The organism is Enterococcus sp. DIV0561 (assembly GCF_050539875.1).
GTDB classification, from domain to species: Bacteria; Bacillota; Bacilli; order Lactobacillales; family Enterococcaceae; genus Enterococcus; species Enterococcus faecalis.
Map to the genome: position 1 here is coordinate 327,844 of NZ_CP172927.1, position 57,671 is coordinate 385,514.

The window sequence follows — 57,671 nt, forward strand, 5'->3', positions numbered from 1 at the left end:
ATTTCTGGCAAGAATTACCGTTATTTCAAACGCAAAAAGCCTTGTCTGTGGCACAGCAAATGGCCATTCGTCAGGAACGTTTGAGCCAATCGGCCTTTGGATTGGCTAGTAGTTTGTGGTATATGGGTACAGGAGCGCAAGAGAGTTACTGGGAACGTCTAGCAGAATTGCAGCCGATTCCTACCGATTTATTGGTAGGCGGCGAAGATCAAAAATTTATTGGGATTGCGAAAAAAATGCAGGCACGTCAACCGTTGTTGAGGCTGACAATTTTTCCTGAAGCAGGACATTGTATCCATTTGGAACAATCAACGATTTTCTATGAAAAGGTGACAGCGTTATTGAAAGGAGCTATCTGAATGAACATTCAATCAATTGAAACCTATCAGGTTCGTTTGCCTTTAAAAACGCCGTTTGTCACGAGCTATGGTCGCCTGGAAGAAAAAGCGTTTGATCTATTTGTAATAACAGATGAGCAAGGAAATCAAGGGTTTGGCGAATTAGTGGCTTTTGAGCAACCTGATTATGTGCAAGAAACGTTGGTAACCGAACGCTTCATCATCCAACAGCATTTAATTCCGTTACTTTTAACAGAAGCGATTGAACAGCCGCAAGAGGTTTCAACGATTTTTGAAGAAGTTAAAGGGCATTGGATGGGAAAAGCTGCGTTAGAAACTGCCATCTGGGATTTATATGCCAAACGGCAACAGAAGAGTTTAACTGAATTTTTTGGACCAACGCGGAGGAAAATTCCTGTAGGGATTAGTTTAGGGATTCAAGAAGAGTTACCTCAATTGCTTAAACAAGTTCAGTTAGCTGTAGAAAAAGGGTATCAACGAGTGAAGCTGAAAATTCGTCCCGGTTATGATGTGGAACCCGTTGCTTTGATTCGTCAGCATTTTCCTAACTTGCCTTTAATGGTCGATGCCAATTCAGCGTATACATTGGCAGATTTGCCTCAATTGCAACGTTTAGATCACTATCAATTAGCGATGATTGAACAGCCTTTTGCTGCAGATGATTTTTTAGATCACGCACAATTACAAAGAGAACTGAAGACAAGAATTTGTTTGGATGAAAATATTCGCAGCCTCAAAGACTGCCAAGTGGCTTTAGCGTTAGGCAGTTGCCGTAGTATCAATTTGAAGATTCCTCGTGTAGGTGGGATTCACGAGGCGTTGAAGATTGCCACATTTTGCCAAGAAAATGATTTATTGGTTTGGTTAGGTGGTATGTTTGAGTCTGGTGTTGGTCGCGCATTGAATTTGCAATTTGCGTCACAGCCTACCTTTTCCTTTCCAGGTGATATTTCAGCAACGGAACGCTATTTTTATGAAGATATCATCACGGAACCTTTTGTTTTAGAGCAAGGGACAATGACTGTGCCTCAGGGACTTGGTATTGGTGTTACACTTTCCCAGACGAATTTGCTAAAATACAGTCAGTATCAAAAAATCATGTAATGATAACAAAATTGCGCCTATGACTATGCAGAGAAGCATAATCTAGGCGCAATTTTTTATTTTTCTAATTGACTCGCTGCGGCTTCATCCAAGAGAACCGTTAAATTTGGATGGAGTTGAAGAATAGAGGCAGGATACGTTTCTGTGACAGGTCCTTGGAGCACTTGTTTGACCATCTGAGCTTTTTGTTCACCATTTACAATTAGGACAAGATGCTTAACTTTCATGATGCTGGCTGGACCCATCGTAACAAAGGTCATGCCTGGCTGCATCATTTCAGGAACAAACCAAGGCTCTGAACCAGTGACGGTCACTTGATAGGTTTCATTTTTAAAATGAGTGGTAGTGGGCATGTTCCCACAAAAATGACCATCTGCTCCTAAGCCAATTAACATCAAATCTAAGCCGCCTGCGTCAGCAATCCGTTGTTCTTGTTGTTGAAAGTTTTCAACAGTTAATGGATGGATGTTTTGCTCGGATATTTCTGCAGGTGTCAAATACAGCGTCCGCAAATCTGTCAGGGTAATGCCTTCCTTTTGATGAGGAACTGGGATTTCATCAAAGTTATAATAATGAACATTATCAAAGTCAGATGAATTTTTCACAATCGAGGCTAATTTTTGGTAAACAAGTGTTGGCGTTTTGCCAGCGGTAATTGATAAATTCACTCGTTTATCTTGGCTCATCGTGCTTAGAAGTAACATTTTTGCCCATTCGCTCATCGCGTCGAAATCTTGTTTAATTAAAATTTTCATACTTGCACACTCCATTCTTTGAATAAGCTAAGTATAATTTGTGGGAACCATCCCATGTCAAGTTCTTCACAAAAAGGATTTAATTAACGGTAGACAAAAGAAAGAGGGGCAGCCGTCAAAACGACGACTGCCCCTCTTTTTAAAGCTTAAGATAACCTACAACGAGTTAACTTTTTAGCTTTCTGCTCCACTTGCTCCAACGCTGGCCTAAACGTTCTTTTGACCAACGTTATTTGACAAAGAATCTTATTTTATTGTTCTTTTAACCATTTTTCTAGTTGTAAACGTTGCACTTTCATAGTAGCTGTGTGAGGAATTTCATCAAAAGCCATAATGATAGGTTCGTTTAAATGTGGTAAATCGGCTACTTGTGTCCACCAAGCGTCCCAATCCATTTCTTCCCCAGGGACAACCGCTAAAATTGGCTGAGGTTCATTTTCTTTGCCACGGACAATAATCACTTCTTCTAAGAAATCTAATGCATCCAATAAATGATCTTCAATAGCTAAATTACTGTCGATGTTTTCAATTAGATCTACTTGGCGATCTTTCAAGAATAAGTGGCCGCGTTCATCTAACATTCCGTAATCGCCGCTGTCCCACCATTCGCCGTAGACATTTTCTGCAAAGCGGGCATCTTCTTTGTAATATGTTAAGGCCCGTCCTTTTGATAGGAATTGGATATGGCCATCCGTCATCGCAGGTAAAACTTGTCCTTTTTCATCGGTAATTCGAGCTTGTGTTAAATCCTCTAAACCAACACCCATGTCACGAGCATCTGAATCTTTTAGGGATTCTAAAGTATGCGCTCGTAAGATCATTGGCCCGCATTCACTTTGTCCATAAACTTGTAGGAAAATTGGTTCATTGGCAGCAGATGCTTTTAAGAAAGCCACCATTGTAGCGTTGTTAATTGCATCAAAAGTAGAATGATAATAATGGACACTAGCGAAAGCTTCAGGTTTTTCTTTGGCCAAACGAACCCATTGAACGAAGTTATTGGGGTGTGTTTCTACAGCGATTGGTTGATAGGTGCTGAACATTTCAGCGACTTTTTCGCTCGAAGCATTTGCTAAAGGCATCATAGGGAAGCCCATGGCCATTAAAGAAGACACACCAATGTTAAAACGAGAATGAACTGGCGAAATATGAAAGCCAACTAATTTCTTTTCAGCAATTTTTGTAAAAATGGTTTTTTGCCATTTTGTACGCCAACCCATAGAGTGATTGGAATGACAGATAAGTTTAGGAATACCTGTTGTTCCAGAGGTGTGGGTCATGTAGGCAATTTCGTCTTTAGTCAGTTCGTCTTGAGGAACTTCCGTGGCATCAGCTTCTAAAAGAGAAGCAACCGAAAGTTTTTTATTGGCAGAGCTGTTACGAACAGCTTGAACTTTTTCAGCAGTCACATCATCAAATAAAATATAAGGATCTTCTAAACGATCAACGAATACTTCAATTGTTTCAAAAGGTAAATGGTATGAAACCATTACAGGAACGGCTGCTAGATATGAGGCTGCAACAGCTAGTAAATACGTGTCGAATTTAGGACTTTTATAAATAATAATTTTGTCGCCTTTTTTTACACCTAAAGCGGCTAATTGATATGCCCGTTTCAAAATTTCTTGATGGCTTTCACCATAAGTTGTTTCTAAGCCAAGAGCAGGAAAAGCAGGCAAGGATTCATCAAAAATAATTGGAACAGTTGGTGTTTTTTCTGCGGCTTCTTGATAGTTTGTGAAGAGGTTTAATGGTTGATAATCAAGTAAGTGTGTCAAGGGAAAGTCTCCTTTGTAAAATAGTTTGTGTACAAATGTACAAGTTCACTTTATCCTATCATAGAATGGGTTCTTTTTCTACGTCAAAAATACAACATTAAATGTTATTTTTTATTATTCACAAGCACAACGTTTGCTGTATCTGACAAAGTTTCCTACAATAATTATGTAAGTAACAAGTTCTCAGAAGTGTAAAACTTTACAAAGGAGAGGAATTTACATGAAAAAAATCTATGAAACAACTATAATTAATACGGGTGGACGTGCAGGAGAAGTTCACTCACCGGATAAATCATTTTCTTATGCGGTTGCTTCGCCAGGTGTCAAGAAAGAAAATACAACAAATCCAGAACAATTATTCGCAGCGGCTTACAGTGCTTGCTTTAACGGTGCATTAGAATTAGTGATGGATCAAGAAAAAGTCGAAGGTAAAAGTACAGTAACCGCACGTGTTTCCTTATTCCAAGGAGAAGATGGCTTTAGCGTTGGTGCTGAATTAGAAGTTCATATTGATGGGGTAGATCAAGCTAAAGCAGAAGAACTTGTTAAAAAAGCCCACGAAATTTGCCCATATTCTAAAGCAACAAGAAATAATATAGATGTTAAATTAACAGTGATTTAATTAAAAAAGAAGCGCTTTGTCTATACGACAAAGCGCTTCTTTTTTAGATAACAGTCCACAAATTATACATATTTAACAAAATAACTAAAAAAACAACTAAACTATAAATTTGGGCGACCCGTTGTTGAGATAATTTTTTACTGAAAAGACCGCCGACATAACCACCGAATAAAGCGGCAGGAATAATAGCCCAAAGCATTGTCAAATCAAAAACCGCAAACCCTGTGGTCAAGCCGATATTGCCAAGTTTGGCGAGTTGGGAGAAAAAAATAGTAATGATGGAATAAACAGTTGCTGATTTGATATCCATTCCAAAAAAGAGAATAAGGCAAGCTACATTAATGGGACCGCCACCGATGCCTAAAAAGGTTGATAGAATCCCTAAGCCTAATCCGACAATCAGAAAAATGCTCAATCCGTTGAGGTGTAAGTGCCAGTTGGAAAATTGATTGTAGAGAAGAACCAAAACCAAGGTCAACAACATGATGATATATTGGATTAGTTGTACTTTTTCTTCATTTGGCGCTAGTGCAATCGCCTGATTAAGAAGTAAATCACCCAACATACCGCCGACTAAGGAACCAAACGAAATACTCGCGGCTTTTTTCCATTCAATTTGGACACCATTTTGATACTGTTTATAAGTCGAAGAAATGGACATGACAAAAACAGCGACACTTGAATAGAACGCAATACTATTTAACGAATGGAACCCAAGAAAATCCAAAACAGGCTTAATAATGACGCCTCCACCCATCCCAGAGAGCGCCCCAACTGTATTGGATAGAAAAATAGTTATGAAATAAATCAGCAAAACCCGCACATAATCACTCCTAAAACGTTTTCTTTTAGTATAGCACAAAAATTATATAAGAAATGCAATTTCATTTAAAAATATTTTTAAAAAGAACTTGAAATGATATTTCTTTAATGGTATTCTACAAATACAAAAAAGAAAACGCATTCAAGGAGGATGAGAAAGCATGACAGTATCGATTGGTATTATTTTGATTTTATGTCTTTACACAGTTGTTGGTGTACTTGACCAAATTTCTATTCAGATTGGTCCATATACACCATTGTTTGCTGCAACGTTTACTGGCCTAGTCTTAGGGGATGTTCAAACAGGTTTGATGATTGGGGCAACGCTTCAATTGATGACATTAGGTGTAGCGACTTATGGAGGAGCAACAGTCCCAGACTTTCTTTCAGGGGCCATTATGGGAACGGCTTATGCAATCATTTCAGGGAAAGGGGCAGAGTATGGTATCGGAGTTGCGGTTCCGATTGGGTTATTATTAACACAACTAGATATTTTAGGCAGAATGGCTAATACGTTTTTCCAACATAAAGCAGATCGCTATGCGGAAGAAGGAAATTATAAAGGGGTCGAGCGCTGCAATGTTTTAGGAATTTTTCCTTGGACGATTTCTCGTGTCATCCCAGTTTTTATTGGCCTAGCTTTTGGTGAACAAGTTGTAAACGCTATCAATAATTGGATTCCTATTTGGGTGATGAATGGGTTAAAAGCAGCAGGTGCTATTTTACCAGCGATGGGGATTGCTATTTTAATGCGTTACTTACCAATTAAAACATACTGGCCTTATTTTATTATTGGGTTCGTGTTACTTGCTTATGGGGCCCAATTCTTCTCAGTTTTGGGTGTCGCACTGGTTGGCTTGGCTTTAGCAGCGATTTATGTGATGAATCATAACAAAGGCGGTGCAGCTACAACAAGTGGCACGGTTATTTACGAAGATGATGAGGAGGTTGAGATTGATGACTAACAAATTAACAAAAAAGGATATTAATAAAGTTTACGTCCGTAATCTTTTTGGCTATCAGTGGGGCTGGAACTATGAAAAAATGCAAGGACTTGGTTACGCTTGGGTGATGATGCCTGCATTAAAGCGACTATACAGTGAAGATCCAGTAGCTATGAAGAAAGCCTTGAAGACACATCTTGGCTTTATGAATACGACGCCAGCCATGTCACATTTAATTGTCGGAGCTGATATGGCTTTGGAAGAAGAAGTTGGCATTGAAGATGAAACGGCCATTACTGGCTTGAAAACAGGTCTAATGGGTCCGTTTGCTGGTGTTGGTGATACCATTTTTATCGCGATTTATCGTGCGATTGTTTTTTCGATTGCAGCTTACATGGCGCAAGGGGGCCAGGTTGTTGGGTTACTGATCCCGTTAATTGCCGGAGCAGTGGTCTTATGGGTTCGCTATAAATTCACTTGGATTGGTTACCATCAAGGGAAAAAAATTGCGACAGAATTTGCGGATAAAATGAAATTGTTTACGCAAGGTGCAGCTATTTTAGGTTTAACGGTGGTCGGCGGTTTGATTCCTTCGGTAATTACTTACAAATTAGATTTAACTTATAAAATGGGAGATGTAACATTATCTGTTCAAGAAATGTTGGATAAAATTTTACCCGCATTAATTCCTTTAGGGATTGTTCTTTTATCCTATTGGTTACTAGGGAAAAAGAAAATGAATTCAACACGGCTAATCTTTGTTTTAATTTTAATTGGCATGGTTTTAGGCAATTTACAACCAATGTTGGCTTGGGTTGGCGGTTTATTTTAAAAAAATAGTATATAATAGGAGAGATTTATTATGACAATTGTACATGCAAGAGTAGATGAGCGTTTAATTCACGGACAAGTTGCAACTGTTTGGACAAATACGGTTGGAGCACAAAGAATCATGGTAGTAAATGATGCCGCGGTCAAAGATCAATTACAAATTGGTGCCTTAAAAATGGCTAAGCCTGCAGGAGTTAAATTATCCATTTTATCAAAACGTAAAGCGATTGAAAAAATTTTAGCAGGCAATTATGATGAAGAAAAAGTCTTTTTAATTACGAAAGACATTGCAGACATGGCGGCTTTAATTGATGGCGGTGTTCCGTTACAGAGCTTCAATGTCGGCAATATTTCTCAAAAAGAAGGCAGTCGAGCAATTAAAAAATCTGTTGCATTAACCGATGAAGATATTCAAACCGTTCGTCGTTTAACAGATAATGGGGTGACTATTACCGCACAGATGATCCCTTCTGAACCAAACGAAGCAATTTTAACTTTCATAAAATAGAAATGGAGATGAGAAGATGGAGCCAATCCGTTCAATCAGACAAAAATATAAGGACTTTTCCAAAGTAAATAAGAGAATCGCAGACTATATACTGAAGGATCCGACCCGTCTTCTCTCATTAACAGCAAACGAAATTGCTAGCAATAGCGAAACTTCTCCAGCGTCAGTTACCCGTTTTTCTAAACAATTAGGATTTGACAGCTGGGAAGAGTTAAAACTATCCATTGCAGCGGTACAAGCTGCCAGTAACGGTAAAAAAGATATTGATCCAATTGTAGCGGCAGATGATTCGGTGGATACTATTTGTATGAAAGTGGAATCTTTATTAAATGCTACGATTGAGGATTTATTTTATACAGTGGATAAACAAGCCTTGGAACGAGCAATCGCGCATGTTAAAAAAGCGGAAAAAATTCATTTGGTTGGAATTGGGGCCTCTTCTTTAACGACTTATAATCTTTATCACAAGTTTAACCGCGCTGGTCGCCAAGCAATTTTTAATTATGATAGTCACATGATGTTGGAGTTTTTAAATTATGCAACGGCACAAGACATTTTGATCACGGTCTCCTATAGTGGTTTGACAAAAGAAGCTTTAATTGCCTGTGAAATTGCCAAAAATAGAGGCGCAACGGTTATTTTTATTACCAGTAACGATGGAGAAAACGTGCGATCATTGAGCGATGAAGTTCTTTTAGTCCCCAATAATGAGCACCTCATTCGAGTTGGGGCTATTTCATCGATTGCTTCGTCAATGGCAATTGGCGATGTTCTGTATTTAGGTTCAATTCAAGATGATTTAGACACAGAAATTGAACGCAATATGATTGAAACGAGTCAACTTGTCAGCCGTCTAAAAGAGAAGTAGGGGTGTGCAAGCAAATGAACTTAGAAGGATTAACGACAGAAGCCAGAAATGAAGCGACTAAAAAGATTGACCAAGTGTCAACATTAGAAATGGTAACTTTAATAAATCAAGAAGACCAAAAGGTAGCACAAGCAATTGAAAAGGTGCTTCCGCAGATTGCTGCAGCAATTGATGCAGCGGCAGAACGATTTAAAAAAGGGGGCCGTTTAATCTATTGTGGTGCAGGAACGTCTGGACGTTTAGGTGCTTTGGATGCGATTGAATTAACGCCCACATATAGTGTGTCGCCAGAACGCGCATTTGGTATTTTAGCTGGTGGTGAAAAAGCAATGTATCAAGCAATTGAAGGCGCTGAAGACTCGAAAGAATTAGCCATCGAAGATTTAACGCAACATCAATTGACCGCCCGAGATGTTGTAATTGCGATTGCTGCTAGTGGTCGGACACCATATGCCGTTTCTGCAATTGAATACGGAAAAAAAGTGGGCGCTCTAACCATCTCCGTGACCTGTAATAATCAAAGTCCGATGAATCAATTGGCGGAAATTGGGATTGCGCCAATTGTCGGACCGGAAGTCATTACAGGGTCAACTAGAATGAAAGCGGGTTCAGCACAGAAAATGGTGTTAAATATGTTTTCAACAGGGATTATGGTTAAAGTAGGGAATATCTATCAAAATTTGATGGTCAACGTACAACCAACGAACGAAAAATTAATGCAACGTGCCACGAATATCATTAAAGAAGCAGCAGAAATCGAGGAATCGCAAGCCAAAGAATATTTGGAGGCAGCGCAGCTAGAAGTGGCACCAGCTATTGTAATGGCGAAAGCCCACGTTGATTTTCAAAAAGCCAAACAACTATTAGCAGAACATGACGGACGGATTTCAGAAGTTTTAGCATAGAAGTGGTGAACAATGAATTAAATCGCAATTCAAGAAACAATTCAGAGACTGATTAATCAGCAAGTCGTTCCGGGTGTCGCTTGGGGGACGATCACAGAAGATAGCTTATCAGAACAGTATACGGGCTTTTTAGGTAATACTGGTCCATTTGCAAGACAAAAGGTTTCATTAGCTAGCCTGTATGATTTAGCGTCCTTAACGAAAGTTATTGGGACAACAAATCGAATGTTACAATTAATCGATACAAATCAGCTTGCTTTTTCAACCACTGTGGGGGAAATCCTACCTGATTATCAAGGGCTATCTTGTTCGATTGGGGAGCTTCTACTGCATCAGAGCGGACTGCCAGCTGATGTTGCCGATAAGAAAAATGTCACAAAAAAAAGCTTGCAAGAAATCATTTTGACGCATTCGTTATCTGAACGAGGGAAAACCATTTATTCTGATTTAGGGTATTACTTATTGGGAGAAATTATTCAAGTATTGGATCGCTGCTCATTAGAAGAGAGTTTTCAAACATACGTATTTCAACCAATGAACCTACAGCATACAAGTTTTACGGTCAGCGATTTTGCCCAGGCAGTGCCCACAGAGATTACAAAACAACGCGGCGTTATTCAGGGAGTGGTCCACGATTCGAAAGCCTATCAACTAAAAGCGCCAATCGGCAGTGCAGGTTTATTTGCAACTTTACCAGATTTACTCACTTTTGTTCAGTGTTTTATGAACAATCGCTACCCGTCTGGCAAACCATTATTTTCTGAAAAAATGTTCACTGCTCTCTGGTCTATGAACCAAGGGGGACGTACATTTGGTTGGGAAGTGAAAAAGACGCAAGCAGGGGCAGACTATTTGTATCATACTGGCTTTACTGGAACGGCGATTGGTATGAAAAAAGAGACCAAAGAAGCCCTAATTTTGTTGACGAATCGGATTCATCCCACTCGTGAAGAACGTGGCTTTCTGAAAGCGCGAACAAAAATTTATCAGCAGTATTTTTAGGAGGATATGATGAAACCAAAATTAATTTTAATGAGCCATGGACGGATGGCAGAAGAAACCTTAGCTTCTACTCAAATGATTGTCGGGGAATTAGCAGATGCTGCGATTGTGTCAATGACCGCAGAAGATGGCTTGAGCGGCACGCAAGCAAAACTGGCAGCAATCTTAAAAGAAGCTGGCGATGTCCCGACGCTTGTATTAGCTGATTTAAAAGGAGGAACACCTTGTAATGTGGCTATGATGGCCATGGGTACTTATCCGCAATTGCGAGTAGTCGCCGGACTTAATTTAGCAATGGCAATTGAAGCAGCCGTGTCACCTGTGGAAAATGTGGATGAATTAGCTACATATTTAACGCAAATTGGCCAATCTGCGGTGACCACGATTGACTTACCTGAATTAACAGATGAAGAAGAATTTGAAGAATAGCAAAAAGGTGTTGTCTCAAAGACAACACCTTTTTTAAGAACCAGGGATATTCCGTGGTTCGTTTTTGGTTGTGACAAAGAAAAAGAACAGACTTAGTAAAATAACTAGGATGCCATCGTTAAACATCGGATTTACGAAGTTTAAAATAGCACTTAAGATAACTGGCACGGTAGCACAATACGTAATAATTTTTAAACAATCAATCAAACGTAAAGAATAAAAACGTAATTTTGAATAGAGAGATGCACCGATAGCGGCAATCAGTAAGTCTAAAACTAAACCGATTAGAACAGGGTAGATAGCCACTAAAAAGACAATAAGTTTTGTCCACCAGGGGATCGCTGCTTCACTTAGCGCAGTCTTGATACTCTGAGCGTTAACGCCATCTAAGGTTCCTTTACTATAGGGGAAGATAAATTGGTCGGTGCCTAGAATTGATTCAGTTGCGCCTGAATTTGGTAAGGCGACTACAAATTCATCTTGTAAAAAAGCTAAACCAAACGCATTACCAATTAAATCCTTTTGGACATCAGCGGCTGTACGCTTTCCATCTGGATCAAACGTAAAAATAATCGAGTCGGTTTGATAAATAAAGCCAGATTCTTTGGCCCTTGTTTGCAACGTGCCATTTTCAATAGAAAAGTCAGGCAACTTTTCTGCAATTTTTTGGCCATCTTGTTGCACCTCTTGTAGCACAGAAAAGACTTGTTTGGTAATAGGTAGTGCTAAAATAGCACTTAAAAAAACAGCATAGAGAATTACTTTCCAAAACGCCATTTTTTTCGCATGCCGTAATTCTGAAACTGAAAAAAAGGCCTGCTTAAATAATTGCAATGTATTCATTTATTTACTCCTCACATCGTTCTTCTACAGGTCATTCTAGCGAATTTATGAGGGAAACACAAGGTAATCTCCCTCTTTTGTAAAACTTTTCTTTTGGCAAGCAAACTATTTTGTAGAAAGCGGTTCACTCTGTTATCATAATAGTTGTATGAAAGACGTATGTTACATACTAAAAAATAGGGGGATTTAAAAAATGACTTACACATTACCAGAATTACCATATGCTTATGATGCATTAGAACCTTACATTGACGTGGAAACAATGCACTTACACCATGATAAACACCACAACACTTATGTGACTAACTTAAACGCAGCGATTGAAAAACATCCAGAATTAGGCGAAAAATCTGTAGAAGACTTAATTTCAGATATGAATGCTATTCCTGAAGATATCCGCACAGCCGTTCGTAACAATGGTGGCGGCCACGCAAACCATACATTCTTCTGGGAAATTATGGCACCAAATGCTGGTGGTCAACCAACTGGCGCTATTAAAGAAGCAATCGATGAAACATTTGGTAGCTTTGATGAAATGAAAGCTGCTTTCAAAACAGCTGCAACTGGCCGCTTTGGTTCAGGTTGGGCTTGGTTAGTTGTGAATAACGGTAAATTAGAAATCACTTCAACACCAAACCAAGATTCACCATTAATGGATGGTCAAACACCTGTTTTAGGTCTTGACGTTTGGGAACATGCGTATTACTTAAAATATAAAAACGTTCGTCCAGATTACATTGAAGCATTCTGGAACGTTGTTAACTGGGATAAAGTAAACGAACTTTTTGCAGCAGCAAAATAAGTTTGCCAATTGTGAAGGAAAGAGTCAAATGACGGCTGTCATTTGACTCTTTCCTTTTACAAATCCAGGGTCGAAATAGTTGTTCGTTTATGGCATACTAAAGTAAGTAGGGAAAGATAACGGATACATAAAGAAGGAGCTAAAAAAATGAATGTTATGATGCAAAAAGTACACGGGTCAGAAAATGATTTCTTTTTATTGGATGAAACACAGTTTGAGCGTTCTTTAACCGCTGAGGAAATTGAGCAATTGCGCATCCAGTTATGTTCGCGGGAAACAGGATTATTGGCGGGAGCAGATGGGTTACTTTTGGTAGGAGAAGGGACTCACGGCACGTCCAATGCTAGAATGCGAGTGATTAACAGCGATGGTAGTGAAGCAAGCATGTGCGGGAACGGCTTGCGTACGGTTGCCCGTTATTTAGCTGAAAAAAACCAAGAAAAATCATTTACAGTTGAAACAATGTTTGCAGATTTGAAAGTACGTCAAGCCCCCAATTTAGCTGAAGAAGTAGCGACTTACCAAGTGGAAATTTCGCCAGTAAGTTTTGAAGCAGTCACTATCCCAATGCATTTAGGGGTCCAAACATTAATTGATGAAATCGTACCAGCCTTATCTAACACCATTCGCTTTACAGCGGTAGCAGTGCCTAATCCGCACCTTGTAGCATTTGTGGATCACGAAACCTTAAATGGTCCAGAATTTGAACGAATCGCTACCTATGTAAATAATGAAAATCCATATTTTCCAGAAGGGATAAATGTGAGTTTTGTTGAAATTCTTGGCAAAAATCAACTATTTGTTCGAACGTATGAACGTGGTGTAGGTTTTACCAGTGCTTGTGGGACAGCCATGTGCGCAAGTAGTTTACTTTATACGTTATTGAAAGATGGTGTTTTTTATGAAGAAATAACCGTCAAAAATGCTGGAGGTATGGTGAAAACAGTCGTCCACGAAACGTCTGATGGCAGTTATTGGATGGAATTAATTGGGAATGCCACGATTACGCATTTGATTGAAGGATCACTGACTGATTTACTAAATGGTGCATTTGAGAAAATAACTATCACTGAAACGGATGAACAGAAACATTATCAAGAATTTCTGCAAACACTTTCTCAAAAATAACAATTGTTCCTTGATAAAGCGCTCTTTTATTTTACAATTGTGTTAAGTTCTTGTTCCAAAAAATAAAAAATATTGCTTGAATAAGCAAACTATGAGAAAATAAAGGGCATGAATTAAGAATTATTCTTAGATAAACGAGGAAGTGTCTTATGAAACTATGGAAAAAAGTAGTACTGGGCTTCTTGAGCGTCTTGCTAGTGGTAGTAGCTGGGGTATGTGCTTACGGGATTAAGATGTATTCAGATGCCAATTCAACAATTAATGGGATCTATCAATCAGTTAACCGTAAGTCCAATAAAGGAGCCACGGCCAATATTGATGCGCAAGAACCATTCTCTGTTCTTTTAATGGGGATTGACACAGGCGATTTAGGCCGAACAGAACAAGGTCGTTCAGATACTACAATGGTTGTAACCATCAACCCGAAAGAAAACAAGTCCACAATGATCAGTTTGGATAGAGATATTCTAACAGATATTGTTGGAAATGACACACAAGACAAATTGAACCATGCCTATGCATTTGGTGGCGCCGAAATGGCGATTAATACAGTCCAAGAATTACTGGATATTCCCATCCATCACTATGTATCCATCAATATGAAAGGGTTAAAAGACCTGATTGATGCGGTAGGCGGTATTGAAGTAGATAATACGATTGGTGAATTTACGTTGGACGGTATTACTGTTCCAGCAGGTAAAATCAAGTTAGATGGCACGACAGGTTTGGCTTATGCGCGGATGCGTCACGAAGATCCTGAAGGAGATGTGGGTCGTCAACGCCGCCAACGAGAAGTTGTTGAGAAAATCGTGCGCAAAGTCATGAGTTTTGATGGTGTTTCAAAATATCGAAAAATTCTTGATGCTGTTGAAGCCAACGTAAAAACAGACTTAACTTGGGATGATATGATGGACATCCAATCAAAATATTTGTCTGCCTTTAAAACAATTGACTCTGAACAATTACAAGGATACAGTGCAACTATTGATGATATTTATTATCAAGTCCTAGATCCAAATAGTTTATACAAAACACAAACAACACTTAGAAAACAACTTGGTTTAAAAGAACATGCTTCTGAACGTGAAAAAGATTTAGCCTTTTATAATCAGTTTAGCTATGCTGTTACAGATACTGCACTGATTGGTGAATCTGGTGATTCAAGTGCCAATAGCTCTACTAGTTCGAGTAGCACAGCGGACACCACAGCCGGTCAAACAGAATACAACGGCAATACGCAACAAGCAGCAGAAGGAGCCTATGATCCGAATACGTACGTTGACCCAAATACGTACACAGATCCAAACGCTTATGCTGATCCAAATACGTATGTGGATCCCAACGCACCACAATATTAATCTGTTAAACAAGCTCGAAAACTTCTATTTCTGATGGAAATAGAAGTTTTTTTCTTTTATTCTAGAAATTTTTTTCAGAAGGTGTTATAATTGGACTATACCAAAATAAACCGTAAGGAGCGTGTCAAAATGCAAATTATCCGTGTAGCAAATGCAGAAGAAGGCGGCAAAAAAGCGTTTGAATTAATTAAAGAAGGTATGAACAATGGTGCGAAAGTTTTAGGCTTAGCAACAGGTAGTACACCAGAAACATTATATAAAGAAATGACAGCAAGTGATGTCGACTTTACAGAAATGACTTCTGTAAACTTAGATGAATATGTTGGTTTAGGTGGCGAAGATGAGCAAAGTTACCGTTATTTCATGAACAAACACTTATTTGACAAAAAACCATTTAAAGAAACATTTGTACCAAATGGTAAAGCAGAAGATTTAGATGCTGCTTCCGCAGAATATGAAAAAATTATCGATGCACATCCAGTAGATATCCAAATCTTAGGTATTGGTCAAAATGGACACATTGGTTTCAACGAACCAGGCACACCTCTAGATAGCTTAACACATGTCGTTGAGTTGACTGAATCAACAATCAACGCAAATAAACGTTATTTTGACAAAGTAGAAGATGTCCCAACACGTGCTGTTTCTATGGGGATTGGCTCAATCATGAAAGGTAAAAAAATGATTTTAATGGCTTATGGCGAAGCAAAAGCAGAGGCCATTAAAGGAATGATTGACGGACCAGTAACAACAGACATGCCAGCAAGTGCATTACAAAACCATCAAGATGTTGTTGTAATCATTGATGATGCAGCTGCAAGTAAATTATAATCATTGATGAAAAAGGACTTGAAACATAAGGATTTTCTTATGTTTCAAGTCCTTTTTTTGTTATACTGGAAGTAATAGAAGAAGAGGTGAAAAGGATGTTACAGCTAACAATTCCAGAAATTATTTTACGGTTAGTCCTAGCGATGGTGATGGGTGGCGCAATTGGTTTTGAAAGACAATATAAGAATCGCCCAGCAGGGATGCGCACTCACATTTTAGTTTGTATGGGCGCGGCTATTATTGCGTTAATTCAGTCGCAAATTGCAATCAATGCATTGAAAGATGCGTTAGCTAATCCGGCTTTGACGGGGGTCATTCGTTCAGATCAAGCAAGATTGATCGCACAAGTTGTAAGTGGAATCGGCTTTTTAGGTGCTGGAACCATCATTGTAACGAAACAAAGTGTCACCGGATTGACGACAGCAGCGTCACTATGGACCGTTGCTGGTTTAGGGATTGCGGTGGGCATGGGCTACTATACGATTGCCTTAACAAGTTTTATCGGTGTATTATTTGCCTTAACCATTGTCAAACGAATTATTCACGTACCAACAATCAAAAAATTAGAAATTCGCTATCAACATAAACAAGAAACCAAAGAATTTATTAATCAGTATTTTGAAGAAAAACATATTGAAATTTATGATGTGAACTTCAATGTTTCTTGGGTGGATGATACAAAAATCTATACGAATATCTATACTATTGATTTGCCTAAAGGCCTAACGTATGCCGATGTTATCGAAGATCTATCTGTTTCAAATAATGTAACAAAATTACGATTGATTAATGTGTAGAAACATCTATTTATAATTAATGACAAGAGGTCGGGACAGAACCGTTTAGCTCCGAGAAATAAGAAGGAATTTCCGAAAATTGCTCTTTAATTTTTGGAGAATTTCGGCTTATTTCCGAAGGAGTTGGTTCTGTTCCCGCCGTTTATCAGTTTTGAGCGTGGAACAAAAATCCAAAGTGATTTTTGTCCCACGCTCTTTTCTTCTAGGACCTAGGACTGATTTTTTAAGTTTAATATTTCAAAAAGATTACAAAAGAGTTATGATTGTATTACGAGTTAGAAAGAAAGGTGATAAGTAAGATGAATAAAAAAAATAAATTTCTTAGTATTATTGTTGTTGTCGTTGTGATTATTAGTGCATTTGTGATGAAAGCTTATAATCAATTGATTACTTTAGATAATAGAGTCGAAGCAGAATGGTCACAAGTAGAGAATGTAATGCAAAGACGTGCTGATTTAATTCCGAATCTTGTCAGTAGTGTTCAAGGCAGTATGACTCAAGAAAAAGAAGTTTTAAAAGAAATAACGGAAGCACGTAAAGCATACGCAGGAGCAAAATCTTCTTCTGAAAAAGGGCAAGCAAATGAGCAAATTGAAAAAGGATTAGGTAATTTTGTTACAGTATTGAATGAAAATTACCCAAAGTTAGCTTCTTCTGAAAATGTCAAAACCTTAATGACTCAATTAGAAGGATCTGAAAATCGAATTTCTGTTGAACGCCGTAACTATATACAAGCTGTTGAAACATATAACCAACAGATTTCAAAATTCCCTGATAAAATAATTGCAAAACTTTTAGGATTTGAGAAGAAAACTAACTATGTTGCGACAGAGCAGGGAAAAGAAGTGCCACAAGTAAAATTTAAATAAAAATTTATAGAAAATTTGGGTTAAAAAGAAAGAAGTGAGGAAGGTTGGATAAAAAAGTCGAAAAAATTCAAGAAAAAGTTCGTTTGTTTTATAAAAAGCATCAGCGGAATACAACGATTGTTGTGGTAATTAGTTTAAGTATGATTTTAATATTAGGAATGGCTGCTTGGTATGAAGGAAAGGGAATCTCTTATGAAGCAAAACAAACTGCACTGAGAGAGAAGCAACATGCCTTACAAAAAAAGAGAGACGATATCTTAGCAGGGAAAATGACTGAAGCGTCAACCCAGACAACAATAAATAACTTTTCTAAACAAGAAATAACTGGTGAAAATGAATTAGTGACAATTACTGGAACGAATGGGCAGTTGAACATTAATGATGCTAATATCTATGTTTCAGATAATGCAGGTATTGTCTCAAATCAACTTAAACAGAAAATGTTTCAATTGAATCAACAATTGTTGGAAAATGCGAATGGCGCACAATTTATGCTTATTACCGTTCCTGCGTTACCTAGTGGGGAATCTGTTGAATCTTACAGCAATAAGATTGCTAATCAATTAGGTGTAGGGGATCGTGAAAAAAATAATGGTGTGGTTTTTCTAATGGCAATTGAGGATCGCGAGTCTCGCTTGGAAGTTGGATATGGCTTAGAGAGTATTTTAACGGATAGCTATGCGGATGATATTATTAATAATGAAGAAGTAAAAGAGGCTTTTAGAGACGAGGATTATAATACAGGTCTCAATAAAATTATTGATCAAGTATCGGCTGCAATCAATTCAAAAACCGCACAAGTGGATAATGAATTAACAAATATACAAACAGAGTTAAACACTAACACAACGAAAAGAAATGTTCTTTTAATGGTAAGTATTGCTGGGATGCTCATTTGTGCTGTTTATATTTTACAAATTTTAAGAACAAGAAAACTTGTTAAAAAAATGTATCAAGATTATTTGAATTGTTTACCAACAAAGGCTGTCCTAAATAATTCAGAACAGACAAAGGAAGTATTAAATAAGATGAAAAAGACTTCTTTTTATTGTTTATATCTTAATGGAGCAACGTTATTTGCCACAAAAGGGAAAATAAGACGTGCCACTAAGCGTGGTTCTTTACTAAGTATATATCCAAATGCAAAAAAACAATCTTTTGGGCGTTTATTAGTAGGAGATACTTTATATAGTTATGATGGTAGTGTTTTGACGTATGCTTATTTAAACTCACAATACAATCCGTCTAATCATAGTAGTTCTGGTAGCGGCAGTGGTGGTTCATTCGGTGGCGGCTCATTCGGCGGTGGCGGTGCCTCAGGAAGTTGGTAAAATAAAAAGCTAGAAACGTTAATCGTTTCTAGCTTTTTGCTATTTATCTAAACCGTAAAGATAGTCATCATCTTTCATGGCTTCAACTGTTCCTAGTAAATAGCCATTTCCTACTTGAGAGAAGAAGTCATGGTTGCTAGTTCCTGTCGAAATACCATTCATTACAATCGGGTTCACATCATTGGCTGTATCCGCAAATAAGGGATCCATACCTAAGTTCATTAAAGCTTTGTTGGCGTTGTAACGTAAAAAGGTTTTTACTTCTTCGGTCCAACCTAAGTCATCATATAATTCTTCTGTATAACGTTCTTCGTTTTCGTACAATTCGTAAAGTAAATTATACATCCAGTCTTTTAGTTTATCTTGCTCATCTTCTGGTAATTCATTAAATCCTAATTGGAATTTATAGCCAATATACGTGCCGTGCACTGATTCATCACGGATAATCAATTTAATAATTTCAGCGACGTTCGCTAGTTTATTGTTTCCTAAATAGTAAAGGGGAGTGTAGAACCCAGAATAGAATAAAAACGTTTCTAAAAATACACTAGCAATTTTTTTCTCTAACGGAGTGCCGTTTTTATAAATTTCGTTAATCCGTTCTGCTTTATATTGCAGATGTTTGTTGGTATTTGTCCACTCAAAAATATCATCAATCTCTTTTTTTGTATTTAATGTACTGAAGATAGAAGAATAACTTTTGGCATGGACAGATTCCATGAATTGGATGTTATTTAAGACGGCTTCTTCATGGGGCGTCCGCACATCATTTCTCAGTTGATCCATGCCGCTTTCTGATTGAACAGTATCTAATAAAGTTAAACCGCCGAAAACGTAGCCGACAGTAGTTTTTTCTAAATCGGAAAGAGTCCGCCAATCATCTAAGTCATTGGATAACGGAATCCGTGTATCTAACCAAAATTGTTCGGTTAATTTTTCCCAAGTGGATTTATCAATGACGTCTTCAATGGCGTTCCAGTTAATTGCTTCATAATACGTTGCCATGGTTATTCCTCCTGTATGCTGGGACAGCAGTCTGTTTGACTAGTTGTCTCGTTTCTTCGCTTAAAACGTTCTACAGAGTCCAAATAGGAGCGTGCAGCCGTTCTTCTTTGTCCAGTATATCTGAAAATGTCCTGTTTAAAAAGAGAACATTCCTAAAAAATAAGACGCTCAAGCAGAACGCCTTATTTAAGTGCTTTTCATTAAATCACGCAAGACTCACATTGATTGCTGCCAATTTCTTCAGCATCATCTGTAAATGTACGAATATAGTAAATTGATTTAATCCCTTTGTTGAACGCATAATGACGTAAAATGTTCAAGTCACGGGTTGTTTGTTTTGGTGTTTCTTTCCATTCATACAAGCCTTCAGGAATTTCTGAACGCATAAACAAGGTTAAACTCATTCCTTGATCAACGTGTTGTTGCGCTGTTGCGTAGACATCAATCACTTTGCGCATATCCATGTCGTAAGCAGAAGTATAGTAAGGAATTGTATCATTCGCTAAATAAGGCGCTGGATAGTAAATCTTACCAATTTTCTTCTCTTGACGTTCTTCAATCATGCGAGTAATTGGATGAATGCTGGCACTAGTATCATTAATATATGAAATTGAACCATTTGGCGCTACGGCTAAACGATTTTGATGATAAAGACCATCTTTTTTCACAGCATCACGTAACGCAGCCCAATCTTCAGCCGTTGGAATCTGAATGTCTTTGAAAATTTCTTTCACTTTATCAAATTTTGGTGTAAAGTTGCCTTCAATATATTTATCGAAGTAAGCACCAGAAGCATAATCTGATTTTTCAAAATTGTGGAAGACTTGGTTACGTTCTTTCGCAATTTGGTTACTTTCCATTAAAGTCCAGTAATTTAATAACATGAAATAAATGTCTGTAAAGTCTAATGATTCTTCAGAGCCGTATTCCATATGATTTTTAGCGAAGAAGGTGTGTAAGCCCATTGCGCCTAGTCCGATTGTATGGCTTAAACGATTTCCATTTTGGATAGTTGGCACGACATCAATTTCAGAAGCATCTGTTACAAAAGTTAACGCACGCGTCATAGCGCGGACAGATTTTCCAAAGTCAGGACTTTCCATTAAATTAACAATGTTAGTTGAACCTAAGTTACAACTAATATCTGTTCCTAAAACTTCATATTCTTGTTTCCCATTAATAACAGAAGGCGTTTGAACTTGAAGAATTTCAGAACATAAGTTACTCATGATAATCTTGCCATCAATCGGATTGTTTTTGTTAGCTGTATCAATATTGATGATATAAGGATAGCCAGATTCTTGTTGTAATTTAGAAATTTCATTTTCTAAGTCACGGGCTTTAATTTTACGTTTACGTATGTTTGGATTGGCCACTAGGTTATCATATTCTTTGGTGATATCTACATAGGAATAAGGCACACCATATTCACGTTCCACACTATAAGGACTAAATAAATACATATCTTCGTTGTTACGTGTTAATTCGTAAAATTTATCTGGAACAATAACACCAAGAGACAACGTTTTTACACGGATTTTTTCATCAGCGTTTTCTTTTTTAGCAGATAAGAACATTTCAATATCTGGATGGAAGACGTTTAGATAAACCACACCAGCACCTTGACGTTGACCTAGTTGGTTAGAGTAGCTAAAGCTATCTTCAAATAATTTCATAACAGGGACAACACCACTTGCTGCGCCATCATAACCTTTGATTGGTGCGCCCGCTTCACGTAAGTTTGAAAGAGTAATCCCTACGCCACCGCCGATTCGTGATAATTGAAGGGCAGAATTAATTGAACGCCCAATGCTATTCATATCATCTGTTACTTGAACTAAGAAACAAGAAACCAATTCACCTCGACGTTTACGCCCAGCGTTTAAGAAAGAAGGTGTGGCTGGTTGATACCGTTGATGGATCATTTCATCCGCCAATGTTAAAGCCAACTCTTCATCGCCATCCGCAAAATACAAGGCATTAAAGGCAACCCGATCTTCATATGTTTCTAAATACTCTGTTCCGGCGTTGTTCTTTAAAGCGTATTGAGAATAAAATTTATAAGCCGCCATGAAAGACTTGAATTGGAAATGTTGTTCATCTAAGAAAGCATATAATTTTTCAATAAAGTCCATTGAATATTTTTCGATGAATTCAGTTTCAATAAAATCTTCTTTCATTAAAAAGTTGATTTTTTCTTCAGCAGAGCTGAATTTACGTGTATTCGGTTCTACATTTTCTTTAAAGAAGGCTGCGAGTGCTTCTTTATCTTTATTTAAAGGGATTTGACCATCAACAGGACGGTTAATCTCGTTATTCAGTTTGAAATAGCTGACATCTTTAATTTCTTTTAGACTCAATTTCTTCCACTACTTTCTTAAAGGTCTCCACGTCTTCGTCTGTTCCGCTAAACTCAAAGGAGTATAGAAGCGGAACGTGATAATCGCGGGCAATATCTTTAGCGGTATAGACAAATAATTCAGCAAAATTACGGTTGCCCCCACCAGCTACACCAACTAACAGTTCTTGGTTACTTTTATAATCAAGAAAGTCATTCACTACCTCTGTAATTTCTGCATCATAGGTAGGAATGACAAGAATAAAAGGCTCATTTATTTCAAAAAAAGGATTCGCTGGCTCAAGTTCATAAGCAGGCAAATCCAATTTTTTAATAAAGCGCCTTGTTTGACCGGTGACTGAAAAATAAACAAGTTTCATCTTAGCTAGCCAATTGTTTTAATTGGTCTGGACGGAAGCCAACAACGGTTGTTGCTTCAGATGTGATTACCGGTACGCTTTGGAACCCTTGTTCTTTTAACCAGTCGATAGCATCTGGTTGTGCGTCGATATTGATTTCTTCAAAAGCGATGTTATTTTCACTTAGGAAACGTTTCGCCATTTTACATTGGATACAGTTATTTTTTGAAAAGATTTTTACGTTCATTGAAAGTTCCTCCTCTTTTTTTCTACATAGACTAGTATAAATCTATGTAGAAAAAAGTCAACACTTTAACACTATATATTGTGGTGCGTTTTTCTCATAATACTAGTTTTTGTGTTTTTGAAAGAAAAATGAAAACACGTGAATCCTCGTTTTTGGGAGAAAAAACACATTGGTCAGTGTTTGACAAACAAAAAAATTAAAATTTTGAAAGAGAACATTTAGTGAAAAAACACTAAATATTGTGTTGACATTTGAGTTAGGCACAAGAAGAAAAAATAAGCGGATTTGTTATTGAATGAGTGGAATTTTACAGTAGCTAGTAACATAAAAAACAAGAGCTGACTTTTTTTCAAAAATGGTAACCTGAAAAAAGTGTCTCTATATAGAAGGAAAATAGAAGAAAACAGGAGATACATCCAGAAATTCATTGACTTTCCGTGTAAGCAAGCGTATTCTTTTAATTGAGAACGATTCTCATTTTCGTTTGAAACTTTTTCACATGGAGGGAAGTAAATGATTACGTTAGCGCAGGCAGAAGTTGGGAAAGTCTATACAGTCGAAAGCGTCCAAGCAGATGTTCAGACAAAGAAACATCTGAACAATTTAGGTGTCGTTGCAGGCCAAGCAGTTGTCCTTGTCAATTATCAGAATCAAAATGGTATTGTTTTATTACATAATAGTCGAATTGCGCTGACAGATACGATTTTACAAGCGATTCATGTGGAGGAGCGCTCGGCGAATGAGAAAGTTTGGGTCTCCTTGGATACCTTGAAAGTTGGAGAACGCGCTACAATAGTAGGGATCCACGGACAAGGAGCGGTGAAACGTCGGTTGATGGACATGGGCTTAACAAAAGGAACAGTAATTTTTATTCGCAAAGTAGCTCCTTTAGCTGATCCAATTGAAATCAATGTACGTGGCTACGAACTAACGTTACGAAAAAGTGAAGCGGAACTAATCTTGGTTGAGAAGGAGGAAAGCGAATGACTCAGCAAATTGCACTAGCTGGTAACCCTAATAGCGGTAAAACGACAACGTTCAATATGTTAACAGGAGCCAACCAATATGTTGGAAACTGGCCAGGGGTGACTGTGGAACGCAAAGAGGGGGTGGCAAAGAAAGATAAGACACTCATTATTCAAGATTTGCCAGGGATTTACTCTCTTTCTCCTTATACGCCTGAAGAAATTGTGGCACGAGATTATCTTTTGGAGGACCAACCTTCAGTGATTTTGAATATTCTCGATGTGACCAATTTGGAACGGAATCTTTATTTAACAACACAATTAATTGAAACCGGATTACCGGTTGTTTGTGCGTTAAATATGATGGATTTGTTGGAAAAAAACGGCCAAACATTGAATAGTGAAAAGTTAAGTTATGGCTTAGGCGTGCCTGTCGTTGAGATTAGTGCTTTGAAGAATCGTGGGTTGGATCATGCTTTAAAACAAAGTAAGCAGCGAGCGAATGCCATAGAGACAGAGGTTATTTATCCTTCTTATGATAATCGCTTAGAAGCAGCACTTGCTGAAATTGTTGATATTTTAGGGAATACTGTTCCTGAAACGCAACAGCGTTGGTATAGTTTAAAACTTTTTGAACGAGATGTTCGAACCAAAGAGCAATTATTATTGAGTTCTTTTCAAGAAAAAGAAATTGAAGAAGTCATTCAAATTACTGAAAAAATCTTTCAAGATGAAAGTGAAGCGATTATCATCAATGAACGCTATGCCTTTATTGCTCGATTAATTGCTTTGTGTGCGACGAAAAAAACAGAAATGACATTTACTCACAGTGATAAGATTGACCGAGTGGTAACCAATCGGTGGTTGGCGTTGCCAATCTTTGCGTTTGTGATGTGGTTGGTCTATTACTTGTCTATTCAAACGGTTGGTACAATGGGGACAGACTGGTTAAATGATGTCTTTTTTGGGGAATGGGTTCCTCAATTTGTAGGAAATTGGTTGGCGCAATGGCAAGTAGCGCCATGGATGCAAAGTTTAATTTTAGATGGGATCATTGCAGGTGTTGGGGCTGTGTTAGGCTTTTTACCACAACTGGCCGTCCTGTTTTTATGTTTAGGTTTTTTAGAAGATTGTGGCTATATGGCAAGGATTGCCTTTGTCATGGATCGCTTGTTTCGGAAATTCGGCCTATCTGGTAAGTCATTTATTCCGATGTTAATTGCGACAGGTTGTGGGGTCCCAGGCGTGATGGCTAGTCGAACGATTGAAAACGAACGCGATCGGCGAATGACTATTATGGTCACGACTTTTATGCCGTGTTCGGCGAAGTTGCCAATTATCGCTCTGATTGCAGGTGCATTTTTTCCTAACCAAAGTTGGGTTTCGCCCTCTGCTTATTTCTTAGGGGTTGCTTCCATTGTGTTATCAGGGATTGCTTTAAAAAAGACCAAGCATTTTTCGGGAGATCCAGCACCATTTATTATGGAACTTCCCGCCTATCATTTGCCACAGCTTAGAAGTGTGGTTCGACATGCCTATGAACGATGTCGCTCATTTGTAAAAAAAGCAGGAACGATTATTTTTGTTTCCAGTATTCTCATTTGGTTCATGTCACATTATTCTGTGACGTTTCAACCCGTTCCAGAAAGTCAAAGTATTCTAGCATTTCTAGGTAAAGGGTTGGCGGTGCTATTTATCCCATTAGGCTGGGGAAATTGGCAAGGGGCAGTTGCCACAATTACAGGATTGATAGCGAAAGAAAATATTATTGGTACCTTAGGCATTTTATTTGGCAATGTGAAAGATGTTTCTGAAAACGGGGTAGAAGTCTGGGGCGCATTGCAACACACCTTTACGCCAGTCGCGGCCTATTCCTTCTTAACTTTTAACTTATTATGTGCACCTTGTTTTGCTGCAATTGGCGCAATTCGTCGTGAAATGGGAGACCTTAAATGGACATTAGGAGCCATTGGTTATCAATGCGGTTTGGCTTATATGGTTAGTTTTGTGATTTATCAATTGGGCCATGTGTTAGTCGAAAAAGGTACACTAACTCTGGGGACTTTTTTAGCGATGGGCGTTGTTTTAGCTGGATTTTACTTCCTTATAAGAAAACCAAAGCCAGGCAAAGAAAGTGTCCAAGCAATCACTTCTTTAGAAAGAGGGTAATAACGGATGGCAACAATTATTTTATCCATTTTAATTTTTGGAACAGCAGGAATCATCACCTATCGACGAATCAAAAAAGGGCGAAGTTGTGAAGATTGTCAAACAGCTTGTCCTGTAAAAAAAGAACAATCTTCACAAGAATAACAACTGAAAAAAATTCCCTCTTGTATAAATAATAGCGGAGTGCTACAATATTGAGGTAGCTGAAAAGCCATTTTATACAACGGGGGCATAGCTCAGTTGGTTAGAGCATCTGACTCTTAACCAAATGCTCTGCTTGTGAAAAAAGCTTTATAAAACTTTATAAATAGGTTTTTAGTTTGTGAATTTTTTTATTGCCAACATACTGGCAACAAATTGCCAACGAAAAAAATTCTAAAAACAAGAAACGATACCACGAAGATATTGTTTTTTTGTTTTTTATTCTTTAAACCCAAATGCGTTTTCTAATGCTTCTGCTGCACGCTCTTTTACTCCTGCAGTTAAATGTGTATATAAATTAGCAGTTGTCGAATACGATGCATGTCCCAGCCATTCTTGAATGGATTTCATATTCTGTCCACTATCTAACATTATTGAAGCATTAGAATGACGCAAGTCATGAAAGCGAATTTTTTTCAATCCATTTTTCTTAATCAACTTACTCAAGCGATGTGTTACATATTGAGGCTTCATCAACCGTCCATCTTCCATAGTAAATACGTACTCACTATCTTTTAAAATATAATCCTCTCCTAAAAGAATACGATTATCTTGTTGCCATTTAGCTTGATTTACTAATGCTCGTTCAATCGTTTCAACCAAAGGCAACGTACGATAGCTGGAAGAGTTCTTTGTTTGATCTTTCTTTATTAACTGGGACATATTCTCTGGATTTTCTATGATTACATGGTTTATCATGATTTTTTTGTTTAAAAAATCAATAGCAGACCATTTTAATCCTAAAACTTCACTTCTTCGCAATCCATAAAATGCTGTTAAAAGAACTACCAAATAGAGCTTTTCTTCTGACAAAATATCAAGTAATTTCAAGATCTCGTGTTGATTATAAACTTGAGAAACAAATTGTTTCTTTTTTGGCTTTCTTACTTTATCTGCTACATTTGTACTTATCAATTCTGTAATAACAGCCTCTTGAAGAGCTTTGCGTATAAATGCGTGATAATGAATGACCGTATTAGCTGTACAGTCATCATTTAACATATATTGGTAAAAATCTTGTAAATGATAAGGCTTTAACCTATTTAGTTTAATTTTTTTAGGATAGAAAAACTTGTAAATTCGATTATGGACATAATGCTTATACCCAACATATGTGTTAAATGCTACTTGTTTTTTTGATACTTCTAAATAATTAAGCAAATAGTCATAAAACAATAAATCTGGATTAGCACATTCACATTCCATAGCTAATTGACTTTCCAATTCTAGTAAAAATTCATCTCTAATTTTTTCTGCTCGTTTTTTATTTCCTTTCTTTTTTAATTTTGTATCTTTCCACTTTTGTCTAATTTTTCCGTTAGAGTCTTTATAAGATACAATTACTTGTAATGTTCCTCTTTTCTCAATTATGTTTGCTCTTAATTTCAATTCAATCTCTCCTCTTAAACTGAAATATCGGCAAAAATTTTGACTATTCTATTATAGCATGATTTTTACCTTCATCTTGTATTTTTAATATATACTCAATGACAGCTTTTTTAGGTATTTTGTACCTTGCTCCAATTTTTATATTTTCTATTGATTTATCTTTCAGCAAATTATAAGCTTTATTTTTTCCAATATTTAACATTTTAGTTAAATCAGTAATTTTCAATATCGAGGGATAACTTTCAAATATTTTTTCATAATCTTGAAAATCCATAAAATTCACTCCTACATTCTGATAATAAGTATTGCACTTTTTTATTTTAGGTGTTAGAATAACAAAGTATTAATTTGGGCTGTTAGCTCAGTTGGTAGAGCAGATGACTCTTAATCATCGGGTCGCGGGTTCGAGCCCCTCACAGCCCATTGGGTGCCAAACCCTTAAATACAGTGTAAACGTTGGTGCTTAGCATTTAGAAAACGTATATACTGTATTTTTTTGTTTTAAAAAAAGACTGTAGTACCCCGCTTTTTTACTAAAAGCCCACTGTAGTCATTGATATTTTTGATAAGAAAGGAACATAATTATGAGTAATGAAATTGCTAATATAACAATAATCCGAGAAACTTTACAAAACTATACTGCAAATGAAATCTCTAAACATACAGGATTAAATTTGAGTACTATAAAAAACTAAAAAGTGGAGAACGTTTAATAGAAAAACTAAATTTACATGATGCTATTTGTCTCACTGAATTTGGTTTTAAAAATAATAGAAAAAGTGTTGAAATCAACATATGGAAGTAATTCTTAATCAGCTGCTTTTGTCAAAAGCACATAGGAATTTCACCTCTCTCCAAGTTTACGGAGAGCCTTACGGAAGTATCATTATCCCAAATTCAAATCATCGCTTTTTATTGACTATAAAAATTATTTTAGAATGTTTATCGCTCCTTCTTTACGATAAGAAATCGTGGCACAACTAAAATATGCTCCTTGGAGTGTTAATGTACTGATAGAATGTATTTAATTTTCAATGATCAATAGGTTTTCTACATAAAAGAATTTACTAATCTTTTAAATATTAGAAGATTATTTTAAACAGAAAAAGTGGAAAGGGGCTTTTTTTAGTTAGTTAATTTTAAATTTTAAGATAGCTTCTATCAATTTAATTTCTAGCTGTCTTAGCATATACTCATCTACATAGGTAATAAATTGCTCCGCCTCATTAAATCCATTTGTCAAACATAACTTAACTATATAACTATGATAATGTTTGAGTATCATCTTGATCGAAATTGGATCTTCTTCTAGAGCAGATTGAATAACGGATAGCGGAACTAATGGATACTGCCGTTTTTTTTTGTTGTCTACCATAGGTCATACTCCGTTTTTAATTGTTCAACTGCCTTTTTTCGTTGATACCAGATACCACTTGTACTCATGTTGAGAATTTTACCGATTTCAGTATTATTAAAACCTGCAAAATAATAAAGTAGGATGACCTTTCTTCTTATCTCTGATAAATGATCAATGGCTGTTGATAACTTTTGATCTGAAATTAATATTTCCATTCCAAACAAGAAATAGACATCTTGTTCATCAAAATGAGTTTGAGAGTACTTGCCTTCAGTTGAATCTGTCAATGGTTCCTCATTATACTTTATGTTAGTGTTTCGTTTTCGAATAGACGTAATTTCGTTTCGTAATACTTTTTTGCAGTAGGCATCAAATTGGTGTTGTATAGATTTCTCATTATAATTTTGTTGCATGATAATATGCTCCTTTTTCCCCTTTCCACTAATACAACAATCAGAGAGCCCTTTTTTTTCGAAAAAACTAGAAAAAAACAAAAGACACGTAGTTTTTATCTACGTGTCTTCCATTTTTTTCAGAACAACTGCAAAGAAAAGAAATACATATTATACAAAACAAAAAAATATTCTAATTTTTTTCATATAGAAATAACTCCTATTTTAAAATTATAAATCGTAACGAATGCGATTTATCCAATGTAATTTTACATACTTTATTTTATTTGTCAACAAAAAATGAACGATCATAATAACGTTTTCCAAACTTATTTCGCTAGATACTATTTTAATTATTCTTCACTATGACATCATAATAAAGTTTTAATCAGAAAATTTAGACGATATGAAACGGAATAATCAATTAAAAGCTAAATATGCTTTGAGAAAAAATAATTTGTTTTTAGCGGAAGACATATAGATAAAAACTATGTGTCTTTTATTTTTCTAGCTTTTTCGAAAAAAAAGGGCTCTCTGATTGTTGTATTAGTGGAAAGGGGAAAAAGGAGCATATTATCATGCAACAAAATTATAATGAGAAATCTATACAACACCAATTTGATGCCTACTGCAAAAAAGTATTACGAAACGAAATTACGTCTATTCGAAAACGAAACACTAGAATAAAAGAAAATGAGGAACTATTGAACGTCTCAAATGAAGCTAAGTACCCTTACTCATTTTGATGAACAAGATATCTATTTCTTGTTTGGAATGGAGATATTAATTTCAAATAAAAAGTTATCAATAGCCAAACCAGTTATTGGACATAAAAAATTTTTTATTTTGCAAGTTTAATGATACTGAAATCGATAAAATTCTCAATATAAGTATGAATGGATTTAATGAAGTGGTCAATTTATTACCTATGTAGAAGAGTATACATTGAGGGAGTTATAAATTTTCAGAATCTATATTGAAATTTAAAGTTAAATAATTAAAAAGTCCCCTTTCAATTATTTTGGTAGAAAATTTATAGATCATTGAAAATTAAATACATTCTAGCAGTACGTTAACACTTCAAGGAGCATATTTTAGTTACGCCATGATCTCTTATCGTAAAGAAGGAGCGATAAATATTCTAAAATAATTTTTATAGTCAATAAAAAGTGATGATGTGAAGTTGGGATAATGATACTTCCGTAAGGCTCGCCGTAAACTTGGGGAGAGGTGAAATTCCTATGTGCTTTTGACAAAAGCAGCTGCTTAAGAATTAGTTTTAAGAGTAAATTAAGTAAGACAAAAAGCATCATGTAAGTTTAGTTTTTAAGCACTTAATTTTGTATATTTAGAGATTTCATTTGTAGTATATTTTTTAGTTTCTTGAATTTTATTATATTAACTATTTCATTACTCATAATCATGTTCTTTTTTTTAAATCTAAATGATTATAGTTTAGTAAAAAAGAGAGGATGGAGTCCCTTTTGAGAATATAAAATACGGTATATACGTTTTTTATGCTAAGCACCAATGTTTACTCTGTATTTAATAAACTAACATAAGAGACTATAACCTTTGACCCGATAATTATGATTATAGTTATTAGTATAAATCTTTAAGTAATAGAAAAGATGTGTTGAATGAAGTATACATTCTGTAATTAACAATGAATCATCAGTCATTGGATAGGAGGCTTTATTTTAAAAGTGTTAAACGATTCATCTTTAAGGTGTAGACAAGAATAAGTAAAAATAAAAAGCTAACTATCTCTCGAAATTAAATATTCTACAGAATGTTGTTTAGAAAAAAGGACTAGTAACAAAAGCTACCTACATTAGGTAGCTTAAAAGAGTGAAAAGAATATATGTTAAATTACTAATTTTATAGCATAAAGTAAAATATTTGTCAAAAAAAAGGGGGAGGGGAGAAGGATGTATTGTGCACGTGATCCATGCAGAAAGAATCATTGCCTATAAAATAAAAAAATTTACGAGGAGAATGATTCTTGAAGCAACAAATGAAAGCAAAAAAACAATATAAGACATATAAAGCTAAGAATCACTGGGTAACTGTCCCTATTCTTTTTCTAAGTGTGTTAGGAGCCGTAGGATTAGCTACTGATAATGTACAAGCCGCGGAATTAGATACGCAACCAGAAACAACGACGGTTCAACCCAATAACCCCGACCTGCAGTCAGAAAAGGAAACACCTAAAACGGCAGTATCTGAAGAAGCAACAGTACAAAAAGACACTACTTCTCAACCGACCAAAGTAGAAGAAGTAGCGCCAGAAAATAAAGGTACTGAACAAAGTTCAGCTACCCCAAATGATACCACAAACGCGCAACAACCAACAGTAGGAGCTGAAAAATCAGCACAAGAACAACCAGTAGTAAGCCCTGAAACAACCAATGAACCTCTAGGGCAGCCAACAGAAGTTGCACCAGCTGAAAATGAAGTGAATAAATCAACGTCCATTCCTAAAGAATTTGAAACACCAGACGTTGATAAAGCAGTTGATGAAGTAAAAAAAGATCCAAACATTACCGTTGTTGAAAAACCAGCAGAAGACTTAGGCAACGTTTCTTCTAAAGATTTAGCTGCAAAAGAAAAAGAAGTAGACCAACTACAAAAAGAACAAGCGAAAAAGATTGCCCAACAAGCAGCTGAATTAAAAGCCAAAAATGAAAAAATTGCCAAAGAAAATGCAGAAATTGCGGCAAAAAACAAAGCAGAAAAAGAGCGTTATGAAAAAGAAGTCGCTGAATACAACAAGCATAAGAACGAAAACAGCTATGTCAATGAAGCGATTAGTAAAAACCTAGTGTTCGATCAATCTGTCGTGACGAAAGACACTAAAATTTCGTCGATTAAAGGCGGAAAATTTATCAAAGCAACTGATTTTAATAAAGTAAATGCAGGGGATTCAAAAGATATCTTTACAAAATTACGGAAAGATATGGGCGGGAAAGTTACTGGCAACTTCCAGAATTCCTTTGTAAAAGAGGCAAATCTTGGGTCTAATGGTGGGTATGCGGTTCTTTTAGAAAAAAATAAACCAGTGACAGTGACCTATACAGGACTAAACGCTAGTTATTTAGGACGTAAAATTACAAAAGCAGAATTTGTTTATGAACTACAATCCTCACCAAGCCAAAGTGGAACGTTAAATGCAGTATTTTCAAACGATCCGATTATCACGGCTTTTATTGGTACAAACAGAGTCAATGGTAAGGATGTTAAAACACGCTTAACGATTAAGTTCTTTGATGCGTCAGGTAAAGAAGTACTACCAGATAAAGATAGTCCATTTGCGTATGCGCTGTCTTCTTTAAATTCAAGTTTAACGAATAAAGGTAGCCATGCGGAATTTGTTTCTGATTTTGGGGCGAACAATGCGTTCAAATACATTAATGGTTCGTATGTGAAAAAACAAGCGGATGGAAAATTTTACTCACCGGAAGATATTGACTATGGCACAGGACCTTCTGGATTGAAAAATAGTGATTGGGACGCTGTAGGTCACAAGAATGCCTACTTTGGTTCAGGTGTAGGTCTAGCCAATGGGCGTATTTCCTTTTCTTTTGGTATGACAACAAAAGGAAAAAGTAATGTGCCTGTATCTAGTGCGCAATGGTTTGCCTTTAGTACTAACTTAAATGCGCAATCAGTGAAGCCTATTTTCAATTATGGGAATCCAAAAGAACCAGAAAAAGCAACGATTGAATTCAATCGATACAAAGCCAATGTCGTTCCTGTACTTGTGCCAAATAAAGAAGTCACTGATGGCCAGAAAAATGTCAATGATTTAAATGTGAAGCGTGGCGATTCTTTACAATACATTGTGACAGGGGATACGACAGAACTTGCCAAAGTAGATCCAAAAACAGTAACCAAACAAGGGATTCGAGATACCTTTGATGCAGAAAAAGTGACGATTGATTTATCCAAAGTGAAAGTTTATCAAGCAGACGCAAGTCTAAACGAGAAAGACTCAAAAGCTGTTGCTGCAGCAATTAATTCAGGAAGAGCTAAAGACGTGACTGCTTCTTATGATCTTCATTTAGATCAAAACACCGTCACAGCAATGATGAAAACCAACGCAGACGGTTCCATTGTTTTAGCAATGGGGTATAAATATTTACTTGTCTTGCCGTTTGTAGTGAAAAATGTGGAAGGCGATTTTGAAAATACAGCTGTTCAGCTGACAAACGATGGTGAAACGGTAACAAATACAGTGATTAACCATGTGCCAGGTAGTAATCCTTCCAAAGATGTAAAAGCAGATAAAAACGGTACAGTTGGCAGTGTTTCGCTACATGACAAAGATATTCCGTTACAGACAAAAATTTATTATGAAGTGAAATCTTCCGAACGTCCAGCTAACTATGGCGGAATTACCAAAGAATGGGGCATGAATGATGTCTTGGACACGACCCATGATCGTTTCACAGGGAAATGGCACGCTATTACGAATTATGACCTTAAAGTAGGGGATAAAACGTTAAAAGCAGGAACAGATATTTCTGCCTACATTCTTTTAGAAAACAAAGACAATAAAGACTTAACGTTTACGATGAATCAAGCACTATTGGCCGCCTTAAATGAAGGAAGCAATAAAGTAGGCAAACAAGCTTGGTCTGTGTATCTGGAAGTCGAACGGATTAAAACAGGTGACGTAGAAAACACGCAAACAGAAAACTACAACAAAGAGCTGATGCGTTCTAATACCGTGGTGACGCATACGCCTGATGATCCAAAACCAACCAAAGCCGTTCATAACAAGAAAGGGGAAGATATTAACCATGGAAAAGTTGCTCGTGGTGATGTTCTTTCTTATGAAATGACCTGGGACTTAAAAGGGTACGATAAAGACTTTGCCTTTGATACAGTCGATCTTGCGACAGGCGTTTCTTTCTTCGATGATTACGATGAAACGAAGGTGACACCAATCAAAGACTTACTTCGTGTCAAAGATTCTAAAGGGGTAGACATTACGAACCAGTTCACGATCTCATGGGACGATGCCAAAGGCACGGTGACAATCTCTGCCAAAGACCCACAAGCCTTTATTCTAGCGCATGGTGGGCAAGAATTGCGTGTAACGCTCCCTACAAAAGTCAAAGCCGATGTTTCTGGGGATATTTATAATTCAGCGGAACAAAATACATTTGGCCAACGAATTAAAACCAATACCGTTGTCAACCATATTCCAAAAGTGAACCCTAAAAAAGACGTGGTTATTAAAGTCGGTGACAAACAAAGCCAAAATGGCGCCACAATCAAATTAGGGGAGAAATTCTTCTATGAATTCACAAGTAGTGACATTCCTGCAGAATACGCTGGTGTTGTGGAAGAATGGTCGATTAGCGATAAACTAGACGTCAAACATGACAAATTTAGTGGCCAATGGTCTGTGTTTGCCAATTCTAATTTTGTTTTAGCAGACGGAACCAAAGTGAATAAAGGGGACGACATTTCGAAACTATTCACGATGACCTTTGAACAAGGGGTAGTGAAAATCACGGCCAGTCAAGCCTTTTTGGATGCGATGAATCTAAAAGAAAACAAAAACGTTGCGCACTCATGGAAAGCGTTCATTGGTGTAGAACGAATTGCGGCAGGAGACGTTTACAACACGATTGAAGAATCTTTCAATAATGAAACGATCAAGACTAATACGGTAGTGACGCATACGCCAGAAAAACCACAAACACCACCAGAAAAAACAGTGATCGTGCCACCAACACCAAAAACACCACAAGCACCAGTAGAGCCATTAGTGGTAGAAAAGGCAAGTGTAGAGCCAGAATTGCCACAAACAGGCGAAAAACAAAATGTCTTATTAACGGTAGCTGGAAGTTTAGCTGCAATGCTTGGCTTAGCAGGCTTAGGCTTTAAACGTAGAAAAGAAACAAAATAATTGAAGACGAAAAGAAGGACGAACTGATTGTCCTTCTTTTTTTAGTTATGGAGGGGAAACATTGGAAGCAGTAGTAGTAGAAAGAGAGGCAAAGGGGATGAAAGAAATTGCCATCCAAGAAAAAGATTTGACCTTACAGTGGAGAGGAAACACAGGTAAGTTAGTTAAAGTTCGATTAAAGAATACACGTGCAATGGAAATGTGGTACAACAAACAAATTACCGAAGAAAACATTCAAGAGATCACCACGTTGAATATCATTAAAAATGGAAAATCTTTGGCATTAGAAGTATATCCAGAAAAAAGTATCTATGTGAAACCAAATTTAGGCAGAATCAATGTGCCTGTCTTTTTTATCAAAACACCTATTAACAGAGGAGTATTTGAAGAGATTTTCGGCGAAACGTTAAAAGCATAAGTAAAGGAGAAAGAAAAGCCAATGTATGTATCTTTTGTTCTAAGTTGTTTGCTTGGATTTTCTGCCTACAGTCTATTAAATAGGCTAAATTCGTTGGAATTTGTGGATGTTTGGTTAGACAAAGAAACACAAAAAATCACACTAAAACGCTGTTTTTATGATACGTCTTTCAAGAAACAAACACTAAAAGAGTTAGAACGAGTATATTTCCAATTAAAAGAAATAATCAACGTGCAAATAAACAAGCGGTCTTTAAATACGAATGACATACGTAATGTACGAGAACTAGAGGAAAAACAACAAGAAATAAAACGATTCATGTTAGACGTTTTAGAAGATGCTTATTGGAAAGAATTAGCAAATATGCCAGAAGACCAACGACACTTAGACGATTGGGATTTCTTTTGAAATTGGTTACTGAAAGGAAGCGATGGATTACAATTTGTTTGATTTTTAACCAGCCATGCTAAGTTTTTCCGTTTCGGTTCCTTTGGTTTTTTTGTTAGCGATAATAAAAAAATGATGCCTGACACAAAAATATAGGAGGGAAAAAATGATTATTTTATCAGGACTTTTTATTTTAGGGATAGGAATAGTTGGAGGTTATCAGCTAGCCACGTTACCTAAATTAATTGAAATGAAACAGCACAAAGCAATACAGAACCATTTCAATGTTAAAGGAAATGAGTACACCTATTATCAAGAAGACAGTGAAAATTACATTTTATCCTTGGAAGATACAGAATATCGAATTAAATTTTCCAAGAACACCCCGTTAAAAGTGGTATTCACTGAAATTTTAGAACCTATGTAAGGGTGAGTTTATGTATATCTCTTTTGATTTAGAAGCAACACAAGCAGAAAAAATAGCTTTACCAGTCCATCAACGATTTTCGCTTGTTCAAGGTCTTTTGCTACTTGAACAAGCCAATCAAGAAGTTTTGGCCACAAAACAAGGAGGCACGATAGCCTATTTTTTATATACAGGAAAAGAACAAGAACTACCTATTTTAGAAGCGGAACTTTTATTACCGGTCAAACAAAAGGATATGTTAGACGTATTGCTTGAACCAGTCACAAATGATCCAACGCTTGATCCAATAGAAGTAAAAAACTTCTTACAGTTAGTTAATCAATCGTTGCCAAAGAAGCAACGAGCTAAAAGTAACAAAAAAGGTACAGAAAAGAAGGAAACTACTGATACAAAACCAGTGAAGAAAAAGTTTTTTTTGTCCGTTAGTCTTATCACACTTGTTGGATTGATTCTACTTATGAGTGGTTTTTTATTAGGGAAAACCAATTCTACACCTTACCAAGAAAAAGAATTAGAGGTAAAAAAAGAACTCAATACCTTAACAGAACAAGTCAATGATCAAAATAAAGTAGAAACATTTACTCGATTCTTTCTAACTAATTACTATTCAGGAAAAACAGATGCCAAAACCAGACAAGCAGTTTTAAAAAAGTTTGTAAAAAAAGAAATCTTATCTGATTTTTTATCGGAGAAAAGCCGAGCGAGAAGTATGTTTCCCTGGGAAGTAAAGAAGAAAGACAAACAATGGACGATAGTGTTCATTGTTGTATTAATCAATGAAAAAGCCGAGCAATCGACAAAGAAAATTACGTTTACAGCTGAAGAAACAAAAGAACAATTGGTCGTAATGGAACGACCGACAGAAGAAGATTTTGAACTTACAAATTAAAATTAAAATGGAGGAAATAATGATGAAAAAAATTCTTTTTGCTAGTTTATTTAGTGCCACACTACTATTTGGGGGAAGTGAAATTTCTGCTTTTGCACAAGAAATTATCCCTGATGATACTACGACACCGCCCATTGAAGTACCAACAGAACCAAGTACACCAGAAAAGCCAACAGATCCAACACCGCCAATTGAGCCACCTGTAGACCCTGTAGAGCCACCTATTACACCAACGGAGCCAACAGAACCGACAGAGCCGACAACACCAACAGAACCTGAAAAACCAGTAGAGCCAACGGAACCGACAACACCAACAGAACCTACAACTCCTACAGAGCCAAGTGAACCAGAACAACCAACGGAGCCAAGTAAACCAGTAGAACCTGAAAAACCAGTTACACCAAGCAAACCAGCAGAACCCGAAAAAACTGTGACACCAACTAAACCAACAGAATCTGAAAAACCAGTACAACCAGCAGAACCAAGCAAGCCAATCGACGTTGTTGTAACGCCAACAGGGGAATTAAATCACGCTGGAAATGGTACACAACAGCCAACAGTCCCTATTGAAACAAGTAATTTGGCAGAAATCACGCACGTGCCTAGTGTAACAACACCTATTACAACTACAGACGGAGAAAACATTGTAGCTGTAGAAAAAGGTGTTCCACTTACACAAACAGCAGAAGGGTTAAAACCTATTCAATCAAGTTACAAAGTATTGCCTAGCGGAAATGTAGAAGTAAAAGGTAAGGACGGTAAAATGAAGGTTTTACCATACACAGGTGAAGAAATGAATATCTTTTTATCTGCCGTAGGCGGTATCTTGTCTGTAGTATCTGGGTTTGTCATCTTTAAAAAACGCAAAGCTAAAGTATAAGCTAGCGTATAGATAGGAGCGTACCATGAATAAGAAAAGAATTGTCTTTGGGCTTCTCTCTTTTTTCTTGCCTATATTTTTAGTCTTTGGAGGCTTACTTTTTTTCTTTTATTATTAACGAGTACGTCAGATACTTCAAAAAATGATTGTATTCAGCCAAGTATAAATAATCCAACTGATGCGACAGATACACCTAAATCGATCGAGCAGTTTGTAAAAAGCCATAAAGATGCTTACCTTTTATCATGGAAAGCAGGTGGCTTTTTACCGTCTGCTAGTATTTCTCAAACGATGGTAGAAAATGGGTTTAATTTTACTAATCCATCGGGGACGTCATTTTGGCAGGCACACAATATGGGCGGTGTTAAAACGTCAAAAAAAGAAGATTTTCCTGTAACTTTAGCAACATTCGGCCAAGATTCTGTTGATATTTCTGGTACAAAGCCAGGGTCAAACGTCGGTGATGGCACTGGTGGGGCATATACCTGGTTTAAAGACTACAATGCTGGAATTGTTGGAAAAGCAGAATTTATGGCACACCAGACACTGTATACAGGTGCTATCAATAATACTGACGGATTAAGTACTTTATCAGCTATTTATTCAGGAGGATGGGCTACAGACCCTACTTACCTCATGAAGTTACAGGCCACATATAATAGCTTAGGCAAGCAGTTTCAATGGTTGGACCAAGAAGCAATACAGAAATATGGTAACGCGCCGTTTAAAAAGAGCGAACTTGTCCTAAATATTCCCGGAAAATCCCCAATCACAAACGAAAAATATGGTAAAAATTCTGATTGCGTTGTTACTTCAGATACATCCGATCAAGTTACAGGACAAAATACTGCCCCATCATTAGAAGTACCAAGTGCGTATAAAGGAAAGTTAACACTTCCGCCTATCGATTCGAATGATTACGCTGGAAATAACTATCCTTTTGGACAATGTACGTGGTACGCTTATAATCGTATGGCGCAAATTGGCAAACCAATTGAATGGTTTTCAGGTGATGGCGGAAATGGCGCAGGTTGGGCTAATTCTGCTCGTGCGAAAGGGTACACAGTAGTAAAAGGAAAACCAAGTGTTGGTTGGGCAGCTAGTATGCAAGGTGGCATAGGAGGTTCTGCACCGCCCTATGGGCATGTGGCAGTTGTAGAGTATGTCAATTCTGACGGCAGTATTCTTGTGAGTGAAGCAAATGTTATTAATCAAGGCTCTGGTACGCGTTCATGGCGAGTATTAGACAGAGCAACGGTTGAACAAATTGATTTTATTCAAGGAAAGGGAGCGTAGCAATGAGGGAGCGTTTAAAGCAAGCACAACCACTAGTGATCGTTCTTTTACTTGTTTTACTGACCACTTTAGGAGGCGGTTATTTCAATGAGAAAAAAGAAAATGCACAAATAAAAAATCAAAAAGAGAAAGAGCAGCAAGTCCTAAAGAAAACTTTAGAAGAAAAAAACGGACAACTGAATGATTTATCGAGAAAAATTGAACAATTATTGGATGAAAAAGAAGATCCTGTTAATGAGCCATTAACAAAAGCAGTGAATGCCTTATTTTCACTTTTGTTTGACTATGATTCTAGCAATAAAGAACAAACAGTCGCTAAAAGAAAAGAAAAAGCAACTGTTTATGCGACAGAGCAAGGGCTATCCGGGGTATTCCCAAGGGATGCAGATAAAGTTGTTCCTAGTGTTGTGACCGTTTCTCAATTAGATAAGGCACCTGAAATTTATCGAACCACACAAAAGGATACAGGAAAAGAAAAAACAGCATTGGTCCGGCTAGAATATTCAGTTCGAATCGCAGGAAGCCAAACGCAACGTGGAAATTTTATTTACAAGGTAACTTTCAATGAAGAAAGCAAGAAATTTACAACCATTGAGAATTTAGGTGAGGAAAATCAGTAAAAAAGTACGAATTACAACACTTATTAGTTTAATGCTTGTTTTAGGGGGGATAAGCCTCTTTTTATTTATGGTAAAACAAAATGAAAAGGCAATGCTCAATCAGGAAAAGGAGCGAGCGGCCGTAGTTTTAGCAGACAATGAAACACGTGTCTTATTTTTTTACAAAGATACGTGTGCTGATTGTCAAAAGGTCTATCCGACGGTTTACGAAGAGGACCAGGGCGAAAACAACATTGTATTTATCAATTTAAATCAACCTAAAAACCGTCACTATATAAAGACATATACGTTGGAAAAAGTACCAACATTTGTTACACCGAAAAGAAGATACGTAGGAACAGATACGAGAAAAATTCAGCAATTAATTGCTGAAAATAACGACGAAAGAAGTGAAGATTAATGCACGAAAATCATGTGAATGAAAAGGAGACAGCCGTAGAAAATACGGAACGTATTGCTAAAAATTATGCTTATGAACGCCCAGCGATTCAAACGGCGCTATTTATCTTATGGCGGGTGCATAATAAGCAGTATCAAACAGGCGCTCGGATATTTTACGACGAATTAGAAAAGGCCACCAAGACGTCTAAGACCGCTTATAAAGAAGCATTAGCTTTTTTAGAAGGTGCAGGCATGGTGGTAAACGAGGTTGTCGTAGAAAGTAAAGTCCCCCAATCGTTAATTCAACGTTACGGGATTTTAAAAGATGAGTAACAAAAAGGCTGTATTCAATCCGCAAGCAGGGAAGCAAGCCCAGAAAGAAAAAGTGAGGAAAGAGACACGTGTTTCTTCATTGGTTCAAATAATCCGAGCAATCTTCAGGAAGAAAGAGAAAGAACCAGAAAATTCTCGAACCATTCGTTTTTCGCCACGTTCGGCGAAAAGTATTTACTCAATGGTGTTTTTCCTTTTATTTTTCTTGATAAGCTTATTTTTATTAATGAGTTTTGGACGATTAAACACGCTTACAAGGCTTGCGATGCAAAAGCAAGTAAATCGTGAGGAAATTATTGAAAGCGTGAATAAAGGCGTAGCTGCAAGTGATCAATTGAAATATGACGGAATGAAACTTGTGGATCGATTATTTACAGTGTCCTCAAAATTAGAAGGAAAAGAGTACTGGGAAGCGCAAATAACCCCTTATTTAGCTGCTGGATTGCGTGCAGAAGATTTAGGTCTTGATAAGACAAATGATGACCGCGTTGCACGAAATGTACGCTTTATTCGATTAGAAACAGTTGATTATAAAGAATCACTTTACAGCTTGTACTATGATGTCCGTTTTACTGAAGGGAAAGAATGGCGCCAAGTGCAAGTGATTTTGCCTGTTAGTTATGCAGAAAATGAACTGAAGTTGCTTGATAGACCAACGTTAATGAATTTAGCGAAGACAAGTGAGAGTAACAAAGTTGTGTATGACGAGCAACGTTTTATACCTAAAGGAAAAGAAGTCAATGAAGAAGAAACAAAAAAACTAACGGAATTTACCAATCGTTTCTTTGAATTATATGTAAAAAATGATGAAAAGTTAGGACTAATTGCGAATGTAAAAGGACTAGAACATGCGACGTTAGAAAAAGTAGATATTACAAGTCTAAGAGAAACAGGCCAAGGGATCTATGATGTTCGAGGAACCTATCAATTCAGTTATGAAGGGAAAAGTCCGCTAACGTCTAACTTCTCATTACAAATTGAAGCAACAAAAGATAGTTATTTTATTAAAAAAATGAATGGAGTGTAAGAATATGTTTGATTTATCTGGTTTAGCAAATAATATTTCCTCACAGGTGATTATATTATTGGTGATTTTAGGACTGGTATCCTTAGTTGTAGCGGTTGCAACACAAGGGGCCGCACGAGGAATTGCGACAGTCTGCTTAATCTTAATTTTAATCGCGTTGGTTTTAGTGTTAAAAGATGCTGAAAAAATTGGTACCTGGTTGAAAGACTTAATTTTCAAACCAAATGCCGGCTTTATTTTCCCAATAAAAGGTTGGCGATTTTGATGGAATATAATTACACACGAGAATTTAAACAACCTCACAAGATTTACAGTATCAAAGGGGTAGCATTGCCTTTTGCGCCAAACGGCATTCGATTGGAACAAATTTTTGTAGGTATTGGTATCCTTATTCTCTTATTGATATTCGCGATTATTTCATTTGTCGCTAAAATCAATTTTTTTACCACAATTATTGCTAATTTTTGGTTGATTCTTATAGTAGGAGTGGGCGTCCTTGTGTGGACGCTCTTTTCTTTAAAATGGGATAATAAGAGCTTTCTTGATTATCTAATTGGTCGAGGAAACTTCTTGTATCAAAAGAAAAAAAGATATGAACATGGGCTACTTGTCCAATTCCATAAAGAAAAAGTCCAATACAAAGTTAGAAAATAACAGTAAAGTGTTTACAAAGAGATTGTGAGGGATGAAGGTGGATAAAAGAATTGAAGCTGTGACAAAATTTTTAGAGTCTTTAGGAACTGTAGAAGATTACACCGAGGATGTAGCTGTTAAGTATAGAAACTTGATTCTGAAATCGTATGAATTATACGAGAATAAGTATAACGATACTGTTGACGACAGTTTATGTATAGAAGTTTGGTCAAACGGGACTTATGTTGTTACAAACGAGGATTTATCTTTTGATTGTGAGAGCGAAGAAGATTTACAAAAGCTAAAAGAATTGTTTGTTAACACGTCATTTTATATAACCATTAATGAATTAAATAAAGTAGGTCATAAGGCTACTTTATCCGTCAAAGCTAAAGCAAAAAATTTAAGGAAACTGGGGCAGTTAATTAAAGAATACAGAAGTTGTAATTGCAAATATTTAAAGGATAAAGTAACCGAAATAATTGGTGATGATGGGCGTGTTTATTTAGATAGGATAAGTGAACGGATGGACTAAGAAAAACATGCTATAATGGTTAGAAACCATAAAGAAGCCTTATTTACAAAAGTAGTAACAAAAAATACAACTACATGAGTAGGAGGTAAATATCTTGATTAATAACGTTACATTAGTTGGACGATTAACCAAAGACCCAGATTTAAGGTATACGCAAAGTGGAACAGCCGTAGGTCAATTTACGTTGGCCATTAATCGCAACTTTACCAATGCTAACAATGAAAGGGAAGCAGATTTTATCAACTGTGTTATTTGGCGGAAAGCTGCAGAGTCATTAGCAAATTATGCAACAAAAGGGACTCTGATCGGTTTAACTGGTCGCATTCAAACAAGAAACTATGAGAATCAACAAGGCCAGCGTATTTATGTAACTGAGGTTGTCACAGAAAGCTTCCAACTATTAGAATCAAGAGAAGTAAACGAGCAACGAAAAGAACAGGCTACAGGTAAAGCTACGTTTGATAAACAGTCAATGGATAAACCTGATCCTCTGGATCCATTTTCGCCAGAAAATAGCATAGTGGATATTTCTGATAATGACCTGCCGTTTTAATGATTTATAAGTGAATAAACAACAAAAGACGAGTGAACAGATCACTCGTCTTTTTTTTGTACAAGTGTAAAAAAATAGTGATTGCAAAGAAAGGAGTTGATAAGGTGCCATTAAAAAGTAAAGAGCCGCGCTTAGACTTTCCAATTGAAGCCATTACGAATAATTTTCTTTTTACAACCTCTAACGACGTGTGGGTAGGTTATAAACTTGCACACCAAGTATTTCCTTTGAATAATTTAGACTTTTTCAAGGAATACATAGAGGACGGAAAAGGCGTATTCGAGCAAGACACGTTCGACTACCATTTTATGAATATTCCAGAATACTTTGATCTCGACGAACAGATTGAAGCGACAATCGATAACCTGGTAAAGGGAAGCTTTGCGGATTTAGGAGAAACCTATTTCCGACAAGCGGGTGATATTCTAAAAGACGAAGTCCAAATGAATAAATATAGTACGTATTTGTTCATTCGTTTTACCGCACCTATACAAGTTGCTAATCCTATGGAGTATATAGAATTGTTCAAGGAAGTTGGACGTAAGGCAATCAATGCTTTAACAGGGGTTCATGTACCAGTTAGCCAACTTTATCGCGCATATCAAGGATTAGAAAACAAGATTTACAAAGACTTATCAAATTTTAAAAATGTGGAACGCATGGATCCAAGAACCATAGGTCGATTGTTTTATTATTTCTTTCACCGTGCAAATACCCGTTTACCTGAACGAACGTTACTTCCGGAAGAAATGACGGAGGGGATTATTGAAAATAACACGGGATATATGACTATTGAACAATTGGATAAAACACATTACCTTGCTTTTTTACCGTTGATCAGTTTGCCAACGAGTATGTTTGGAAGTGCGATTATACAAAACTTGCAGGATAGTTTGAGTACCACGATTGAAACCCATGTCAAGGTTACATTTCGCCACCCAGATAAAGATAAACGCGATGTACACAAACGTCGTAAAAGAATCTATGAACAGGACAAAGAGCAAACACAAGTTGACGGTATTTTAGACGAAGACGAAGTGATTTTATTTGGGGAAGAGCGATTGCACGAACTAAGTAAAAAGATACGTAGTAAAGAACGACGATTGTGTCGTATGACGACAACGTTTGTACTTTCAGCCGATAGTAAACAAGCATTAGAAGAGAAAATAAAAGAACTCGAATTTGTTTTGGACGGTACAGACTACAAGTTGTATCGTCCGCTAGTCGACCAATTAACATTGTTTAATCAGTGTTTAATTGGCGCTAAGAGTCAATTTAAAAGCTATGAGCATGTTGTTTCAACAGGTTATGTAGCGGACCTTGGAATGGATTTAGAAAAAGAAATTGGTAACCGCTATGGCATGCCTCTAGGTCGTGTCATAACTGCTAAAAAATTCAAGTCCGTACAACAGGCACTTTCTTTATCAAGCAAAATCGTATGGTTTTTCCCAAACTTGACTAAAAAAGCCATAGAAGGCGCACAATATACAAATGGGAATACGCTAATCATTGGCCCGCCTGGGCAAGGAAAGTCAGTACTTGTTAAGTACATTTTCTTGTGGTTAACGTTTTTAGGACAAAAAATACTTTATATTGATCCTAAAAATGAAACCGTCCTTTTTTTCAAACGAGCATTAGATAAGTTCGGACATATTCCAGAATTTAAAGCTTTGTATCAACGCATTAACTTTGTTTCGCTATCAAGTGAAGAAAGGTATCGAGGAATGTTAGATCCATTGCTATTTCTGCCAAGAGAAGAAGCTATTCAAACCGCACGAAACGTGTTAGAAAATTTTGGTGAAGTTACGACAGACAGTCACACTGCAAGTGATAAGAAGACGCTGATTTTAGATTCTGTCAATGCGGTGATGAAAGGTAAAGGGAAAAAACACCTAACGAAAGTAATCGAGGTTATTCGCGAAAAAGACCCTAAATTAGCAAATTTAATCTCTGGCCACAATGTTGGGTTAGGCAAAATTCTTTTAGGGAACGATTACAGCGAACCTATTCGCTTTGAAAATCAAATCAATGTCTTAGGTACCCAGGGGCTTAAAATCCCTACACAAGCGGAAATAGACAGCGGACGATTAAACAATGAACAAATCGCAGGCATGTCTATTATGGAAGTTATTATGAAAATGACAACGATCTTCTCTACAGATAAAACTGAAGATGCTGCGATTATTTTCGATGAAGCGAAAGGATTTGAAGACACGGCCCAAGGACGTTTTCTAATTGAAGGAAGTTTACGCCAAGGACGTGCGAACATGACCGATATATACCTTGTCACACAAGCGTTTATGGATTATGATAAAGAAGATAAAAAAGAACTATTGTCTTATAAATTTGCGTTCCGGCCAAACCAAAAAGAAGCACAGAAAAAAGTTTTAGAATTTTTTGGTATGGATACGAACCCAGCAAATATTCAGTTAATTAATGAACTAAAATCAGGGACTTGTTTATTCCAAGACCATCGAGGGCGTAGCCAGCCTATTGCAATTGATGTTTTATTCGATAGTTGGTTAATGGCCGTTTCGTCTACTAATAAAGAGGATGAAGCTACTCAAATGGCGTTGGCAATGGAACAAGGATCATAAAAAAGGAGAAGTGAGCATGAAAAAAGTACTACCTTTTATTGCCTTAGTCGGCTTGTTATTGTTGTCAGGTTGTGGAACAGATATGAAAAAGATATTAACTTCCGATGGTGGTAAATGGGAAGGGACGGGTTTTGGTGTGTCAACTCAATTCACTTTTTATAAAGATGGAGAAGTTAGTTTATTAGAGTCTGGATCAAGCTATAGCGGAACATACAGTTACAACGATAAGGAAGAAAAATTGACTATTGATATAAGTAACATAGGCAAAAACATTTTTTCTGATGTAAAAGAAAAGAATGGGAAAATAACTGCTAAGTATGGGAAAAACAAAATATCTCTTGAAAAAGTCAAAGAAAAATAAGAGGTGATACCTTGAACAAGAAATTATTAATTAAAACAGCCTTACTGTTTCTAGTAGGCTGTTTTTTTGTTGTTACACAAACTACATCTGTTAATGCAGCACCTAAACCTGATGAAAATAAAGTTATTGTTACAGAGCCAACTACTAATGTAGATACAATTTATGATACTTACAAAGACAATGCTTTTGAGTTAATGACTAAGGAAAAAGAGAAAGAATCTGTAACGGGTTTTAATGAAGCTATCACTAATGCTTCTGCGACAATAAAGACTTTTGTTTGGTCAATGGTAAAAGGACTCGGAGAGTTTAATGCAGTTATGGTAAAAACACTATTTAGTATGGATATTATAACTGCTATTAAGCAACCGATTATGAACCTAACGTCTAGCATAGCAACTAATATGTTAGGGATTGCGGGAACGATTGGTATTGCCTTTGTTTTTGTTATTTTAGGTGTAAAATTTATTGGACAACAACGATACAAACGGTTTTTTGGTATTTTTTTAATGACGATTCTTATTTTTACGGGTCTTTCCGTCCTAAAAGATGCCAACACGTCCAATTCTTTGTTTGATATGATGTTTAGTGTAGATAAAGAAGTTGAGACCGCATTTGTAAATATTAATCCGGTCTTAGGTGATGTTAGTGTACCAATGACAGAGAAAGGGAAAGATAAGAACGGAAATGAAGTAGAGCAAAAATTATCTGCAGATCAACGAGCAAAAAGTGCAGGAAATTTAATTGCTTCACGTGTTTTTTACACCAATGTGTATGAACCTTACTTGCTCATGAACTATGGAACAAGTGATGTTCATAAAATCCGTAAGAAAACAGTGAAGTATAAAGATAAAGAATATGATCGAATCAACTTATTGTTAGACAACGATATGAATAGTGAAGAAAATGATAAGTTAATGGAAGAAGTTGTAAATTACGAAAGTAAAGACTTAAAAAACCGTTCAATTATGTATTATAACAACTGGACCAATACTTTTTATGGCTTATTTTATCTGGTAGTTAACTTAATTCAAACAGTGGTGTATTTCCTGTTAAGTTTCTTACGATTAATTATTGCGGTCATTCAATTGTTCCTATTGCCGTTGTTACCGTTATTGTTGTTTGCAGGACTCTTTTTAACTGAAACCAACGTCTTTGCGAATTACTTTAAAACCTTTGGCATGACTATTTTTATGAAGGGAATGGTTGGTTTTGCGACTATTTTCTTTGCAAGTTTCTTATCACTAGGGTTTCAATTAAGCAATCAGACAGAGAACGTGTGGCAGAAGATATTAACGATACTTATTTATCTTCTTACACCGCTTGGCTTGTATGTCTTCCGAAAATTCTTTGCTAATCTTGTCACGGGACGTGTTTCACTTTCTGATGGTGTCGGGTTTATCGGAAATCCTTTTGGCACAGAAGCTAATATGCGTAGAGCGGCAAAAGAACAAAAACAAGAGAATAAGGAGCGTAGGAAACAGGCACAAGAAGAACGTAAAGCAGCTATTAAAAAACGTCAAGAAGAAGCAAGGAAACATGGTAAAGCAGAAACTGGCTTAAAACAACGGCCATTAAATAAAGAACAAGAAAAACGTAGTGCACTACGCCGTGAGTTGAAGCCAAGACCTCAACATAAAGCGCCAAATGCTATCGAAAAAGCACAAGAAGGATTAAGACAAGCGCACGAAAAAGGACGTATGCAAGAACAGAAATCTGCAGAACAACTCAAACGGCAGCAACATGAATCAGCTCGTCAAAAAGAATATGAAAAAGATCGATTGAAAAAACAGGAATCACTTAAAAAAATTAATGATCAAAGCGACGAATCAACCAATTTAACAGCTTTAAGAAATCAAAATCGGCGTACTGGACAGCGAAGTAAAAAACGCGAAACAGGTCATCAAACACTTATGAAACGACAAGGAGAAAAAGTACTTCAACCAACAAATAAACCAAAAGATATGAAAAAACAAGTGGTTGCTCGTAGTCCAAGACGAACAGGACAACCAACGACTCGTCAAAATATCCAACCAAAAGTAGCGGCCCAAATGGTCAAACGAAGTGGTGGAACGTTGGGAAGTAATCCTGCCTATCGACGTCCAGAAGTACGTAAAAAAATGGATCAAGTGAAGCAAGTAACGCAAGTTGATGTACCTCAAACGCATTCTACACCACAACGTGTACAACCCAAGGTAAATGAGCCAATCACACGTATGAATAGACATAATACGCCAATAATTAAGAAAGAAAAGAGAACTAAACAATCACTAGTTGTTCGCAGAGAACGCAAGAAACCTGGTACACAGAAGATAACAAACAAACCTAAAGGAGTGAGACAACCTCGTGCAAGGAAATAATTTGTTTAACAATGGCTTGCTACAACCAAAGAAACCGCCAATAGGGCAAGAACAACAAAAAATGACTCGCTACCACCAACTCCGACTAGTCTTTGGATTAGTCGGAGTTCTTTTATATCCTTTTGCGATTTTAGGTAGTATTCCATTATTAATTGGTCTAGCGGTTGATAAAAGAGACAAGGCTGCAAATGTATTTGATATGGATTATGAGAGTTTTTTGAAACGAAATAGTATTGTCTTTCTTAGTTTTTCAGCTGTGTTATTTGTAATAAATGTTTTTGCATTTATCCTCTGGATTCCCAGAGGGTATCTGTCTGCGTATCTTCTTTTCCCCTTAAATCTTCTTCATACAGCACTTCGTTTTAATTGGGAGACAATAGTCGCTTTGCTTATTGGATCAAGTGGAATGGGGGCCATTTTTTTGGCATTTTCTTCATTTGTGGCAAAACGAAAAGTTATTTCAAAGGAAGACGAACGGAAGAAAGTGACGGAATCTAAAGAATACAAAAATAGGCAAAAAAATAAATTTGAAGAGTCACAACGCTTTACTGATGAACAAGAAAAAGAATACCAAGAAGCAGTAGAAAGTGTTGATATTGACAAGTATAAAGAACTATCCAACCAATTATTACTTGGTATGAGTGAGTTCGGGTTGTCATATATTATGAACTTTTCAGAGTTCAATCAACACGCCCTTATTCCCGCAACCACTGGTTCAGGAAAAACAACGTTACTTCAATTACTCGTCCAACACGCAGTCAAATTTAATTTTCCGGTGATATTGATTGATGGAAAAGGCGCTCGAGATACATTAGAAAGTATGCGAGAAATTGCCAAATTTTATGACAAAGAAGTGCATGCTTTTACGGATGATGGCGATATGAGATACAACCCAGTAGAGCATGGAAATGACATATCTATTCGAGATAAGTTAGTGTCTTTAGCCGAAACAGAAAGTGTCTTTTATTCAGGCGCAGCGAAAGCTCTTTTGCAAGTAACAATTCAATTGTTAGACGAGTTTAAAGGAGCCAAGGTTACTTTATCTGGAGACACTCGTACGACAGAAACCGTTGAACGAAGTCTACCATTTGTTCAACGATTTTTACTTCCGAGAAATGTTTTACACTTATTTGCGGATGCGATTTTACCAAACAATCCCAAACTATTTGAGATTGAAGTAGAAAAGAAAATACAAAAACCTAAGAAAAAATCAGTGAAAGAAGGAAGCGAGATACTGCCTGATTCAGACCTTGATAAAGAAGAAAAAGAGGAAGATTCACAAATTAAGAACAGTAAATTTAGAAACATTTCCCAACTAGGAATAGCACAAAAAGAAACGGAAACGATTGTCCTTAATCCAGAAACATTAGATTTAGACTCGTACTATTTATTACTAAAACGAAACCTAAGATATTTGCCAACAGACAAAGAAACAGGAGAAAATATCAAACAAAAATTGTTCGAACGATTATTTATTCGTTATGAACATAAAGATTCACCGTTTTATTTGTATGCCACATCAGAAGCATTACAGACAAACATTAACATGTTATTAGACAGTGAGTTAGGAAAATTATTTGATACAAAAAACGCAAAAAATGTTCTTGATGTGCAAGAAATTGTCAATCAACGCAAGTTAGTTTACGTATCGTTCAATGGGTTGATTTACAAAGAATATATCCGCACTTTAGCGCAAATGTTAGTCGGAGACGTAAATTATTTTGCTTCTGAAATGTATCGAAAAAATGTTAAACGTGAAGTCCTTGTGATTTTTGATGAACCTGCTTCTTATCTAAATGAAACGTTTATTGATATGGTAAATAAAGGTAGAGGTGCAGGTGTTTATGGTATTTTCACCCCTCAAACGATGGCAGATATTGCAAAATTAGGGGATAAATTAATGGAACAACTTGTCGGAAATGTGAATACTTTGTTCATTGGAAAGACCAACGAAAAAGGTGAAGCCGAGTATTGGAGTGAAACAATGGGAACGTATCAAGACATTGATGTAACTTCAGTTACGGAACAAGAAGATGGTTATTCAGATGTTGGAAAATCTGATTGGTCAGGAGATAGAGGAACCAAACGTAATGTAGATCGCTTTAAAATTAGTCCAAACAAGATAAAAGAATTGCGTACAGGGGAGTTTATTATTTATCGTACAGCAGAAAATGTAAACCTCCCACCACAAAAAGTTTATGTGCGAAACGCACTCGAATGGTTACAAAAAAGTAATTCAAAATAGATTAATATAGTGTGTCAAATTTTGGAAACATCATGGAAATACTTAGGAAAACCACTGGAAAGTGTGTGGAATTATAAATTGTAGTGGCGTGTCCTCGGCGCTTGGTATAAAAGGCTTTCTCCGCCTGCAAAATTCCTGACCATTTTCGCTCAACGTGGGTTAAAACCCCCATTAAGCGAAAATGGTCAGGAATTTTGCAACTACGAAAAAAATACCAAGCGCCGAGGACAAACAGAATAGAGTAAAAAATAGAATGAGTAAGGTGATAGAAGTAATAAAAAATAAAGAAAAAAGTTCAAAAGATTAACAACTACCCCTTGCGATAGACGCCCCTTCACCAAACCTTGAAGGGACTATCGCCCAAAACAACAACCTCCTAAATCCTCCACCAAAACTTGGAGGACTTAAAAGCTGAAAAAGAATTTCTACACGTTGTTCCGAAACTCTTTTTCAATGAAACAAATAGGCTTTGCCTATTTGTACATTTTATAGAAATGCGGTGATACTTTGAAACCATTACTTTACAATTACTTTATTGATTATTCAAAAGAAGATAAGATACACTTGATTCTTTTATGTTTACTACATGAATTGAGAGTTGTATCGGTAAAACAACTTATTGACTTTTGTCAATTTGATAATATGGCAAAAAAAAGTAGTGTATACGGTAATCTAAAAAAACTGAAGGAAAAAAATCTAGTGGAATGTTCCCAAATTGGATCAACAAAATTTTATTACCTAACAAAAGAAGGGCATAATTACATTGGTGGATACTACACCTTGCCAAAAGTTCCTGAATACAATTTACAACACCACTTACAAATTAATGATTATCTGATAAAAATGTTGGAACTTTGTAATAAGCACCCGCACCTTAAGGCGGTAGTATCAGAACGTCGAAAAGTATATGAAGTAAAGGACGAGAAGAAAAATCAAAAAGGCGTAAAATACTTTGTTCCTGACTTCATTTTTATGTTTTTGGATAGTATTGGACGAGAAGTAGAGTGGCAATTTGAAATAGAATTAACACTAAAAACAAAACGACGTTATAGTCAGGGTGTGTTTCCGAAATACATTAAACATTTAAAAAATTATGAAGATGCACGCTTAATTTATGTAACACCTAGTTCAATCATTAAAGAAGAACTTGATATGTTTAAAGAATATTTTATTGACAAAGAAGGGGACGAGTACAAAGAAGTGTTTGATCGATTGCATGTTTTTTCAGCTGAAGAATTTGAAATTGAACTGAAACGATTACTAGAAAAAGATAAATTCATTAATTGGGAGTGAGTTTCATGAGAAGAATAGAGAAAGAATTCAACAAGAAGCTAGCCGGTTACGAAAGAGAGTTAAAAAAATTAGGCTGTCTGGATGATGAAACAGGACTTATTCCCATAAGCAAAAGACGATGGCATGTCATTTGGTGGCAACCTGTTACACTTGCAAAAACAATCGTGAGATCTTTTCGATTAACGCTAGATAATGAAAACTTATGTATTTTAGGAGATGTAGAAATCACTATTTATCATGATGGAACATATGGTATTTCTAAAGAAGCTGTCCCAATTTTTATTAATGATTTATTGTCTTTAAAAAAGTTAATTACTATTTTCTATGGAACACCTTTTAGCTTAAATTTTGAAAAAATTCGCTGCGTTAATTTTAACAGGTATTGTGTCTCTATTCCTGAAATTTATGTCGAGAAATTTGAAGTATTAATAAACTACTTGATAATTTTAAGTAGCTGCTTACATGAAGTGAAAAAGCACGTAGAATATGATTAACAAGCTTTTCTTCTTTCAGAAGAACACCAATAGATTGTTTGAGTTCGCATACGCTCACCTAAGAGAGGAAAAGAACGAAGTCAAGCTTCGTTCTTTTTTCTACGTCGGAGAACCGACGTAGTGATTCAGACGCAAAAACCATGCGTCTGAATCAGGCCCGTTTTTAGGAAGGGCTAGTGTGTTTGATTTATCAGTTCTCACAGCCGTGTAATTTCTAAGATTCCCTAATCGTCTATCAGTCACTCGGCGAGTATAACCTAAAACATAACCTGTCGGAGGTCAAGGGCAAGTGGCATCGGCAAGCCGACCCTTGTCCTCCGACAGAACATGTTTTCTAGTCGGTTATGCCGAACGACCGATATACGAAAAGGGAATCTAACCAGAATTTCCCCTCTGACCTTTGAAAACTGAAAAGCGAAATCAAACAAACAGGCCTTCGTCTAAAAACGAGCCTAATCAAACCTTAGGGGTTGCACCCCTAACACCCGGCGCCTCACTCTCTCAACCGAAAAGGTTGGTCGGAAAAGCGTTGACAAAAACATAGTTATTTATTGGTTGTTTGAAAATAAAAATTGAAAGAAGGAAAGCAAAATGCTAACAACAAAAGAAAAAAACAGATTAAAAAAAATGGTAGAAGGAAACAAAACGTTTCATTATTCTTATGTCGATAGACTTAGACAAGATGTAAGATATTACGTTAATCAATGTGAATCAGCTGTTAAAGCTAGAGAAAGCATGGAAATCTTAGAATTTATCTACAGTCTATTTTCTGATAAAGAGATACCAGCATGGTACACAAAAGCAGACCTTGAAAATGATAAAAAATCAATTGAAAAATTGGAACGCTGGGCAGCTTAGCTGTTCAGCAGCAATCAGAAAGGGCGATTAGCATGAAATTTATCAAAGATGTAACGACATTAGAAGAATTGAAACGCGTATATAAAAAGCTAGCTTTAAAGTACCACCCAGACATGGGCGGTACTGATAAAGAAATGGCGCAAATAAATAACGAGTATGAAGCGTTGTTCGATAAGCTTAAAAATACACACAAAAATAAAGAAGGTGAGTACTACCAAAAAGAAACGACAGAAACACCGCAAGAATGGCAAGAAATCATACACAAGTTGTTAACACTAAAAATGGAAAATGTTTCAATTGAAGTGATAGGCGCATTCTTATGGGTATCAGGGAATACAAAGCCTTATAAAGAAGAGTTGAAAGCTTTAAATATGAAATGGAGCAACAACAAAAAGTCCTGGTATTTAGCCCCCGATGGATATAAAAAACGCAGTAAGAAAAAATACAATATGAGCGATATTCGCAATATGTATGGTTCGCAGGTAGTTAAAGAAGAACAAGCCAAACAAAAGACATTAACAGCAACAGCCTAAGGAGGAAGTACAATGGAACAACAACACCCGACTATTCACACATTAAAAATTGAAACCGAGTTTTTCAAGGCAGTAAAAGAACGGCGAAAAACATTTGAGATAAGAAAGAACGATCGTAATTTTCAAGTAGGGGATATTTTAATTCTCGAAGAATATATGAATGGCATGTATTTAGATGATGAATGCGAAGCGGAAGTTATTTATATAACGGATTATGCACAACGTGAAGGTTATGTGGTGCTAGGAATTGAATTACATTAGTAAAAAATTAGATTATACGTCCAAAGAGGTTTTACCTCTTTGGACGACCAAATAAAAAGAAAGAAGGAATCAAGAATGATTAAAACAAGTGCAGTAGGAAGATTAACAAAAAGTTCAGAACTAAGAGTAACGTCAACAGGGAAGGCCGTTGCCAATTTTGCATTAGCTTGCAAAAGAGAAAGACTTGATAAAGAAGGGAATGCCCAAACGACTTTTATTCAATGTGTAATCTGGGGGAAACCTGCAGAGGTGTTAGCAAAATATACGCAAAAAGGTTCATTAATTGCAGTAAATGGTGAATTGCAATCACGTTCTTATGATGATCAACAAGGACAAACGCATTATGTTACAGAATTAGTCGTAGCAGGCTTTGAATTTTTAGAATCAAAAGAAACTGTACAAAATAGAGAACAAAAACAACAAATGCCAGAAATGGCGAACGCCGAACCGTTTTATGGTATGGATGATATGGAACCGCCTGCTTATCATTAAAATTTATCTGAAGGAGGGAGAAAATGAAAAAGTTAATCGGTAAAAAGTGGCTGCTGCTTACAGCAGTAGCCACTTTTTTATTATCAGGATGCGCAAGTCTTGAACAAAAAGCACAGGATAGTGTAAAAGAAGTTACTGAAAATGTTACTCAAACTATTTCAAACGATCAACGTATACCAGCTGATTTTGTTAGGCACGTGGATGGCGATACCACAGTATTAAAAATTGACGGAAAAGAACAAAAAGTTCGGTTTTTATTAATTGACACACCCGAGACTGTGAAACCGAAAACAAAAGTTCAGCCGTTCGGATTGGAAGCTAGCAAACGCACAAAAGAGCTTTTGTCTACTGCTTCAGAAATTACGTTTGAATATGATAAGGGCGATAAAACAGATCGTTACGGACGAGCGTTGGGCTACATATTCGTAGATGGAACATTACTACAAAAAACGCTTGTAAGTGAAGGATTAGCTCGTGTTGCCTATGTAAAAGAGCCTACAACTAAGTATTTGGCAGAACTAGAGCAAGCCCAAGAACAGGCTAAAAATGAGTCACTCGGAATCTGGAGCATACCAGGTTATGTGACACAACGGGGGTTTAGTAAATAAATAAGAAATCGCTATGAATTATTGAAAGCTTTTGGCGAGAAATTATAACACAATATGTTGTCGATAACAACATATTGTGTTATAATTATATACATAAAGGAGGGGTAAAGGTGGCTACTACAAAAAAGAAACCTATACATGTAAATGTTGATGAAAATTTAAAAGAAGAAGCAGAACAATTATTTGATGATTTAGGGTTAAATATGACAAGTGCAATTACGATTTTCTTAAAACAGTCTATTAATGAGCAAGCAATTCCTTTTATGATTAATAAGGGAAACAAAGAGACTCTACAAGCATTAAAAGACATTAAAGAAGGAAATGTTCATGGTGGATTTTCTTCCGTGGAGGATTTAATGGAGGATTTAAATGCTTGAAATATTTTACACGAACCAATTCAAAAAAGACTTTAAGAAAGCAAAGAAACAAGGAAAGAATTTAGAGAAGTTAAAAGAAGTATTAGTACTTTTACAAGAACAGCAAACATTGCCGCCAAAGTATAAAGACAACGCACTAACAGGAAATTATATAGGTACAAGAGAGTGCCATATTGAACCAGATTGGTTACTGATTTATAAAATTGACGGTGATAAATTGATCCTAACTTTAGCTCGAATAGGCTCACATAGTGAATTATTTCGATGAATCGGAAAGATATTACAAATCAATAAAAAACACTACTAAACGACCAGACGAATAGTAGTGTTTTTTTGATTATTCGATTGTACTAGTAATTTTAACACAATAAAAAATAGTCATGCAAGACCAGGGCGCAACGATCGGTTCTGTTGCAAAGTTTTAAATAAAGAATAAAATCCCTTACGGTATCTATGATTTAAGCTGGGATTCCCAATAATACCTTGATTTCAGTACAGACCGAAAACCCGAAGAGAGTACCTTCTTTTCGGGTTTTCTTATATAATCCTCGAATGGCTTCCATGCCTTTAATCGTGGTAGAGGCAGTGCGTAAACTTCGATAGAATTTATTGCGTCTCTTTACTGGACGATGGTCTTGTTCAATCAAATTATTCAGGTATTTAATGGTACGATGTTCTGTCCCTTGATAAAAGCCGTATTCTTTTAGTTTCTTAAAGGCACTTGTAATAGAGGGGGCTTTATCTGTGACTACAACCTTCGGTTCATCAAACTGCTTCACTAACCGCTTAAGAAAAGCATAGGCTGCTTGTGTGTCCCGTTTTTTACGTAACCAAATATCCAAGGTTAAACCATCTGCATCGATGGCTCGATACAAATAATGCCATTTTCCTTTAATTTTGATGTACGTTTCATCCATTTTCCATGAATAAAAGGATTGTTTATTTTTCTTTTTCCAAATTTGATAGAGTAGTTTGCCATATTCTTGCACCCAACGATAAATCGTCGTATGAGAAACGTTAATGCCACGATCATATAAGATTTCTTGAACTTCACGATAGCTAAGGTTATAACGAAGATAGTAGCCCACGGCTACAATAATCACATCCTACTGAAATTGCTTTCCTTTAAAATGATTCACCGTCATTCCTCCTGCTATCTTTTTCTATTATTCTACCTTATTTGATAGTAGATTTAAAACTTTGCAACAGAACCAAATTGAATGTTCATATATTGTTTAGCCATTTTGTGGATAGGTTAAATTTGATAAAAAAGAGTATTGGGTGTACTATTTTAGTGACTGAATTAGTATATAGGAGGAATTGATTATGTGTACAGCAATTACTTATGTATCAAAAGATCATTACTTTGGAAGGAATTTTGATTATGAAATTTCTTATAATGAGGTGGTTACTATTACGCCGAGAAATTATAAGTTTTCATTTCGAGAAGTTGGAAATTTAGATCATCATTTTGCAATAATTGGAATTGCTGCTGGGATTGCTGATTATCCGCTTTATTATGATGCAATAAATGAAAAAGGATTAGGAATGGCTGGATTAAACTTTTCAGGCTATGCAGATTATA

At 36.4% G+C, this 57,671-nt stretch carries 61 protein-coding genes, 1 tRNA gene and 3 pseudogenes (2 of these 65 only partly in view); 52 read left to right on the forward strand and 13 right to left on the reverse strand.

Going from position 1 to position 57,671, the window contains the following annotated elements; translation table 11 throughout:
* Both menH and menC read left to right on the forward strand, forming a co-directional pair.
* On the forward strand, positions 1–359 hold the final stretch of the coding sequence (gene menH / locus IGM13_RS01665) for a 2-succinyl-6-hydroxy-2,4-cyclohexadiene-1-carboxylate synthase (RefSeq protein WP_002419215.1). It extends 466 nt beyond the left edge of the window; the window shows 359 of its 825 coding nt (coding positions 467–825); the start codon falls outside the window, past its left edge; the stop codon is at positions 357–359.
* The gene (gene menC, locus IGM13_RS01670) at positions 360–1,463 is read left to right on the forward strand and encodes an o-succinylbenzoate synthase (protein WP_002419214.1); all 1,104 of its coding nucleotides are present in this window, start codon (positions 360–362) and stop codon (positions 1,461–1,463) included.
* Between the two features lie 56 nt (positions 1,464–1,519).
* Here menC and IGM13_RS01675 read toward each other — a convergent pair whose 3' ends face one another.
* On the reverse strand, positions 1,520–2,218 hold the full coding sequence (locus IGM13_RS01675; RefSeq protein ID WP_002379076.1) for a glucosamine-6-phosphate deaminase: 699 nt from the start codon (positions 2,216–2,218) through the stop codon (positions 1,520–1,522).
* A gap of 251 nt (positions 2,219–2,469) precedes the next feature.
* Positions 2,470–3,996 (reverse strand): AMP-binding protein, encoded by a 1,527-nt coding sequence (locus IGM13_RS01680; RefSeq protein ID WP_002419213.1) that lies wholly within the window; start codon positions 3,994–3,996, stop codon positions 2,470–2,472.
* Between the two features lie 220 nt (positions 3,997–4,216).
* Between IGM13_RS01680 and IGM13_RS01685 the strand changes: the two genes are divergently transcribed.
* Positions 4,217–4,618 carry an organic hydroperoxide resistance protein gene (locus tag IGM13_RS01685; RefSeq protein ID WP_002355332.1) on the forward strand — a complete coding sequence of 134 codons (402 nt, stop codon included), beginning with the start codon at positions 4,217–4,219 and terminating at the stop codon, positions 4,616–4,618.
* A 43-nt stretch (positions 4,619–4,661) separates the two neighbouring features.
* On the opposite strand, the gene IGM13_RS01690 is transcribed toward IGM13_RS01685, so the two are convergent.
* Positions 4,662–5,432 (reverse strand): sulfite exporter TauE/SafE family protein, encoded by a 771-nt coding sequence (locus tag IGM13_RS01690; protein ID WP_225581367.1) that lies wholly within the window; start codon positions 5,430–5,432, stop codon positions 4,662–4,664.
* A 169-nt stretch (positions 5,433–5,601) separates the two neighbouring features.
* On the opposite strand from IGM13_RS01690, the gene IGM13_RS01695 reads away from it, so the two are divergent.
* Genes IGM13_RS01695 through IGM13_RS01725 form a run of 7 tightly spaced genes read left to right on the forward strand, consistent with a single transcriptional unit; the run spans position 5,602 to position 10,927 of the window.
* A complete protein-coding gene (locus IGM13_RS01695; protein WP_002358431.1) occupies positions 5,602–6,405 on the forward strand; it encodes a PTS mannose/fructose/sorbose/N-acetylgalactosamine transporter subunit IIC in 804 nt (267 codons plus the stop codon).
* A complete protein-coding gene (locus tag IGM13_RS01700; RefSeq protein WP_002355336.1) occupies positions 6,398–7,216 on the forward strand; it encodes a PTS system mannose/fructose/sorbose family transporter subunit IID in 819 nt (272 codons plus the stop codon). The genes IGM13_RS01695 and IGM13_RS01700 overlap by 8 nt, the downstream gene beginning before the upstream one ends.
* 30 nt (positions 7,217–7,246) lie before the next feature.
* Positions 7,247–7,723, forward strand: a complete 477-nt coding sequence (locus IGM13_RS01705; RefSeq protein ID WP_002355337.1) for a PTS system mannose/fructose/N-acetylgalactosamine-transporter subunit IIB — start codon at positions 7,247–7,249, stop codon at positions 7,721–7,723.
* 16 nt (positions 7,724–7,739) lie between these two features.
* Positions 7,740–8,591, forward strand: a complete 852-nt coding sequence (locus tag IGM13_RS01710) for a MurR/RpiR family transcriptional regulator (protein ID WP_002355339.1) — start codon at positions 7,740–7,742, stop codon at positions 8,589–8,591.
* 14 nt (positions 8,592–8,605) lie between these two features.
* Positions 8,606–9,496, forward strand: a complete 891-nt coding sequence (gene murQ / locus IGM13_RS01715) for an N-acetylmuramic acid 6-phosphate etherase (RefSeq protein WP_002361198.1) — start codon at positions 8,606–8,608, stop codon at positions 9,494–9,496.
* A gap of 21 nt (positions 9,497–9,517) precedes the next feature.
* Positions 9,518–10,498, forward strand: a complete 981-nt coding sequence (locus IGM13_RS01720) for a serine hydrolase domain-containing protein (RefSeq protein ID WP_239660318.1) — start codon at positions 9,518–9,520, stop codon at positions 10,496–10,498.
* A 9-nt stretch (positions 10,499–10,507) separates the two neighbouring features.
* Positions 10,508–10,927, forward strand: coding sequence for a PTS sugar transporter subunit IIA (locus IGM13_RS01725; RefSeq protein ID WP_025188631.1), 420 nt, complete (start codon positions 10,508–10,510; stop codon positions 10,925–10,927).
* Between the two features lie 33 nt (positions 10,928–10,960).
* Here IGM13_RS01725 and IGM13_RS01730 read toward each other — a convergent pair whose 3' ends face one another.
* The gene (locus IGM13_RS01730; protein WP_002383704.1) at positions 10,961–11,770 is read right to left on the reverse strand and encodes a DUF1189 domain-containing protein; all 810 of its coding nucleotides are present in this window, start codon (positions 11,768–11,770) and stop codon (positions 10,961–10,963) included.
* Between the two features lie 193 nt (positions 11,771–11,963).
* On the opposite strand from IGM13_RS01730, the gene IGM13_RS01735 reads away from it, so the two are divergent.
* The 7 genes from IGM13_RS01735 (at position 11,964) to IGM13_RS01765 (ending at position 18,886) form a co-directional block, all read left to right on the forward strand.
* Complete coding sequence (locus tag IGM13_RS01735) at positions 11,964–12,572, forward strand: superoxide dismutase (protein ID WP_002361201.1); 609 nt, start codon at positions 11,964–11,966, stop codon at positions 12,570–12,572.
* 147 nt (positions 12,573–12,719) lie between these two features.
* A complete protein-coding gene (gene dapF, locus IGM13_RS01740; protein ID WP_002419210.1) occupies positions 12,720–13,700 on the forward strand; it encodes a diaminopimelate epimerase in 981 nt (326 codons plus the stop codon).
* A 149-nt stretch (positions 13,701–13,849) separates the two neighbouring features.
* Positions 13,850–15,058 (forward strand): LCP family protein, encoded by a 1,209-nt coding sequence (locus tag IGM13_RS01745; RefSeq protein ID WP_002383706.1) that lies wholly within the window; start codon positions 13,850–13,852, stop codon positions 15,056–15,058.
* A gap of 129 nt (positions 15,059–15,187) precedes the next feature.
* Positions 15,188–15,889, forward strand: coding sequence for a glucosamine-6-phosphate deaminase (gene nagB, locus IGM13_RS01750; protein ID WP_002355352.1), 702 nt, complete (start codon positions 15,188–15,190; stop codon positions 15,887–15,889).
* 95 nt (positions 15,890–15,984) lie between these two features.
* Positions 15,985–16,686 (forward strand): MgtC/SapB family protein, encoded by a 702-nt coding sequence (locus tag IGM13_RS01755; RefSeq protein WP_002355354.1) that lies wholly within the window; start codon positions 15,985–15,987, stop codon positions 16,684–16,686.
* Between the two features lie 299 nt (positions 16,687–16,985).
* Positions 16,986–17,555 carry a LemA family protein gene (locus tag IGM13_RS01760; RefSeq protein WP_002419209.1) on the forward strand — a complete coding sequence of 190 codons (570 nt, stop codon included), beginning with the start codon at positions 16,986–16,988 and terminating at the stop codon, positions 17,553–17,555.
* Positions 17,556–17,599: 44 nt separating this feature from the next.
* A complete protein-coding gene (locus IGM13_RS01765; protein WP_002419208.1) occupies positions 17,600–18,886 on the forward strand; it encodes a TPM domain-containing protein in 1,287 nt (428 codons plus the stop codon).
* Positions 18,887–18,925: 39 nt separating this feature from the next.
* Here IGM13_RS01765 and nrdF read toward each other — a convergent pair whose 3' ends face one another.
* The 4 genes from nrdF to IGM13_RS01785 all read right to left on the reverse strand — a co-directional run bounded on the left by nrdF (position 18,926) and on the right by IGM13_RS01785 (position 22,835).
* Entirely contained in the window at positions 18,926–19,891 is a 966-nt protein-coding gene (gene nrdF, locus IGM13_RS01770; RefSeq protein WP_002355357.1) for a class 1b ribonucleoside-diphosphate reductase subunit beta, read from the reverse strand.
* Between the two features lie 200 nt (positions 19,892–20,091).
* Positions 20,092–22,251 (reverse strand): class 1b ribonucleoside-diphosphate reductase subunit alpha, encoded by a 2,160-nt coding sequence (gene nrdE / locus IGM13_RS01775; RefSeq protein WP_002355358.1) that lies wholly within the window; start codon positions 22,249–22,251, stop codon positions 20,092–20,094.
* Positions 22,232–22,609 carry a class Ib ribonucleoside-diphosphate reductase assembly flavoprotein NrdI gene (gene nrdI, locus IGM13_RS01780; RefSeq protein WP_002355359.1) on the reverse strand — a complete coding sequence of 126 codons (378 nt, stop codon included), beginning with the start codon at positions 22,607–22,609 and terminating at the stop codon, positions 22,232–22,234. The genes nrdE and nrdI overlap by 20 nt, the downstream gene beginning before the upstream one ends.
* Before the next feature lies 1 nt (position 22,610).
* Complete coding sequence (locus tag IGM13_RS01785; protein WP_002355360.1) at positions 22,611–22,835, reverse strand: redoxin NrdH; 225 nt, start codon at positions 22,833–22,835, stop codon at positions 22,611–22,613.
* Between the two features lie 513 nt (positions 22,836–23,348).
* On the opposite strand from IGM13_RS01785, the gene IGM13_RS01790 reads away from it, so the two are divergent.
* Genes IGM13_RS01790 through IGM13_RS01800 form a run of 3 tightly spaced genes read left to right on the forward strand, consistent with a single transcriptional unit; the run spans position 23,349 to position 26,113 of the window.
* Positions 23,349–23,822 carry a ferrous iron transport protein A gene (locus tag IGM13_RS01790; protein ID WP_002355361.1) on the forward strand — a complete coding sequence of 158 codons (474 nt, stop codon included), beginning with the start codon at positions 23,349–23,351 and terminating at the stop codon, positions 23,820–23,822.
* A complete protein-coding gene (gene feoB / locus IGM13_RS01795; protein ID WP_002355363.1) occupies positions 23,819–25,969 on the forward strand; it encodes a ferrous iron transport protein B in 2,151 nt (716 codons plus the stop codon). The genes IGM13_RS01790 and feoB overlap by 4 nt, the downstream gene beginning before the upstream one ends.
* Positions 25,970–25,975: 6 nt before the next feature.
* The gene (locus tag IGM13_RS01800) at positions 25,976–26,113 is read left to right on the forward strand and encodes a hypothetical protein (protein WP_002383714.1); all 138 of its coding nucleotides are present in this window, start codon (positions 25,976–25,978) and stop codon (positions 26,111–26,113) included.
* A 276-nt stretch (positions 26,114–26,389) separates the two neighbouring features.
* Here the strand turns inward: IGM13_RS01800 and IGM13_RS01805 are convergent, their stop codons facing one another.
* On the reverse strand, positions 26,390–27,559 hold the full coding sequence (locus IGM13_RS01805) for a tyrosine-type recombinase/integrase (protein ID WP_002358446.1): 1,170 nt from the start codon (positions 27,557–27,559) through the stop codon (positions 26,390–26,392).
* Positions 27,560–27,602: 43 nt separating this feature from the next.
* Positions 27,603–27,833, reverse strand: a complete 231-nt coding sequence (locus IGM13_RS01810) for a helix-turn-helix domain-containing protein (RefSeq protein WP_002355366.1) — start codon at positions 27,831–27,833, stop codon at positions 27,603–27,605.
* 76 nt (positions 27,834–27,909) lie between these two features.
* Here IGM13_RS01810 and IGM13_RS01815 point away from each other — a divergent pair.
* Positions 27,910–27,982: transfer RNA gene (locus tag IGM13_RS01815), tRNA-Lys, on the forward strand.
* 161 nt (positions 27,983–28,143) lie between these two features.
* Positions 28,144–28,364, forward strand: a pseudogene (locus IGM13_RS01820) (hypothetical protein).
* 324 nt (positions 28,365–28,688) lie between these two features.
* Here the strand turns inward: IGM13_RS01820 and IGM13_RS01825 are convergent.
* Together IGM13_RS01825 and IGM13_RS01830 are read right to left on the reverse strand one after the other, a co-directional pair.
* Positions 28,689–28,934 (reverse strand): helix-turn-helix domain-containing protein, encoded by a 246-nt coding sequence (locus IGM13_RS01825; protein ID WP_002358448.1) that lies wholly within the window; start codon positions 28,932–28,934, stop codon positions 28,689–28,691.
* Entirely contained in the window at positions 28,928–29,329 is a 402-nt protein-coding gene (locus IGM13_RS01830; RefSeq protein ID WP_002358449.1) for an RNA polymerase sigma factor, read from the reverse strand. The genes IGM13_RS01825 and IGM13_RS01830 overlap by 7 nt, the downstream gene beginning before the upstream one ends.
* A 557-nt stretch (positions 29,330–29,886) precedes the next feature.
* On the opposite strand from IGM13_RS01830, the pseudogene IGM13_RS01835 reads away from it, so the two are divergent.
* From IGM13_RS01835 to IGM13_RS01975, 29 genes and pseudogenes are all read left to right on the forward strand, one after another.
* Positions 29,887–30,242 (forward strand): annotated as a pseudogene (locus IGM13_RS01835) (RNA polymerase sigma factor).
* A gap of 1,083 nt (positions 30,243–31,325) precedes the next feature.
* Entirely contained in the window at positions 31,326–35,231 is a 3,906-nt protein-coding gene (locus IGM13_RS01840) for an LPXTG-anchored aggregation substance (protein ID WP_370684042.1), read from the forward strand.
* Positions 35,232–35,292: 61 nt separating this feature from the next.
* The gene (gene prgU, locus IGM13_RS01845; RefSeq protein ID WP_010714280.1) at positions 35,293–35,649 is read left to right on the forward strand and encodes a pheromone response system RNA-binding regulator PrgU; all 357 of its coding nucleotides are present in this window, start codon (positions 35,293–35,295) and stop codon (positions 35,647–35,649) included.
* Between the two features lie 21 nt (positions 35,650–35,670).
* Positions 35,671–36,057, forward strand: a complete 387-nt coding sequence (locus IGM13_RS01850) for a hypothetical protein (protein WP_002364326.1) — start codon at positions 35,671–35,673, stop codon at positions 36,055–36,057.
* A 145-nt stretch (positions 36,058–36,202) separates the two neighbouring features.
* A complete protein-coding gene (locus IGM13_RS01855) occupies positions 36,203–36,463 on the forward strand; it encodes a hypothetical protein (RefSeq protein ID WP_002370667.1) in 261 nt (86 codons plus the stop codon).
* Between the two features lie 10 nt (positions 36,464–36,473).
* Complete coding sequence (locus IGM13_RS01860; RefSeq protein WP_002377931.1) at positions 36,474–37,352, forward strand: hypothetical protein; 879 nt, start codon at positions 36,474–36,476, stop codon at positions 37,350–37,352.
* 19 nt (positions 37,353–37,371) lie between these two features.
* Positions 37,372–38,232 (forward strand): LPXTG cell wall anchor domain-containing protein, encoded by an 861-nt coding sequence (locus IGM13_RS01865; RefSeq protein ID WP_010710128.1) that lies wholly within the window; start codon positions 37,372–37,374, stop codon positions 38,230–38,232.
* 25 nt (positions 38,233–38,257) lie between these two features.
* Positions 38,258–39,528 (forward strand): annotated as a pseudogene (locus tag IGM13_RS01870) (CHAP domain-containing protein).
* Between the two features lie 2 nt (positions 39,529–39,530).
* Positions 39,531–40,148 carry a hypothetical protein gene (locus IGM13_RS01875; RefSeq protein ID WP_002377936.1) on the forward strand — a complete coding sequence of 206 codons (618 nt, stop codon included), beginning with the start codon at positions 39,531–39,533 and terminating at the stop codon, positions 40,146–40,148.
* Positions 40,132–40,548: a thioredoxin domain-containing protein gene (locus IGM13_RS01880; RefSeq protein ID WP_002401419.1), complete on the forward strand. Its 417-nt coding sequence runs from the start codon at positions 40,132–40,134 to the stop codon at positions 40,546–40,548. Before IGM13_RS01875 ends, IGM13_RS01880 begins: the two co-directional genes overlap by 17 nt.
* Complete coding sequence (locus IGM13_RS01885) at positions 40,548–40,862, forward strand: hypothetical protein (protein ID WP_002360796.1); 315 nt, start codon at positions 40,548–40,550, stop codon at positions 40,860–40,862. Before IGM13_RS01880 ends, IGM13_RS01885 begins: the two co-directional genes overlap by 1 nt.
* Positions 40,855–41,889, forward strand: a complete 1,035-nt coding sequence (locus IGM13_RS01890; protein ID WP_002403100.1) for a conjugal transfer protein — start codon at positions 40,855–40,857, stop codon at positions 41,887–41,889. The genes IGM13_RS01885 and IGM13_RS01890 overlap by 8 nt, the downstream gene beginning before the upstream one ends.
* A gap of 4 nt (positions 41,890–41,893) precedes the next feature.
* The gene (locus IGM13_RS01895; RefSeq protein ID WP_010706916.1) at positions 41,894–42,154 is read left to right on the forward strand and encodes a hypothetical protein; all 261 of its coding nucleotides are present in this window, start codon (positions 41,894–41,896) and stop codon (positions 42,152–42,154) included.
* The gene (locus IGM13_RS01900; protein WP_002360791.1) at positions 42,154–42,543 is read left to right on the forward strand and encodes a TcpE family conjugal transfer membrane protein; all 390 of its coding nucleotides are present in this window, start codon (positions 42,154–42,156) and stop codon (positions 42,541–42,543) included. Before IGM13_RS01895 ends, IGM13_RS01900 begins: the two co-directional genes overlap by 1 nt.
* A 31-nt stretch (positions 42,544–42,574) precedes the next feature.
* Complete coding sequence (locus IGM13_RS01905) at positions 42,575–43,057, forward strand: hypothetical protein (protein WP_002377938.1); 483 nt, start codon at positions 42,575–42,577, stop codon at positions 43,055–43,057.
* Positions 43,058–43,151: 94 nt separating this feature from the next.
* Positions 43,152–43,610, forward strand: a complete 459-nt coding sequence (gene ssb, locus IGM13_RS01910; RefSeq protein ID WP_002365911.1) for a single-stranded DNA-binding protein — start codon at positions 43,152–43,154, stop codon at positions 43,608–43,610.
* 104 nt (positions 43,611–43,714) lie between these two features.
* Positions 43,715–46,207 carry an ATP-binding protein gene (locus tag IGM13_RS01915; protein WP_002377939.1) on the forward strand — a complete coding sequence of 831 codons (2,493 nt, stop codon included), beginning with the start codon at positions 43,715–43,717 and terminating at the stop codon, positions 46,205–46,207.
* Entirely contained in the window at positions 46,164–46,568 is a 405-nt protein-coding gene (locus tag IGM13_RS01920) for a hypothetical protein (RefSeq protein ID WP_002400624.1), read from the forward strand. Before IGM13_RS01915 ends, IGM13_RS01920 begins: the two co-directional genes overlap by 44 nt.
* Positions 46,569–46,579: 11 nt before the next feature.
* Positions 46,580–48,925, forward strand: a complete 2,346-nt coding sequence (locus IGM13_RS01925; protein ID WP_048945222.1) for a CD3337/EF1877 family mobilome membrane protein — start codon at positions 46,580–46,582, stop codon at positions 48,923–48,925.
* Positions 48,912–51,170, forward strand: a complete 2,259-nt coding sequence (locus IGM13_RS01930) for a type IV secretory system conjugative DNA transfer family protein (protein ID WP_002385545.1) — start codon at positions 48,912–48,914, stop codon at positions 51,168–51,170. The genes IGM13_RS01925 and IGM13_RS01930 overlap by 14 nt, the downstream gene beginning before the upstream one ends.
* Before the next feature lie 507 nt (positions 51,171–51,677).
* Complete coding sequence (locus IGM13_RS01935) at positions 51,678–52,463, forward strand: replication-relaxation family protein (protein WP_048945223.1); 786 nt, start codon at positions 51,678–51,680, stop codon at positions 52,461–52,463.
* 5 nt (positions 52,464–52,468) lie between these two features.
* Positions 52,469–52,957, forward strand: a complete 489-nt coding sequence (locus IGM13_RS01940) for a hypothetical protein (protein ID WP_048945224.1) — start codon at positions 52,469–52,471, stop codon at positions 52,955–52,957.
* A gap of 591 nt (positions 52,958–53,548) precedes the next feature.
* Complete coding sequence (locus tag IGM13_RS01945) at positions 53,549–53,815, forward strand: hypothetical protein (RefSeq protein WP_002377947.1); 267 nt, start codon at positions 53,549–53,551, stop codon at positions 53,813–53,815.
* Between the two features lie 32 nt (positions 53,816–53,847).
* Complete coding sequence (locus IGM13_RS01950; RefSeq protein WP_002360775.1) at positions 53,848–54,348, forward strand: DnaJ domain-containing protein; 501 nt, start codon at positions 53,848–53,850, stop codon at positions 54,346–54,348.
* A 12-nt stretch (positions 54,349–54,360) separates the two neighbouring features.
* Positions 54,361–54,609: a DUF3850 domain-containing protein gene (locus tag IGM13_RS01955; protein WP_002360773.1), complete on the forward strand. Its 249-nt coding sequence runs from the start codon at positions 54,361–54,363 to the stop codon at positions 54,607–54,609.
* A 75-nt stretch (positions 54,610–54,684) separates the two neighbouring features.
* Complete coding sequence (locus tag IGM13_RS01960; RefSeq protein WP_010710134.1) at positions 54,685–55,101, forward strand: single-stranded DNA-binding protein; 417 nt, start codon at positions 54,685–54,687, stop codon at positions 55,099–55,101.
* 23 nt (positions 55,102–55,124) lie between these two features.
* Positions 55,125–55,709: a thermonuclease family protein gene (locus tag IGM13_RS01965; RefSeq protein ID WP_002377949.1), complete on the forward strand. Its 585-nt coding sequence runs from the start codon at positions 55,125–55,127 to the stop codon at positions 55,707–55,709.
* A gap of 110 nt (positions 55,710–55,819) precedes the next feature.
* Positions 55,820–56,086, forward strand: coding sequence for a type II toxin-antitoxin system RelB/DinJ family antitoxin (locus tag IGM13_RS01970; protein WP_002369771.1), 267 nt, complete (start codon positions 55,820–55,822; stop codon positions 56,084–56,086).
* Complete coding sequence (locus IGM13_RS01975; RefSeq protein ID WP_086269734.1) at positions 56,079–56,354, forward strand: type II toxin-antitoxin system YafQ family toxin; 276 nt, start codon at positions 56,079–56,081, stop codon at positions 56,352–56,354. Before IGM13_RS01970 ends, IGM13_RS01975 begins: the two co-directional genes overlap by 8 nt.
* Before the next feature lie 190 nt (positions 56,355–56,544).
* On the opposite strand, the gene IGM13_RS01980 is transcribed toward IGM13_RS01975, so the two are convergent.
* Positions 56,545–57,189 carry an IS6 family transposase gene (locus tag IGM13_RS01980; protein WP_002377952.1) on the reverse strand — a complete coding sequence of 215 codons (645 nt, stop codon included), beginning with the start codon at positions 57,187–57,189 and terminating at the stop codon, positions 56,545–56,547.
* A 223-nt stretch (positions 57,190–57,412) separates the two neighbouring features.
* On the opposite strand from IGM13_RS01980, the gene bsh reads away from it, so the two are divergent.
* A protein-coding gene (gene bsh / locus IGM13_RS01985) for a choloylglycine hydrolase (protein ID WP_002355428.1) crosses the window boundary here: on the forward strand, positions 57,413–57,671 show its beginning. The gene runs 716 nt beyond the window's last position; 259 of the gene's 975 nt are visible here — the first part of the coding sequence; the start codon lies at positions 57,413–57,415; the stop codon falls past the right edge of the window.

What these genes read in the sequence shown, in the direction of transcription:
- menC (WP_002419214.1), top strand. Translation starts at nt 360, where the DNA reads ATGAACATTCAATCAATTGAAACCTATCAGGTTCGTTTGCCTTTAAAA.
- IGM13_RS01675 (WP_002379076.1), bottom strand. Translation starts at nt 2,218, where the DNA reads ATGAAAATTTTAATTAAACAAGATTTCGACGCGATGAGCGAATGGGCA.
- IGM13_RS01685 (WP_002355332.1), top strand. Translation starts at nt 4,217, where the DNA reads ATGAAAAAAATCTATGAAACAACTATAATTAATACGGGTGGACGTGCA.
- IGM13_RS01695 (WP_002358431.1), top strand. Translation starts at nt 5,602, where the DNA reads ATGACAGTATCGATTGGTATTATTTTGATTTTATGTCTTTACACAGTT.
- IGM13_RS01700 (WP_002355336.1), top strand. Translation starts at nt 6,398, where the DNA reads ATGACTAACAAATTAACAAAAAAGGATATTAATAAAGTTTACGTCCGT.
- IGM13_RS01705 (WP_002355337.1), top strand. Translation starts at nt 7,247, where the DNA reads ATGACAATTGTACATGCAAGAGTAGATGAGCGTTTAATTCACGGACAA.
- IGM13_RS01710 (WP_002355339.1), top strand. Translation starts at nt 7,740, where the DNA reads ATGGAGCCAATCCGTTCAATCAGACAAAAATATAAGGACTTTTCCAAA.
- murQ (WP_002361198.1), top strand. Translation starts at nt 8,606, where the DNA reads ATGAACTTAGAAGGATTAACGACAGAAGCCAGAAATGAAGCGACTAAA.
- IGM13_RS01725 (WP_025188631.1), top strand. Translation starts at nt 10,508, where the DNA reads ATGAAACCAAAATTAATTTTAATGAGCCATGGACGGATGGCAGAAGAA.
- IGM13_RS01730 (WP_002383704.1), bottom strand. Translation starts at nt 11,770, where the DNA reads ATGAATACATTGCAATTATTTAAGCAGGCCTTTTTTTCAGTTTCAGAA.
- IGM13_RS01735 (WP_002361201.1), top strand. Translation starts at nt 11,964, where the DNA reads ATGACTTACACATTACCAGAATTACCATATGCTTATGATGCATTAGAA.
- dapF (WP_002419210.1), top strand. Translation starts at nt 12,720, where the DNA reads ATGAATGTTATGATGCAAAAAGTACACGGGTCAGAAAATGATTTCTTT.
- IGM13_RS01745 (WP_002383706.1), top strand. Translation starts at nt 13,850, where the DNA reads ATGAAACTATGGAAAAAAGTAGTACTGGGCTTCTTGAGCGTCTTGCTA.
- nagB (WP_002355352.1), top strand. Translation starts at nt 15,188, where the DNA reads ATGCAAATTATCCGTGTAGCAAATGCAGAAGAAGGCGGCAAAAAAGCG.
- IGM13_RS01755 (WP_002355354.1), top strand. Translation starts at nt 15,985, where the DNA reads ATGTTACAGCTAACAATTCCAGAAATTATTTTACGGTTAGTCCTAGCG.
- IGM13_RS01760 (WP_002419209.1), top strand. Translation starts at nt 16,986, where the DNA reads ATGAATAAAAAAAATAAATTTCTTAGTATTATTGTTGTTGTCGTTGTG.
- nrdF (WP_002355357.1), bottom strand. Translation starts at nt 19,891, where the DNA reads ATGGCAACGTATTATGAAGCAATTAACTGGAACGCCATTGAAGACGTC.
- nrdI (WP_002355359.1), bottom strand. Translation starts at nt 22,609, where the DNA reads ATGAAACTTGTTTATTTTTCAGTCACCGGTCAAACAAGGCGCTTTATT.
- IGM13_RS01785 (WP_002355360.1), bottom strand. Translation starts at nt 22,835, where the DNA reads ATGAACGTAAAAATCTTTTCAAAAAATAACTGTATCCAATGTAAAATG.
- IGM13_RS01790 (WP_002355361.1), top strand. Translation starts at nt 23,349, where the DNA reads ATGATTACGTTAGCGCAGGCAGAAGTTGGGAAAGTCTATACAGTCGAA.
- feoB (WP_002355363.1), top strand. Translation starts at nt 23,819, where the DNA reads ATGACTCAGCAAATTGCACTAGCTGGTAACCCTAATAGCGGTAAAACG.
- IGM13_RS01800 (WP_002383714.1), top strand. Translation starts at nt 25,976, where the DNA reads ATGGCAACAATTATTTTATCCATTTTAATTTTTGGAACAGCAGGAATC.
- IGM13_RS01810 (WP_002355366.1), bottom strand. Translation starts at nt 27,833, where the DNA reads ATGGATTTTCAAGATTATGAAAAAATATTTGAAAGTTATCCCTCGATA.
- IGM13_RS01825 (WP_002358448.1), bottom strand. Translation starts at nt 28,934, where the DNA reads ATGGTAGACAACAAAAAAAAACGGCAGTATCCATTAGTTCCGCTATCC.
- IGM13_RS01830 (WP_002358449.1), bottom strand. Translation starts at nt 29,329, where the DNA reads ATGCAACAAAATTATAATGAGAAATCTATACAACACCAATTTGATGCC.
- IGM13_RS01840 (WP_370684042.1), top strand. Translation starts at nt 31,326, where the DNA reads ATGAAAGCAAAAAAACAATATAAGACATATAAAGCTAAGAATCACTGG.
- IGM13_RS01850 (WP_002364326.1), top strand. Translation starts at nt 35,671, where the DNA reads ATGTATGTATCTTTTGTTCTAAGTTGTTTGCTTGGATTTTCTGCCTAC.
- IGM13_RS01855 (WP_002370667.1), top strand. Translation starts at nt 36,203, where the DNA reads ATGATTATTTTATCAGGACTTTTTATTTTAGGGATAGGAATAGTTGGA.
- IGM13_RS01860 (WP_002377931.1), top strand. Translation starts at nt 36,474, where the DNA reads ATGTATATCTCTTTTGATTTAGAAGCAACACAAGCAGAAAAAATAGCT.
- IGM13_RS01865 (WP_010710128.1), top strand. Translation starts at nt 37,372, where the DNA reads ATGATGAAAAAAATTCTTTTTGCTAGTTTATTTAGTGCCACACTACTA.
- IGM13_RS01875 (WP_002377936.1), top strand. Translation starts at nt 39,531, where the DNA reads ATGAGGGAGCGTTTAAAGCAAGCACAACCACTAGTGATCGTTCTTTTA.
- IGM13_RS01885 (WP_002360796.1), top strand. Translation starts at nt 40,548, where the DNA reads ATGCACGAAAATCATGTGAATGAAAAGGAGACAGCCGTAGAAAATACG.
- IGM13_RS01890 (WP_002403100.1), top strand. Translation starts at nt 40,855, where the DNA reads ATGAGTAACAAAAAGGCTGTATTCAATCCGCAAGCAGGGAAGCAAGCC.
- IGM13_RS01895 (WP_010706916.1), top strand. Translation starts at nt 41,894, where the DNA reads ATGTTTGATTTATCTGGTTTAGCAAATAATATTTCCTCACAGGTGATT.
- IGM13_RS01900 (WP_002360791.1), top strand. Translation starts at nt 42,154, where the DNA reads ATGGAATATAATTACACACGAGAATTTAAACAACCTCACAAGATTTAC.
- IGM13_RS01905 (WP_002377938.1), top strand. Translation starts at nt 42,575, where the DNA reads ATGAAGGTGGATAAAAGAATTGAAGCTGTGACAAAATTTTTAGAGTCT.
- IGM13_RS01920 (WP_002400624.1), top strand. Translation starts at nt 46,164, where the DNA reads ATGAAGCTACTCAAATGGCGTTGGCAATGGAACAAGGATCATAAAAAA.
- IGM13_RS01940 (WP_048945224.1), top strand. Translation starts at nt 52,469, where the DNA reads ATGAGAAGAATAGAGAAAGAATTCAACAAGAAGCTAGCCGGTTACGAA.
- IGM13_RS01945 (WP_002377947.1), top strand. Translation starts at nt 53,549, where the DNA reads ATGCTAACAACAAAAGAAAAAAACAGATTAAAAAAAATGGTAGAAGGA.
- IGM13_RS01950 (WP_002360775.1), top strand. Translation starts at nt 53,848, where the DNA reads ATGAAATTTATCAAAGATGTAACGACATTAGAAGAATTGAAACGCGTA.
- IGM13_RS01955 (WP_002360773.1), top strand. Translation starts at nt 54,361, where the DNA reads ATGGAACAACAACACCCGACTATTCACACATTAAAAATTGAAACCGAG.
- IGM13_RS01960 (WP_010710134.1), top strand. Translation starts at nt 54,685, where the DNA reads ATGATTAAAACAAGTGCAGTAGGAAGATTAACAAAAAGTTCAGAACTA.
- IGM13_RS01965 (WP_002377949.1), top strand. Translation starts at nt 55,125, where the DNA reads ATGAAAAAGTTAATCGGTAAAAAGTGGCTGCTGCTTACAGCAGTAGCC.
- IGM13_RS01975 (WP_086269734.1), top strand. Translation starts at nt 56,079, where the DNA reads ATGCTTGAAATATTTTACACGAACCAATTCAAAAAAGACTTTAAGAAA.